Genomic DNA, 41,028 nt, shown 5'->3' on the forward strand with positions numbered 1-41,028 from the left:
GGGGGGGGGGGGGCCCGGGCCGCGTCTGGTCGGGGGCTGCGTGGGGGCGGGGGGGGGGGGCGGGCCGCCCCCCCCCCCCCACCAGGCCAGCCTTCGGCTGGCGCGGTCTTCCTCAGCCGTCGGCATCGTGTTCTCCGCCTTGCCCGTGCTCGCCCTTTCCGGGTACGCATACCCGTACAGGGACCCTTACCCATCCTCGTACGTCTGTCCGACGTCCGGAGATGATCGCAGGTCAGCGCAGTGGCCGGTGCACGTTTTTGTGCGTGGAGGGGCCGGGGGTGGCGTCGGCGATCCACGGGCCGTCGCCGGAGGGGTCGAGGATCCCCTCCTCCAGCCAGGTGTAGGTACCGGCCAGGACCCCGTCCACGACCTTGCGGTCCAGGTCGTCGGTGTTGGCCCAGAGCCGTCCGAAGAGCTCCTCCACCCGCAGCCGGGACTGCCGGCAGAAGGCGTCGGCCAGCTGGTAGGCCTCGCGGCCGTGGTCGCCGGCGGCCCGCATGTGCTCGGCGCGCACACAGGCCGCGCTCATCGCGAAAAGCTCGGCTCCGATGTCGACGATCCGGCCGAGGAAGCCCTGTTTGGTCTCCATGCGGCCCTGCCAGCGGGACATGGCGTAGAAGGTGGACCGGGCGAGTTTGCGGGAGCCGCGCTCGACATACCGCAGGTGGGCGGCGAGGTCGGGGTGTCCGGCGGGGTGGAAGGCCCGGTAGGCCCCGGGGACCTGGCCGGCTCCGGTGGCGAGCTGGGGCAGCCAGCGCGCGTAGAACCCGGCGGCGCGGGCGCCCGCCTTCGCCTTGTCGCCCAGCGCCTTCTCGGGGTCGATGAGGTCGCCCGCGACCGACAGGTGGGCGTCCACGGCCTCGCGGGCGATCAGCAGGTGCATGATCTCGGTGGATCCCTCGAAGATCCGGTTGATGCGCAGGTCGCGGAGCATCTGCTCGGCGGGGACGGCCCGCTCGCCTCGCGCTGCGAGGGATTCGGCGGTCTCGAAGCCGCGTCCGCCGCGGATCTGGACCAGTTCGTCGGCCATCAGACAGGCCATCTCGGAGCCGTAGAGCTTGGCGAGGGCGGCTTCGATGCGGATGTCGTTGCGGTCCTCGTCGGCCATCTGGGAGGCCAGGTCGACCACGGCTTCCAGGGCGAAGGTGGTGGCGGCGATGAAGGAGATCTTCGCGCCGACCGCCTCGTGCTTCGCGACGGGCCGCCCCCACTGCTCGCGGACGCCGGACCATTCCCGGGCGATCTTCAGGCACCACTTCCCGGCGCCCACGCACATGGCGGGCAGCGAGAGCCTTCCGGTGTTCAGCGTGGTCAGCGCGATCTTCAGCCCGGCGCCCTCGGCGCCGATGCGCTGGGCCGCCGGGACGCGCACCTGGTGGAAGCGGGTGACGCCGTTCTCCAGCCCGCGCAGGCCCATGAAGGCGTTGCGGTGCTCGACGGTGATGCCGGGCGAATCGGCCTCGACGACGAAGGCGGTGATCCCGCCCCGGTGGTTCTCGCCCTTCGGTACCCGGGCCATCACCACGAGCAGGTCGGCGACGACCCCGTTGGTCGTCCACAGCTTCACGCCGTCGAGGACGTAGGTGTCGGGGCCGTCCGGGACCGCCGTGGTGGCCAGGCGCGCCGGGTCGGAGCCGACGTCCGGCTCGGTGAGGAGGAAGGCGCTGATGGCGGTGGTCGCACAGCGCGGCAGATAGGCGTCCTTCTGCTCCTGCGTGCCGAACATCTTCAGCGGCTGGGGTACGCCGATCGACTGGTGCGCGGAGAGCAGTGCCCCGATGGCCGGGGAGACGGAGCCGACGAGGGCGAGGGCCTTGTTGTAGTACACCTGGGTCAGGCCCAGGCCCCCGTACTTCGGGTCGATCTTCATGCCGAGCGCGCCGAGCTCTTTCAGCCCCCGCACCGTCTCGTCGGGGATCTTCGCCTCGCGCTCGATGCGCGCCCCGTCGATGGACGTCTCACAGAACTCCCGCAGCCGGGCCAGGAAGGCCTCCCCGCGCCGGACGTCCTCGTCGGCGGGGAGCGGGTGGGGGTGGATCAGGTCGAGCCGGAACCGTCCGAGGAACAGCTCCTTCGCGAAGCTGGGGCGCTGCCAGTTCTGTTCCCGGGCCGCTTCCGCGACCTGCCGTGCCTCGCGCTCGGTCACCTTGGGCCGGGTGGAGGGTGTGGGCTGGGTGTCGCCGGGCTGTGTTGCGGACATGGAGAAGACTCACCTCGCCGCCGAGAGGGGTGCTTACCGGTGGGTGCTACCAGTGAGTCGTACCCGTTTCGGCCCCCGCGGAAGCGGCCGGGCCCCCGCATTGCCCGGGCGGCGCAACAAAAGACGGCCGGAGCCCCCGCACAGTAGGCTCCGGCCGTCGGCTTTGTGGCCGTACGAGTGGGTCAGATGTCCAGGCTGGTGAGGACCAGGACCCGCTCGTAGGTGTAGTCGTCCATCGCGTAGCGCACGCCCTCGCGGCCCACGCCGGACTGCTTGACGCCGCCGTACGGCATCTGGTCGGCGCGGTAGGACGGGACGTCGCCGACGATCACGCCGCCGACCTCCAGCTCGCGGTGGGCGCGGAACGCGGTCTGGATGTTCCGCGTGAAGACGCCCGCCTGCAGACCGAACTTCGAGTCGTTGACGGCGGCGAAGGCCTCGTCGGTGTTCTCGACCCGGCGCAGCGTGAGGACCGGACCGAAGACCTCCTCGACGGCGAGCGTGACGCCCTCGGGAACCTCGGCGACCACGGTGGGCTCGTACGAGGCACCCTCGCGCTTGCCGCCCGTGAGCAGCTTGGCTCCGGCGGCCACGGCCTCGTCGACCCAGGCCTCGACGCGCTTGGCGGCGTCCTCGGAGACGAGCGGGCCCACGTCGGTGGCGGAGTCGTTCGGGTCGCCGGTGACCTGCTCGCGGACCTTGGCGACGACCTTCTCGACGAGCCGGTCGTAGACCGTCGCGTCGGCGATCACGCGCTGCACGCCGATGCAGGACTGGCCGCCCTGGTAGTTCGAGAAGGTCGCGATACGGGTCGCGGCCCAGTCGAGGTCGGCCTCGGAGGACCAGTCGTCCAGGACGACGGCCGCGGCGTTGCCGCCGAGCTCCAGGGTGCAGTGCTTGTGGGGCACGGCCTGCTGGATGGCGTAGCCGACCTTGTCGGAACCGGTGAAGGAGATGACGGGCAGGCGCTCGTCCTTGACCAGCTCGGGCATCTTGTCGTTGGCGACGGTCAGCACGGACCAGGAACCGGCCGGCAGGTCGGTCTCGGCGAGCAGCTCGCCGATGATCAGACCGGACAGCGGGGTGGCCGGAGCGGGCTTCAGGATGATCGGCGCGCCGACGGCGATGGCGGGGGCCACCTTGTGGGCGCACAGGTTCAGCGGGAAGTTGAACGGCGCGATGCCGAGGACCGGACCCTTGACGAAGCGGCGGGTCAGGGCCAGACGGCCGACGCCACCGGCGTCGGTGTCCAGGCGCTGGGCCTCTCCGCCGTTGAAGCGGCGGGCCTCTTCGGCGGCGAAACGGAACACGGACACCGCGCGGCCGACCTCACCGCGGGCCCACTTGATGGGCTTGCCGTTCTCGGCGGAGATCAGCTGGGCGATCTCCTCGGTGCGCTCGACGAGCCGCTTGGACACGTGGTCCAGGGCCGCGGCACGCACGTGGGCCGGGGTCGCGGAGAACTCCGCCGCCACCGCGTACGCGGCGGCCACGGCCTCTTCGACCTGGGCGTCGGTGGGGACGCTGACGGTGCCTACGAGGCGGCCGTCCCACGGGGAGTGGACGTCGAAGCTTTCGTCGCCAGTGGCCTGGCGGCCGGCGAGCCAGAAGGCGTGGGTGGAAGTCATGCGAATCCCGGCCCTTCGGAGTTGTGCGGTGTCCTTGTCCCCTCCACGGTAGGACTCCGTCGCGGTTTCGGCGTTTGTCCGGCGTGGAGTACGTGGTCCGCGCGGCGCGCCGGTTTGTCAGTGTCGGCGGGGGCACCGGCCGTGCGGGACGCCCTGGCCCCGGCCCTACTGGCCCGGACTTACTGGGGAGCCGGGGTGGCCGCGCCGGCCGAGGTGGCCTTGAGGGCCAGCCACAGCTCCATGCGGACGTCCGGGTCGTCCAGGGAGCGGCCCAGGATCTCCTCGACCCGCCGCATCCGGTAGCGCAGCGTGTGCCGGTGGACGCCCAGGTCGGCCGCCGCCGCGTCCCACTGGCCGTGCCGGGAGAGCCATGCCTGGAGCGAGGCCACCAGGTCGCCCCGGCCCTTCTCGTCGTGTTCGCGCAGCGCCCGCAGGGTGCCGTCCGCGAAGGCCCGTACCGCTTCGTCGGCGAGCAGCGGGAGGACCGAGCCCGCCGCCAGCTCCTCGTGTTCGACCATCGGTCGGCCGCGCCGCCGGGCCACGGCGAGGGCCTGGTCGGCCTGCTTGAAGGCCGCCGCCACACCGGAGGCCACCGCCGGCGCCGACAGGCCGAGTACCAGTTCGTCCGGCTCCGGCTCGCCCGAATCCCGGCCGCGCCGGGATTCCAGCGCCTCCGCGTACTCGGTGCTCGCCTGTACCGCCGAGCCCCCGTCGGCCGCCAGTACGACCAGCCGGCCCGGCTCCGGCACCACCAGCAGGGTCTCCCCCGTGCGCGCGGCCGCCGACTCCACCGCGTCGGCCAGCAGGGCCAGGCCCTCGGGCTGCGCGGTGCCCGGCAGGGCCGGTTCCGCCACGAGGATCCGGAACGGCGCCTCCAGCAGGGGCCCGTACAGATCCCCGGCCACCGCCTGCGCGTGCTCCGCCTGCCCGGCGAGCAGCATGCGCAGCACGGCCGCGCCGAGGCGGGACTCCGCGTCGTGCAGGGACCGGGAGCGCTCGGTGGTGAGGGTGAGCAGGGCCACCGCTGAGTGCACGGCGTAGCGTTCGGCGGTGCCCAGCGGGGCCCCGGTTCCGACCGCCAGCGCCCCGCGCGCCCGCCGGCCCGTACCCAGCGACTGGAGCTCGACCCGGTCGTCCGACCCTCCCACCACGGCGCTGGCCGGCGCCGGCCGGTCCCGCAGCCGCTCCACGTCGGGGGTGAGCCGGGCCGCCCGGCGCGCGGCCCAGTCGGGCGCGGCCGCGACGACGGCTCCGGAGGTGTCGTAGAGCGCGGCCCAGCCGTGGACGTGCGCCGCCAGCTTCGTCAGCAACTCGGCGGGCCCGTCGGCGGACAGCGCGGCCCGCGTCAGCTCCCGCTGCGCCTCGAAGCCCGCCGTCACGGCCCGGTACTGGTCGGCGGCGAGGGCCGCGGAGACGGCCTTGCTGATGGCGAGGAACGGGGTCCGCCGGGGCACCTCCAGCAACGGCAGGTCCTCCGCCCGCGCGGCCTCGACCAGCGCCTCGGGCACGGCGTCGTAGTTGACCCCGATGGCGAAGCCGATCCCGACGACTCCGGCCGCCGCGAGCCTGCGCACGTAGCGCCGCATCTCCTCGGGGTCCTCCGCGTCCAGCTTCATCGCGGTGATGAGGAGCAGCTCCCCGCCCTCCATGTACGGAACGGGGTCGGCGAGCTCACTGACGTGGGCCCAGCGCACGGGAGTGTCGAGGCGGCCCTCCCCGGCCCGGACGCTGAGCTTGAGCGCCGAGTGCTGGACGAGTGAGGCGAGGGTGAGCGGCATGGGTACCGGTGCGCCTTAGGGGGAGGAGTGGGTTCGGCGGCGAGATGCCGACGCAGGATTCTCGCCGCGGAACGCCACTGCGGATTTCGCCGTGCCGTATGAAGGGCTCACCTTGATTCTGCCATCCCGTACGGGTCGGCTCAGCTCATCCCGGCGAGCCGGACCAGTAGCGGAGCCGCCCGTTCCCCTCGTACCGAGGTCAGCGACAGCACCGCACACCCGGGCGGCACGGCGTGTGCCAGTTCGGACGCCGACCACCGCTCCCGCTCCACCTGCCGTACGGTCACCGCGTCCGTGGTCACGGCCTTACCGGTGACCAGCTTGCGGAAGGCGTGGATGGCGCGGGTCAGGGGCTGGTCGGCGAACACCGTCCGGTGGGTGACGTCGCGGGTCTCCACCCATTCGGTGCCCCAGGTCTCCGCGAACCGCTTGCCGTCCCAGGTGGTGATCCCGGAGAAGGCCATCCGGCAGCCGACGGCGCCGAGCAGCGGGGTGCGCAGGGCCTCCGGTACGTCGTCCAGGGTGCGCAGGGTCAACAGGACCCCCGCGTTCGCCGAGCGCAGCCGCTGGACTCCGCGCACGGTCTCGGCGGTGAGCGTGTGGGAGGCGTCGTCGAAGGCGAGGAAGGCGAAGAGCGAGCGGTCCGCGCGGGCCGCGGCGGCGGCGTTGAACTGGGCGAGGAGCAGACGGGCCAGCATGCGGGAGGCATCGGCGTGCCCGCGCTCGGGAAGGTCCACCCGGACGCGGAGCGGGTGTTCCAGCGCGCGCAGCGAGAACGGGCGCCCGGCGCCGGTGGTGTCGAAGAAGCCGGCGAAGGCCGGCCGGTCCAGCAGCGCGACCCTGTCGGCGAGGGCCGGTCCCGGGTCGGCGGGGGCGCCGTGCTGGCGCGTGCGGGCGTCGAGTTCGCGGAGCATCGGCTCCTTCCCGGCGGCCTCCAGCGCACCGCGCAGGGCCGCGATCGCTCCGGGCATGTGGTCGAGGAGTTCCCGCAGCTCGGGCACGGAGGGGAAGCGGCCGTACGCCGCCCGGAACGGCCCGAGGAGCTGGGCGAGCGCCGTCGCGGCGCGGCGTACGTCGATCCCCGGCATGTCCCCCACGAACCCCTCCGCGAGGAGCATGGCGGCCTCGTCGGGGTCGGTGGCTCCCCCGTAGAGGTCCAGGTCGTAGACGGAGTCGGGGACACCGATCCGGACGACCACGTCATAGGCCTCGTCGGGCCCGAGCTGGGCGCCGGCCGATCCGACCGCCACGACGGCGGCCTGCCCGGCCAGCGCCTGCAGGGCCAGCGACTCGACGACCGGGCGGACCAGGCGGGTGGTCTTGCCCGCACCGGAGGGACCGATGGCGAGCAGCGAGGTGCCGAGCACCGCGGGGTCGAGCGCGAGACCGCTGCCGCGGCGGGCGTACGGATTGCGCTCGCTGTCCTCGACCGTGCCGAGGAGCAGCTGGCGGACCAGCAGATCGTGCCGGGCGGCGCGTACGGGCAGGTCGCGCGCCCCTGACGGGTGGACGCACGCCCCGGCGCCCTTGTCCCGTACGGCGTCGGCGAAGGCGCGCGTCCGCGAGGGGTCGGCCCGCACGGTCTCCCAGGCGCGCCGGATCCGCGCGTAGTCGACATCACCCATCCGCCCGGCCCCGGCCTCGGCCCCGAGCCGGTCGGCCACCTCCCCCAGCCCGGCGCGGCGGACTTCGGTCCACTCGACGAAGTCTTCGGGGGACGGTCCTGCCGCAGGGACGGGAGGCGTGGGGCCAGGCTTCGGCCGGTCGTCCGGTGCGGGCCTGCGGGCCAGGCGGAAGAAGAACACGATGACCGGCGCCGAGACCACCACGTACACGAGGTCGGCCACCACCTCGATGGTGCCCGCGCTCATGCTTTCGTAGGGCAGGTGGTCGCTGACGAGGCCCAGGACCGTCAGCGTCCTGGTCCAGATCAGCATCAGCACGAACAGCGCACCGGCGGCCGCGCCCAGCGCCCTGGCCCGGGGCCCCCGCGCGGCGACGAGCCGCTGGAAGGCCAGGTCCCACGAGCCCAGCCGGCTGAACCAGACCACGAGCAGGCAGGTCACCAGCAGCATGTAGGCCTGGAGCGCGGCGGTCCCCCGGCCGTCGACCGGCGCGCCGCCCAGTTGCCACCAGTCCCGGGGGGTCAGCAGCTTGAGGGGGAGGTCGGTGTACGGAATGTAGTTGTTGGTCAGCAGGGACCAGGCCAGCACGCACGCCAGGAACGAGATGACCACACCGCTCAGCAGCGCTCCCGCCGTGGCCGGCTCTGCCTCTCCGCCCGCGCGCGGCCGGTGCCCGAACCGCCAGAAGCCCGGTTCCGCCTCGGGGCGGGGGGCGCGCAGCCATTGTTCGAGCGAGGGGCCGGCGCTGGGTGCGTACGCGGGCCTGGGCGGGGCCGAGCTCGGCGGCGGCCCACCCGGCCTGGGTACGTGGTCCGCACGGACCTTCTGCCCGTTGTGCGTGCCGTCGGTGTCCATGAACCCCTGCCCCCTGCCCGATACCGCACTGTGCTGCGCGCTCAATCTAGTGGCCGGCGCCGCCTTACGGCCCGTACCCGGTCATGATCCACAAGACACGCGGAATGTCCTTCCTATGGCCGTCACGGACAAGGACACGCGGGTACTACTCCCGAACGGAGCATGCAGGACCCGGTCCCCCGGGCCTAGCCTGCGGACAAAGACACAAGTGCGTCCGAAAACACCCCCCAGGAGCCCCCTATGACCGCTGTTCCGCAGGAGCGCCGCATCGTCACCGCGATCCCCGGCCCCAAGTCGCAGGAGCTGCAGGCCCGCCGCCTTTCGACGGTGGCCGGCGGCGTGGGCTCCGTGCTCCCCGTCTTCACGGCCCGCGCGGGCGGCGGCATCATCGAGGACGTCGACGGCAACCGCCTGATCGACTTCGGCTCCGGCATCGCCGTGACCTCGGTCGGCGCCTCCGCCGAGGCCGTCGTGCGCCGCGCCTCCGCGCAGCTCGCCGACTTCACCCACACCTGTTTCATGGTGACCCCCTACGAGGGCTACGTGGAGGTCTGCGAGGCCCTCGCCGAGCTCACCCCGGGTGACCACGCGAAGAAGTCGGCCCTGTTCAATTCCGGCGCCGAGGCCGTCGAGAACGCCGTCAAGATCGCCCGTTCGTACACCAAGCGCCAGGCCGTCGTCGTCTTCGACCACGGCTACCACGGCCGTACGAACCTCACGATGGCGCTGACCTCGAAGAACATGCCGTACAAGCAGGGCTTCGGTCCGTTCGCCCCCGAGGTCTACCGCGTCCCGGTCGCCTACGGCTACCGCTGGCCCACCGGCGCCGAGAACTGCGGCCCCGAGGCCGCCGCCCAGGCGATCGACCAGATCAGCAAGCAGATCGGCGCCGACAACGTCGCCGCGATCATCATCGAGCCGGTCCTCGGCGAGGGCGGCTTCATCGAGCCGGCCAAGGGCTTCCTGCCGGCGATCGTGAAGTTCGCCAACGACAACGGCATCGTCTTCGTCGCCGACGAGATCCAGTCCGGCTTCTGCCGCACCGGCCAGTGGTTCGCGTGCGAGGACGAGGGCATCGTCCCCGACCTGATCACCACCGCCAAGGGCATCGCGGGCGGCCTGCCGCTCGCCGCCGTCACCGGCCGCGCCGAGATGATGGACTCCGTGCACGGCGGCGGTCTGGGCGGCACCTACGGCGGCAACCCGGTGGCGTGCGCCGGTGCGCTCGGTTCCATCGAGACCATGAAGGAGCTCGACCTCAACGCCGCGGCGAAGAAGATCGAGTCGGTCATGAAGGCCCGCCTGACGGCCATGCAGGAGAAGTACGACATCATCGGCGACATCCGCGGCCGCGGCGCCATGATCGCGATCGAGCTCGTCAAGGACCCGGTGTCCAAGACCCCGAACCCGGAGGCGGCCGGCGCGCTCGCCAAGGCCTGCCACGCCGAGGGCGTGCTCGTCCTCACCTGCGGCACCTACGGCAACGTGCTCCGCTTCCTGCCGCCGATCGTCATCGGCGAGGACCTGCTGAACGAGGGCCTGGACGTCATCGAGGCCGCGTTCGCGGCCACCGGTACGGCTCTCTGATCGAACGTCTGGCGCGTTCGGTAGAACGCGCGAGCAGAATGCTCGATCACTACCGCGGGTAACGGTCGGGCGCTGTGAAGAAGGTGTGGGGGGCCGATGGCGGGAGCGTTTTCCGGCTGTCGGTCCCCCTTCTCCTGCCGTACGGTTTCTGCAGATGAGTGAGACAGCCCGCTCGCGGGAAACCGAGAGCGATACCAGTACCGGGCTTCCCCAGCGCCGTACTGGGCATGCGTTCGCGCACACTCCTCACCGATCGGACAGCCGTACGCCCCAAACCCCCCGGGGCGCACGGCAACCCGGTCCGGGCGGCCGTCCCGGAACCACCCCCCCTGTTCCGGGACGGCCGGCCACTCTCCTCCGCCGGGCCTCGTCGGCCCCGCCCTCGGCCCCGGCCCCCCGCGCGCTCGCCGCCGTCTCCGCGCTCTGCGTCGCGCTCTTCGCCCTGATCACCTGGCAAGTCCTCGTATCGGGCCCCCTGCTGACCCTGGACGCCCGCCTCAGCCGCGCGCTGGTGCGCACCGTCCCGGACGAGGTCACCCAGCGCCTCTCCGACCTCGGAAACGTCCCGGTCGCGGTGCCCGTCCTGGTCTTCGCGGTCGTCTACGCCGCCCGGCGCGGCAACCGCGCCGGTGCGGCGGCCGCGGCGCTGGCCATGGCCCTGGTGCCGGCCCTGGTCGTCCCGCTGAAGCAGTGGACCGGCCGGCCGGGCCCCCTGGAGCCCTGGGCCGCCGGCTACTACCCCTCGGGCCACACGGCGACCGCCTTCGTGGCCTATACGGCCGCGGCCCTCCTCGTCAGCCCGTACCTGCGCGTGCGCTGGCCCCTCCCGCTGGCCGCCGCCCTCACCACCCTGACGGCCGCGGGCCTGATCCTGCGCGGCTACCACTGGCCCCTGGACGTCCTGGCCAGCCTCCTGATGTGCACCCCGCTCCTGCTGGGCGTCCACCGGTGGGCCGCGCGGCCTGTCGGTCCCCCCGCCTAAGATCCTCCCGATCTTGGAATTCTTCTCCACGAAGGGCGGGGGCGCGCCATGGGTGCCAGCGACTGGGACTACGTGACGACGTACGAGGGAGGCGTGCAGGCATCACTGGACGCCCTGCACGCGCGGGTGTTCACCGAGGAGTTCGGCGAGACCGGCGACTACGCGGACCTGGCCGAGCTGTGGGCCGACGGCGAGTTCATGGGTACGGGAGGCACGCACACCATCCTGGACGTCCCGCGGGCCGCCACCGGGTCCGGGGGTCCGGCGCAGGGCACGCTGCGGCCGCTGTCCGCCGATCGCCTGCTGCACCACTTCGGCGCGGCGCGGCCGACGGTCGCCCGGTACGAGGAGCTGCTGGCCGCGGCCGGCCGGGCGATGAGCCAGCAGGAGTACGAACAGAGTCTGCTGGGCGAGGAGTTCCCGCGCTGGAGCGGGCTGTACGTCCTCCTCTACGACGAGGCCGGCGAGGCCACTGCGGCCGGCGAGGCCGGGGGCGAGCCGACCCACGTCGCGTTCTTCGGCTGCTCCGGGGACTAGGGACCGGCCGGGAGGCCGGGCCGGAGCCCCGTGGGGACTCCGGCCGGGCCGCACTCCGTCCGGAACCCGGTCAGCCGCCGAAGTAGGCGTCGAAGTTCTTCGAGAACTCCCAGCCGCCGAAGCGGTCCCAGTTGACCGACCAGGTCATCAGGCCGCGCAGGGCCGGCCAGGTGCCGTGGGTCTGGTAACCGCCACAGGCCGTACCCGCCTTCTTCGTCAGGCAGTCCAGGGCCTTGGTGACCTCCGCCGGGGAGGTGTAGCCGTTGCCCGCGTTGGTCGTGGCCGGCAGGCCGATGGCCACCTGGTCCGGGCGCAGCGGCGGGAACACGCGGGCCGTGTTGCCGGCGACCGGGAAGCCGGTGAGCAGCATGTCGGTCATGGCGATGTGGAAGTCGGCGCCGCCCATGGAGTGGTACTGGTTGTCGAGGCCCATGATCGAGCCCGAGTTGTAGTCCTGGACGTGGAGCAGGGTGAGGTCGTCGCGCAGGGCGTGGATGACCGGGAGGTACGCGCCCGCGCGCGGGTCCTGACCGCCCCAGGGGCCGGAGCCGTAGTACTGGTAGCCGAGCTGGACGAAGAAGGTCTCGGGGGCCATGGTCAGGACGAAGTCCGGGCCGTACTTGGCCTTGAGGGCCTTCACGGCGGAGATCAGGTTGACGATCACCGGGGTGGTGGGGGCGCGGAAGTCGGTGTCCCCGGTCGCCAGGGAGAGGGAGTGGCCTTCGAAGTCGATGTCGAGGCCGTTGAGCCCGTACTCGTCGATGATCTTGCTGACCGAGGAGACGAAGGTGTCGCGGGCGGCCGTGGTGGCCAGCTGGACCTGGCCGTTCTGGCCGCCGATCGAGATCAGGACCTTCTTGCCGGCGGCCTGCTTGGCCTTGATGGCCGCCTTGAACTCGGCGGCCGATTCCACGGTCGGGCACTCGCTGACCGGGCAGAGCTGGAAGCGGATGTCTCCCGAGGTCACCGAAGTCGGCTCGCCGAAGGCCAGGTTGATGACGTCCCACGAGGCGGGCACGTCGGCCATCCGGACGTAGCCGGAGCCGTTGGCGAAGCTGGCGTGCAGGTAGCCGACGAGGGCGTGCGCGGGCAGGCCGGGATTGCCCGGATTGCCGCCGCCGTCGCCCGGGGTGGTCACCGCCGCGGCGGCGCTCTTCGGGGATTCCCCGGCCGCGTTGACCGCGCTGACCTGGAAGGAGTACGTCGTGGAGGCGGTGAGGCCGGTGACCGTCGCCGAAGTGCCGGTGACGCTCGTCGGGTTGGCCCCGTCCCGGTAGACCTTGTACGAGGTGGCGCCGGCCGAGGCCGTCCAGGAGAGGCCGGCCGTCGTCGGGGAAGCGGCGGACGCCGTCAGGCCGGTGGGGGCGGCCGGGGGCTGGGGCTGGCCGGGGCCGGAGCCGCCGGGGTCGGGGCCGACGAGGGTGACGTCGTCCGTGAACTGCGGCGGCTGGCCGTACCAGCCCTGCGTGTACACGGTCACCGAGGTGGCGGCCGCGCCGGTACGGAAGCTTGTGCTCAGCTGCTTCCAGGCACCCGGGGTCTGCGTCCAGGTCTGCACGTCCGTGGTCCCGGTGCCGGTCGCGCCGAGGTAGACGTACGCGCCCTGCACCCAGGCGCTGAGGGTGTAGGCGGAGTCGGGCTTGACGGTGACGGTCTGGGAGCAGCGGGCGTTGTCCTGCCCTGCCGGGGTGCCCTTGAGGGCGGAACTCCCGCCGTGGACGGGGGTGCTGACCGTGGCTCCGCCGCCGGCCGAGCAGGTCCAGCCGTCGAGTCCGGCTTCGAAGCCGCCGTTGCGGATGAGGTCGGCGTCCGCGGCCGCGGCCGGCGGGCCGATGGCGAGGAGGCCGGCCGCCGCGAGGGCGGCGGCCGTGAGGAGGGACAGGGCCGTTCTTCCGACGGCGCCTCTTGCTGCGCGCACAACTGCCTCCGGTGCGTGGGGGGATGGAGCCAGGCCACAGGTGATGGAGCGGGCGCGCCCAAGATGGTCCAGACCAATGTTCTTGTCAAGACTTCCGGTCCCCCTGCCCCGCGTTCCCCGGGCCCATGCCCCCCTGGCCCACGCCCCCCTGCCCCACGACGCGCGCCGCCGCCTCGTGCATCGCGAGCTCCAGCACCACCGGATCGGTGAGCGTGCCCCGCCCGTCCGGGACCACCATCCAGCGGACCCCGCCCGTGGCCCGGCCGGGATACGGGACCACGATCCAGCTCCCGCGCCCGGCTCCCCGTACGCCCGTCCCGATCCAGCGGGACGCCGTGCCCGCGGGCACGAAGAAGCCCAGCCGGGTGTCGCCGAAATCGGCGAGCACCGGGCCGGGCCGCTCCAGCAACGCGTGCAGCACTTCGAGGGTCGTGTGTCCCAGCTCCCCCGGCAGGATCAGCACGTCCCAGCGCCGGCCGGCGGGCAACAGGGCGACCCCGAGGGGGTTGTGCTCCCACTCCCGGCGGCAGGCGTCCGGATCGGGCGCCACCGAGACCAGCCATTCCACTGCCGTCTTGTCCCCCGGGATCGTCATCGCCCGGCCTCCGCTCTCTGCGTGTGAGGTGAAGTGTTCTCACAGGAGAGAGCGGGGCCGGGCCCGGCTATGACGCGGGTTCCGTTACGCCATGGTGGTGAAGCGGGTCACAGGACGACCGGAGGCGCACGCCGGGGCGCGCACCCGTCTCAGCTGTCGAAGCCGAGGCCGAAGCGGTCCAGGGTCTTCAACCACAGGTTGCGGTGGCCGCCCATCCGGTCCGCCCGCGCGAGCGACCACTTGGTCAGCGTGATCCCGGTCCACGCGAAGGGCTCCGGCGGGAACGGCATCGGCTTGGAGCGGACCATCTCCAGCTCCGTGCGCTCGGTCCGCTCCCCCGCCAGGAGGTCCAGCATCACGTCGGCGCCGAAGCGGGTGGCACCGACGCCGAGCCCGGTGAAGCCGGCCGCGTAGGCCACCTTGCCCGCGTGCGCGGTGCCGAAGAAGGCCGAGAAGCGGGAGCAGGTGTCGATCGCCCCGCCCCAGGCGTGGCTGAATTTCACCCCTTCCAGCTGCGGGAAACAGGTGAAGAAGTGCTCGGCGAGTTTGAGGTAGGTCTCGGGCCGGTGGTCGTATGCGGCGTCGAGCTTGCCGCCGTACGGGTAGATCGCGTCGTAGCCGCCCCACAGGATCCGCCGGTCGGGGGTGATCCGGAAGTAGTGGAACTGGTTGGCGCTGTCGCCGAGCCCCTGACGGTTCTTCCAGCCGATCGAGGCCAGCTGCTCCTCGGTGAGCTGCTCGGTCATCAGGGCGTAGTCGTAGACCGGGACCGTCAGCGGGCGCACCCGCTTGACCAGCGAGGGGAAGATGTTGGTGCCCAGCGCCACCCGGCGGGCGAAGATCCGCCCGTACGGGGTGCGCACGGCCATCCCGGCCCCCGAACCGGCCAGGTCCAGCCCGCGCGTGTTCTCGTAGATCCGCACGCCCAGGCCCAGGCAGGCCTCCTTGAGGCCCCAGGCGAGCTTCGCCGGGTTGAGCATGGCGACGCCGTCGCGGTCCCAGATCCCGCCGAGGAAGGTCGGGGAGTCGACCTCGGCACGCAGGGCGTCGCGATCCAGCCACTGCGAGCTGCCCGCGAGGCCCAGCTTCTCGGCCTCCTCGTGCATCTCGCGCAGTTCCTCGACCTGGTGCGGCTCGGTGGCCACGTCGATCTCGCCGCTGCGCTCGAAGTCGCAGTCGATGCCGTAGCGCGCGACGGCCTCCTCGATGGCGTCGAGGTTGCGGGCGCCGAGCTCCTCCAGCTTCGCCAGCTCGTCCGGCCAGCGGGCCATCCCGTTGGCGAGGCCGTGGGTGAGGGAGGCGGCGCAGAAGCCGCCGTTGCGGCCCGAGGCGGCCCAGCCCGCCTCGTGGCCCTCGATGAGTACGACGTCCCGTGCGGGGTCGCGCTCCTTGGCGAGCAGCGCGGTCCACAGGCCGCTGTATCCGCCGCCGATGACGAGCAGGTCGCAGTGCTCGTCCCCGGTGAGGGCGGGCTGTGCGGCGGGCTTGCCGGGGTCGTCCAACCAGTACGAGACCGGCTTCGCTTCGGAAAGTGATCGTGCAGCGGTGCGCATGGCGTCTGGGGCCATGTCTTCCAACTCCCTACAGGTGTTGCTCGTGCTGTACAGGTGTTACTGGGTGGTACTGGGTCTTACTTGGGCTGCGCCTTCTTGCGGCGGTTGCCGATCATCTGGCCGGCGAGGACCACCAGCACCGCGATGACGAACATCGCCGTGCCGATGACGTTGATCTGTACAGGCGTACCGCGCTGGGCCGATCCCCACACGAACATGGGGAAGGTGACGGTGTTGCCCGAGTTGAAGTTGGTGATGATGAAGTCGTCGAACGAGAGCGCGAACGAGAGCAGCGCGCCCGCCGCGATACCGGGGGCGGCGATCGGCAGGGTGACCCGTACGAACGTCTGCACCGGGCCGGCGTAGAGGTCGCGGGCGGCCTCTTCCAGGCGGGGGTCCATGGACAGGACACGGGCCTTGACCGCGGCGACGACGAAGCTGAGGCAGAACATGATGTGGGCGATCAGGATCGTCCAGAAGCCCAGCTGGATGCCCATGTTGAGGAAGAGGGCGAGCAGGGACGCCGCCATCACGATCTCGGGCATGGCCATCGGCAGGAAGATCAGCGAGTTGACCGCGCCGCGCGCCCGGAAGCGGTAGCGGACCATCGCGAAGGCGATGGCGGTGCCCAGGACGGTCGCGCCGATGGTGGCCCACACGGCGATCTGGAGGGACAGGGACAGGGAGGCGCACATGTCGGCGACTCCGCAGGGGTCCTTCCAGGCGTCGAGCGAGAACTCCTGCCAGGCGTAGTTGAACCGCCCGGTGGGGTTGTTGAAGGAGAAGACCGTGACGACGACGTTCGGCAGGATCATGTACGCGAGCGTCCCGAGTCCCGCGATCACGACGAGATTGCGGCGGAGCCAGGTGGTGGAGCTCTTCATCAGACCAGGTCCTCCGTTCCCGCTCGGCGGATGTAGACGGTGACCATGATCAGCACGATGGCCATGAGGATGAAGGACAGCGCGGCCGCCGTCGGGTAGTCCAGGATGCGCAGGTACTGCGACTGGATGACGTTGCCGATCATCCGGGTGTCCGTGGAGCCGAGCAGTTCGGCGTTGACGTAGTCGCCGCTCGCCGGGATGAAGGTGAGCAGGGTTCCGGACACCACGCCCGGCATGGAGAGCGGGAAGGTCACCTTGCGGAAGACCGTGGCGGGGCGGGCGTACAGGTCCCCGGCCGCCTCGTGGAGGCGGGTGTCGATGCGCTCCAGCGAGGTGTAGAGCGGCAGGATCATGAAGGGGAGGAAGTTGTACGTCAGACCGCAGACGACCGCCATCGGCGTGGCGAGGACGCGGTCGCCCTCGGTCATGCCGAGCCAGCTGGTGACGTCCAGGACGCCGAGCTTGTTCAGGACGCCGACCACCGGGCCGCCGTCGGCCAGGATCGTCTTCCAGGCCAGGGTGCGGATCAGGAAGCTGGTGAAGAACGGGGCGATGACCAGCACGAGCAAAAGGTTTCGCCAGCGGCCCGCCTTGAAGGCAATCAGGTAGGCCAGCGGGTACCCGAGCAGCAGGCACAAGGCCGTCGCGGTGCCCGCGTAGAGCAGCGAGCGCAGGAACTGCGGGTAGTACTCGGTGAAGGCGTCCCAGTAGGTCTGGAAGTGCCAGGTGACCTTGAACCCCTCTTCGAGGGAGCCGGTCTGCACCGAGGTGGAGGCCTGGTAGACCATCGGCAGCACGAAGAAGACGACCAGCCACAGGATGCCGGGGAGCAGCAGCCAGTACGGGATCAGGCGCTTCTTCAGGGACGGCTTGTGGACCGGGGGTTCGGCCGCGGCGGGCGCCTGGGGCGGCGCGGCAGTGGCACTCACGCGGACTCCTCGACCGTCTCGATGCCCGCGTCGATGTCCTGGTCCGCGTCGAGGCCGAAGGTGTGCTCCGGGTTCCAGTGCAGGATCACGTCGGCGCCGGGGACCAGGCGCGCGTCGCGCTCGATGTTCTGGACGTACACCTCCAGCTCGGGGCAGACCTGGCTGTCGATGACGAACTGGGTGGAAACGCCGATGAAGGAGGAGTCGGCGATCTTGCCCGCGACCTTGTTGCGGCCGGCGGCGATGGTGTTCTCCTCGTCCGCGTGGACCAGCGAGATCTTCTCCGGGCGCACCCCGACCAGCAGCTTGCCGCCGGCGCGGGGTGTGGTCGAACATCGCGCCGCCGGTACGCGCAGCTTCGTACCCGCCGAGCTCACCATGACGTCGGCCCCGCCGGCTTCCAGGACCTCGGCCTCGATGAGGTTGGAAGTGCCGAGGAAGTTCGCCACGAAGGTGGTCTTCGGGTTCTCGTACAGCTCGGCGGGGGCGCCCATTTGCTCGACTCGGCCGCCGTTCATCACGGCCACGGTGTCGGCCATGGTCATGGCCTCCTCCTGGTCGTGCGTGACGTGCACGAAGGTGATGCCGACCTCGGTCTGGATCCTCTTCAGCTCCAACTGCATCTGGCGGCGCAGCTTGAGGTCGAGGGCGCCGAGCGGCTCGTCGAGGAGGAGGACCTGCGGGTGGTTGATGAGCGCGCGGGCGACCGCGACGCGCTGCTGCTGGCCACCGGAGAGCTGGTGCGGCTTGCGCTGGGCGAACTGGCCGAGCTGGACCAGCTCCAGCATGTCGTCGACCTGCTTCTTGACGGACTTGATGCCGCGGCGGCGCAGCCCGAAGGCGATGTTCTCGGAGACGTCCAGGTGCGGGAAGAGCGCGTAGCTCTGGAAGACCGTGTTGACCGGGCGCTTGTACGGCGGCAGGTTCGTGACCTCGCGGTCGCCGAGGCTGACGGTGCCGGTGGAGGGCTCCTCCAGGCCGGCGATCATGCGCAGGGTGGTGGTCTTCCCGCAGCCCGAGGCGCCGAGCAGGGCGAAGAAGGAGCCCTGGGGGATGGTGAGATCGAGCGGATGCACGGCGGTGAAGGATCCGTAGTGCTTGCTGATCCCGGCGAGGCGGACGTCGCCGCCCGCGGTCTTGTCAGTCATGGGCCTGGGCCTTCGGTGGTGGTGTCGTGGAAGGGGCAGGTGCCGGTACGGGTGCCGGCGCCGGTGGGGGGCGGCTGGACCCGTCAGGCTCCGATGAGCTTGGCGAACTTCTCCTCGTACGCCGTCTCTTCCTCGCTGGTGAGCGAGCGGAAGGCGTGCGACTTGGCGGCCATCGCCTTGTCGGGGACGATCAGGACGTTGTCCGCGAGCTTCGGATCGATCTTGGCCAGCTCGTCCTTGACGCCCTCGACGGGGCAGACGTAGCTGATGAACGCGGCCAGCTGGGCGGCCACCGCGGGCTCGTAGTAGTAGTCGATGAGCTTCTCCGCGTTGGCCTTGTGCCGGGCCTTGGCGGGGACCAGCAGGTTGTCGCTGGAGGTGAGGTAGCCGGGCGCCGGGATCGCGTACTGGATGTCCGGGTTGCCGGCCTGGAGCTGGATGACGTCGCCGGCCCAGGCCAGGCAGGCTGCGAGGTCGCCCTTGTCGAGGTCCGCGGTGTAGTCGTTGCCGGTGAAGCGGCGGATCTGCTTCTTGTCCACGCCCTTCTGGAGCCGGCCGATCGCCTCGTCGAAGTCGGCGTCCTTGAAGGTCGCCGGGTCCTTGCCCTGGTCGATCAGGGTCATGCCGATGGTGTCGCGCATCTCGGTGAGGAAGCCGACGCGGCCCTTGAGGGAGGGGTCGTCGAGCAGCTGGGTGACCGAGTCGACCTTCTTCCCGCCGGTGGCCTTGGTGTTGTAGGCGATGACGGTGTCGATGCCGGTCCAGGGGTAGCTGTGCGCGCGGCCCGGGTCCCAGTCGGGGTTGCGGAACTGCGGGATCAGGTTGGCGTAGGCGTGCGGCAGGTTCGACGGGTCCAGCTTCTGCGCCCAGCCCAGGCGGATAATGCGCGAGGCCAGCCAGTCGGTGACGACGATCAGGTCGCGGCCGGTGTCCTGGCCGGCGGCGAGCTGCGGCTTGATCTTGCCGAAGAACTCGACGTTGTCGTTGATGTCCTCGGTGTACTTGACCGTGATCCCGGTCCGCTTGGTGAACTCCTCCAGCGTGGGACGCGACTTCTGGTCCTCGCTGGTGTCCATGTACTCGGTCCAGTTGGAGAAGTTGATCTCCTTCTCCTGGGCCGAGTGGTCGTCGGAGGCCGCGGCGGCCCCGCCTTCGCGTTTGGCGGGCGGGATGCCGCAGCCGGCGAGGGTGGAGAGGCCGCCGAGGGTGAGCGCTCCGACTCCGGAGGCGCGCAGCAGCGAACGGCGGGTGAGGGCGCCGCGCCCGCTGGTGAGGCTGCGTCGCATCGCGGCGAGTTGCGCCGCCGAGAGACGGTCGGGCTCGAACTGCTCCATGGGAGGTGCCCTTTCGGGATGGGTGCGGGCCGCTGGTCGGGCGGCTACGTGGCTATCGGTCCCCGAAGATCGTGCGGTGCCAGTCCTTCGCGGCCACCGCGGTGTTATCGAACATCACATGCTTGACCTGCGTGTACTCCTCGAAGGAGTAGGTGCTCATGTCCTTTCCGAAGCCGCTCGCCTTGTAGCCCCCGTGCGGCATCTCGCTGATGATCGGAATGTGGTCGTTGACCCAGACGCAGCCCGCCTTGAGCTCGCGGGTGGCGCGGTTGGCCCGGTACAGGTCGCGGCTCCAGGCGGAGGCGGCGAGACCGTAGGGGGTGTCGTTGGCCAGCGCGATGCCCTCGTCGTCGGTGTCGAAGGGCAGCACGACCAGGACCGGCCCGAAGATCTCGGACTGGACCACCTCGCTGTCCTGGGCGGCGCCGGAGATCAGGGTGGGCCGGTAGTACGCGCCGTCGGCCAGGTCCCCGCCGGGGATCTCACCGCCGGTGACGACCGTGGCGTAGCCGCGGGCGCGCTCGACGAAACCGGCGACCCGGTCGCGCTGGGCGTGCGAGACCAGCGGGCCGAGGTCGGTGGCCGGGTCGAAGGGGTCGCCGACCCGGACGGTGTCCATCAGCTCGGCGACCCGGGCGACGAAGGCGTCGTGGAGCGGGCGCTGCACGTAGGCGCGGGTGGCGGCGGTGCAGTCCTGGCCGGTGTTGATGAGGGAGGCGGCCACCGCGCCGTGCGCGGCGGCCTCCAGGTCGGCGTCGTCGAAGACGAGGAAGGGGGCCTTGCCGCCGAGCTCCAGGTGGAGCCGCTTGACGGTGGCGGTGGCGATCTCGGCGACCCGCTTGCCGATGGCGGTGGAGCCGGTGAACGAGGTCATGACCACGTCCGGGTGGCCGACCAGGTGCTCGCCCGCGTCGCGGCCCGCGCCGGTGACGATGTTGATCACGCCGTCGGGCAGGCCCGCATCCTTGGCCGCCTGGGCGAACATCAAGGAGGTCAGCGGGGTGAGCTCGGCGGGCTTGAGCACGATGGTGTTGCCCGCGGCGATCGCCGGAAGGATCTTCCACGCGGCCATCTGGAGCGGGTAGTTCCAGGGTGCGATGGAACCCACGACCCCGATCGCCTCGCGGCGCACGTACGAGGTGTGGTCCCCGGAGTACTCTCCGGCGGCCTGTCCCTGGAGGTGGCGCGCGGCCCCCGCGAAGAACGCGGTGTTGTCGATGGTCCCCGGCACGTCGAACTCCGTCGACAGCTTGACCGGCTTCCCGCACTGCAGGGACTCGGCGTACGCGAAGTCCTCGGCCCGCTCGGCCAGTACGGCGGCCAGCCGGTGCAGCGCGTCCGAGCGCTCGCCGGGCGTGGCCCCGGACCAGCCGGGGAAGGCCCGCTTCGCCGCGGCGACGGCCGCGTCCACGTCCGCGGTGGAGGCCAGCTCGTAGGTGAGCACCTCCTCGCCCGTCGCCGGGTCGACCACCGTGTGTGACCGTCCTGAGGTACCGGGCCGCAGCTGCCCGTCGATGTACTGCGCGCCTTCTGCGAAGCGGTCCTTGACCTGGACCTTGACCTGGAAGCGGTTGCCCATCACGCTCTCACGCTCTCCGTAGCTACAGTTCGAGCTACAGCTCGAATTGAGTGCCGATCCTGGCAGAGGAGTACCCCTCGGCCAAGTGATTCCGTTGTTGCCTTTTGATTACGCGACGGAATCGGTCGACCATGTGTCGAGGCGCGCCCGAAATCCCGTACGAAGTGTCAGTGGCGGGTGCAAGACTCGCGTGCATGGAGACGATCGAGAAACTGATCGGGCAGGTCAGCCGGGGTGAGCGGGTGAAGTTCCTGCCGTTCTGGGGACACCGTCCGCGACCCGACGGGACACTCGGCCAGAGCTGCCTGAGCCAGTGGTGGCCGTCCGAGTTCACCGTGGGTGACGTCCGGTACGCCACCGCCGAGCACTGGATGATGGCCGGAAAGGCACGGCTCTTCGGCGACGCCGAGGCGGAGCGGGCCGCGCTGGAGGCGAGGAGTCCGGCGGCCGCGAAGAAGGCCGGACGGCTCGTGCGCGGGTTCGACGACGCGATATGGGAGCGGGACCGGTTCGCCCTGGTGGTGGAGGGCAGCGTGCACAAGTTCGGCTCCGACCCGGCGCTGAAGGCGTACCTGCTCGGCACCGGGAAGCGGGTCTTGGTCGAGGCCAGCCCGCTGGACCGGATCTGGGGCATCGGCCTGGCGGCCGACGACGACCGCGCCCTGGACCCGGCCCGGTGGCGGGGGCTGAACCTGCTGGGCTTCGCGCTGATGGAGGCGCGTGAGCGGCTCCGGGCGTCGGGCGGGGCGGAGGCCGGGGTCGGGGCGGAGCGGCCGTGACGGGTGGAGCCCGCGTGCCGGCCGAGGACCGGCGCCGGGTCGCCGCGGTGATCATCCGGGACGGGTGCGTGCTCATGGTCCGGGAGCGCGGCAGGGGGGCCACGGGGCGGCACGACGGCCCGGAGTACTGGACCCTGCCCGGCGGCGGCCTGGAGGACGGGGAACACCCCGAGGACGCGGTCCGGCGCGAGGTCGCCGAGGAGACGGGACTGCGCGCGCTGGAGGTGCGCTTCGCCTACGAGGCTCCGTACCCGTCGGGCTGGACCTCCTGCTACCGCGTGGACGTCGAGGACGGGGAGCCGGAGCTGGGCGTGGACCCCGACATGGCCTGCGACTGCCCGCGGATGGTGGGGCTGATCTGGGTGCCGCTGTCCCGTGGCACCGGCGGCGGCGAGACCGTCATGGTGCCGACGCTGCTGATGCCGGCGGCGGTCTGAAGGGGGCTGAGGCGGCTACCGCGCCGGGGCGGCCACGGCGATGGGGGCGGCTGCGGGGACCGGGGCGGCGATGCGGGCGGCTGCGGAGGGAGCGTTTTCGGCCAGGAGGGCGAGGCGGCGGGCCGTCTCGGAGCCGGGGCGGGGGGTGTAGAGGACCAGCAGCTGGTCGGGTTCGCCGGGCAGCGCGAGGGTTTCGAAGGGGAGCTCCAGGAGGCCCGCCACCGGATGGTCGATGATCTTGACTCCGTGCGACTTCTGCCTGACCGGGTGGCCCGCCCACAGACGGCGGAACTCCTCGCTCCGCGCGGACAGTTCCTCCACCAGCTCCTCCAGCACCGGGTCGCCCGGGTGCTGCCCCGCGTCCAGGCGCAGATGACCGACCGTCTCCTCGGCGATCTGCGGCCACTGCGGGTACAGCGCGCGCACGGCCGGGTCCAGGAAGACCTGGCGGGCGATGTTGCGGGAGCCCTCGGGCATCGCGGAGTAGCCCGTGAGCGCGTCAGCGAGAGCGTTCCAGGCCAGGACGTCCATCCGGCGGCCCAGGACGAAGGCCGGAGCGGCCCCGCCGACCGCCTCCAGCAGCAGCCGCACGCCGGCCCGTACCTCCTGGACCGCGCCCGGCAGCGCTCCGGGGGCGGGGGTCGCGGGGCGGGCCACGGCACGCAGATGCGCCCGCTCCGTGGGGTCCAGCCGGAGCGCGCGGGCGATCGCGTCGAGCACGGCGTCCGAGACGCTGGGGCCGCGGCCCTGCTCCAGGCGGATGTAGTAGTCGACGCTGACCCCCGCGAGCTGCGCGACCTCCTCCCGCCGCAGTCCGGGCACGCGGCGGCGGCCGTGATCGGGCAGACCCACCTCGTGGGGTTGGATACGGGCACGGCGCGAACGCAGGAAGTCTCCGATGTCCCCGGTCATGGATTTCATCCTATCGGCGCAGCCCCTGGGTAACGGCCCCTAAATGCGTGGCGGGCCCAGGAGACCGCCTCCTAAGATCAGAAGTGTCCAGGTGCGAAGGCGAGACCTACTTCCACTGTTAATGGGGCGGCCGCGGGTTCGAGTCCCGTCATCGGCTTCGGGCCGGTGTAGCTCAGTTGGTAGAGCACCTTCGTGGTTTCGCCGAACTCGATCTCTGGACACCTGCGTCACGCACCTCCCGGTGCGCCCGGCAGCGGCTACTTCTTGCAGAAATCACGCCGCCGCCTCTTCTTTCTCGGGAGGCACACGTGGGGGATGTCCGGTGCGCAGGCAGCGGATACTTCGGATCAGGAGGCGGTGGGTTCGAATCCCGCCCGGCCACGGCCGGTAGCTCAGCGGATTGAGCACCTGACTTCTTCCGTCGCCGACCTCGATCTCGGACGTTCCCCACGCCACGCCTTCCCCCAATGTCCAATGAATTCGGGGGAATTCTCATGTCTCGTTTCAACCTGCGCAGGTCCAGGGCCGCGGCGCCCGTTTCGCCCGTGCGCTCCACCGGAGTCCGGGCCGCCAACCACCACGGCAGCCCCGGCTTCGTCCGCGATCCCCGCTCCGAGCTCTTCCTGCTCGCCGTGTCCAACTTCGTCACGCAGCAGACCTCTTACGAGACCGGCGAGGCCCGGGACGACCGGTTCGCCACGCTCGTGCGCACCCTCGCCGTCGAGGATCCCGAGTGGACGGCGGGCCTGCTCCGCTGGCTCCGCGGCGACGGCTCCATGCGCACCGCCTCGCTCGTCGGCGCCGCCGAGTACGTCAAGGCGCGGCTGGACGCCGGAGCCTGCGGCGGGCCCTCGAACCGGCAGGTCGTGGACTCCGTACTGCAGCGCCCGGACGAGCCCGGCGAACTGCTCGCCTACTGGACGGCCGCCTACGGGCGCAACGTGCCCAAGCCCGTCAAGCGCGGCATCGCCGACGCCGTGCGCCGCCTCTACTCCGCCTCCTCGCTGCTGAAGTACGACACCGCGTCCAAGGACTACCGCTTCGGCGACGTCCTGAACCTCGTGCACGCCTCCCCCGACCCGGCCAAGGCCTGGCAGGGCGAGCTGTTCCGCCACGCCCTGGACCGCCGTCACAACCCGGAGACCGCCGAGGTCCCTGCGGGCAACCGCACCCTCGTCGCGCACCGGGCACTGATGGAGCTGCCGGTGGCGGAGCGCCGGGGTGTGATCACCGCGGCGGACGGCCCCGAGCGGCTCGCCGAGGCGGGCATGACCTGGGAGGCGCTGGCCGGCTGGCTCCAGGGGCCGATGGACGCGGCCGCCTGGGAGGCGGTCATCCCGTCCATGGGTGCGATGGCTCTGCTGCGGAACCTGCGCAACTTCGACCAGGCCGGGGTGTCGGACGCGGTCGCGGAGCAGGTCGCGGCGAAGATCTCCGACCCGGAGAACGTCGCCCGCTCGCGCCAGTTCCCCTTCCGCTACCTGGCCGCCTACCAGCACGCGCCCTCGCTGCGCTGGGCCTACCCGCTGGAGCGGGCTCTCGGCCACGCCCTGGCCAACGTACCGGCGCTGCCGGGGCGGACGCTGATCCTGGTGGACCGGTCGGGGTCGATGTGGTCTCCGCTGTCGGAGCGCTCGCAGCTCAACCGGGCGGACGCGGCGGCCGTCTTCGGCGCGGCGATCGCGCTGCGTGCCGAGGACGCGAGCCTCGTGCAGTTCGGCACCGACAGCAGGGCCGTCGCGTACCGCCGGGGCGAATCGGTGCTCAAGGTGCTGGAGCGGTTCGGGGACCTCGGCGGCACCAACACTGCGGAGGCGGTGCGCCGGCACTACGAGGGGCACGATCGGGTGCTGATCGTCACCGACGAGCAGGCCTCGTACGCCCACGGAGGCGACCCGACCGCGCTGGTGCCGGCCTCGGTTCCCGTCTACACGTGGAACCTCGCCGGATACCGGGTGGGCCACGCGCCCTCCGGGTCCGCGAACCGGCACACCTTCGGCGGGCTCACCGACGCGGCCTTCCGCATGGTGTCCCTGATCGAGGACGGCCGGGACGCCGCGTGGCCGTGGGCGGAGACCGCCTGACGGGGCGCTGACGGGGCACCGAACGCAGCGGGGCCGGACCAGGGCGGTGATGCCCTTGGTCCGGCCCCGTCGCCGTGCCCGTGCTTGCAGTCGTGCCCGTACGCGTACTCGTACCCGCGTACGCGTCCGGCGGCTCAGACCCGGTAGACGACCTTGGTGTTCTGGTAGTTCGTCGAGTACTCCGGGTGGTTGCCGGATCCCGCGCCGCCGTACATGACGGTGAAGACGGCGATCGCGATGAACAGGCAGCCGATCGCGATGCCGATGGCGCCCATGATGACGCCGGCCAGCGCCATGCCGTCGTTGTCGGCTTCGCCGCGCTTGGCCTTGCCGCGGCCCAGCACGCCGAAGATGACGGCCAGGATCCCGAACAGGAGGCCGCCGTAGCAGCTGATCAGGGCGACGATCCCGAGCACGAGCGCGGTGACGCCGAAGCCGTTGCTCTTGTGCGCGTACCCCGGATATCCGGGGTAGCCCTGGTATCCGGGGTAGCCGGGCTGGCCTCCGTACGCCGCTTGCGGGGCGGCCTGCGGAGCGGCGGGCGGGGCGGGATAGCCGTAGCCCCCGGGATCCGGCGGGGCCGGATATCCGTAGGCGCCCGAAGCGGGCTGGGCCGGGTACCCGTAGGCGGGTGGCGTTCCCGGCGCGGACTCCGGCGCCGGCGGGCCGAATGCGGACGCGGCCGCCGGTGCTGGTGCCGATGCCGGCGCCTGCCCGGTTATCGGGGCGTCCTGCGGCGTGTCGGCGCCCGGCATGCCCGCGACGGTCTGCTGGTCGTGGACCCCCGACGCGCCCGGCGTACCCGGCGCACCCTGCTGCTTGCCCAGTTCGACCGCGGGCCGCTCCGGCGGCGCCCACGGGTCTCGCGACTCGGGGCTCTGTTCGGTCATACGGCACCCCCCTCTCGTACGGCCATGCTAAGCGCTGCCTACGACACGCCCTTCCTTCCCTACGATGAAGCCAGTTCCGTCCGCACCACTCCCTCCCGGAGGCACCCTCATGCCCGACCTGCACCCCTTCATCGCGGGGCTGCCCAAGGCCGAACTGCACGTCCACCACGTCGGCTCGGCCTCGCCGCGCATCGTGGCCGAACTCGCCTCCCGGCACCCCGACTCGAAGGTCCCCACGGACCCCGAGGCCCTCGCCGACTACTTCACCTTCACCGACTTCGCGCACTTCATCGAGGTCTACCTCTCCGTCGTGGACCTCGTCCGCACCCCCGACGACGTGCGCACCCTCACCTTCGAGGTTGCCCGGGACATGGCCCGGCAGAACATCCGCTACGCCGAGCTCACCGTCACCCCGTACTCCTCCACCCGCCGCGGCATCGACGAGAAGGCCTTCATGGAGGCCATCGAGGACGCCCGCAAGGCCGCCGAGACCGAGCTCGGCGTCATCCTGCGCTGGTGCTTCGACATCCCCGGTGAGGCCGGGCTGGAAGCCGCCGCCGAGACCGCGCGCCTCGCGATCGACCTGCGCCCCGAGGGGCTGGTCTCCTTCGGGCTCGGCGGCCCCGAGGTCGGCGTACCGCGCCCGCAGTTCAAGCCGTACTTCGACGCCGCCCGCGCCGCCGGCCTGCACAGCGTGCCGCACGCCGGCGAGACCACCGGCCCGGAGACCATCTGGGACGCGATCCGCGAGCTGGGCGCCGAGCGCATCGGCCACGGCACCAGCGCCACCCGGGACCCGGAGCTGCTCGCCCACCTCGCCGAGCACCGCATCGCCCTGGAGGTCTGCCCGACCTCCAACATCGCCACCCGCGCCGTCACGGACCTCGATCTGCACCCGGTCAAGGAGATGGTGGCGGCCGGTGTGCTCGTCACCATCAACAGCGACGACCCGCCGATGTTCGGCTCCGACCTCAACAACGAGTACGCGGTGGCCGCCCGGCTGCTGGACCTCGACGAGCTCGGCCTCGCGCAGCTCGCGAAGAACGCCGTGGAGGCCTCGTTCCTCGACCCGGCCGGCAAGGCGAAGCTCACCGCCGAGATCGACACGTACACCTCCGCCTGGCTGGCTCCCTGACGCCTGCGCACACCTCTGGCCGCAAGAATGGGGTGCATGCGCACCCTGACTGCCGTTGGCCACCGCGGGGATCCCTACCGTGTCCGCGAGAACACCCTTCCCTCGATCCGCTCCGCCTTCACCCGCGGGGCGGACGCGGTGGAGATCGACGTACGGACGACCCGCGACGGGGCCCCCGTACTGCTCCACGACGAGACCCTCCAGCGGTTGTGGGGCCATGACGTGCGGCTCGACGCCGTCACGGCCCCACAGCTCAAGGAGCTGACGCAGGGCGGGATTCCGACGCTGCGCGACGCCCTGATGGCCGCCGGCGCGGGCCGCGTCATGATCGACCTGCCGGGCGCGAGCGCCGAGACCGTACGGACCGTCGTGGGCCAGGTCCGCGAATGCGGGGCGCGCGACCGTACGTACTACTGCGCGGGCCCGGACACCATGCTGGCGGTCCGCGCCGCCGATCCGGGCGCCGAGATCGCGCTGACCTGGACCACGCTCGCGCCGCCGCGCCGGGTGCTGATCGACGCGGTGGCCCCGAGCTGGCTCAACTACCGTTTCGGGCTGGTCGGAAGGGAACTGGTGGACGCCCTGCACCGCGACGGTCTGCTGGTGTCGGCCTGGACCCCGGACACCAAGCGGTCGATGCGCGCCCTGATCGCGGCGGGGACCGACTCGATCACGACGAACCGGGTGGACGTGCTCGGAGCCGTACGGGCCGAGCTCGGCCGGTGATACGCACCTGGGGGGAGCTCGGAGCGCGGGTCCGGGGAGCCGATCCGCGCCGGCAGGACCTGGGGCTGACGCTGCTGGTGCAGCTGGCCGTCACGATGCCGTTCGTGGTGCCCCGGTCGGCCGAACTGCCGCCCGCCGACTGGGCCTCGTACGCGATGACCACGCTCGGCGTGGTTCCGCTGATCTGGCGGCGGCGGGCTCCGGTGGCGGTGCTGGTCGCGATCCTGCTGGCCGGCGGCGCGTACCGGATGGCGGTCGACGGCCCTGGGCAGCCGCTCCCGTACGCGGGGCTGATCGCCTTCTACACGGTCGCCCTGCTGTGCACGGCCCGGGTCCGGGTGGTGGTGGGCGCGCTCGCGGTCCTCACGGTCGCCCTGTCGGTGGGCTGGGACACCGGGACCGCGCGCGAACTGTTCTTCACCCTCTTCATCCTGGGCGCGTCCTACGCCCTGGGCCGGCTCCAGTACACGCGGCAGGCGTACACCTCGGCCGTGGAGGACCGGGCGGCGCAGCTGGAGCGGGCCAACCGGATCGAGGCCGAACAGGCGGCCGCCCGCGAACGGGCCCGGATCGCACGGGAGATGCACGACATCCTCTCGCACGCGGTCAGCATCATGATCGTGCAGGCGGAGGCCGGTCCGGTGGCGGTACGAAGGGCCCCCGAGCGGGCCGAGGCCGCCTTCGAGGCGATCGCCGAGACGGGCCGGGACGCGATGGCGCAGCTGCGCACGATGCTGGGGGTGCTGCGGACGGACGCGGCGGCCCCGCGACGGCCCCAGCCCGGGATCGAGGAGCTGGCGGGGCTGCTGGAGCGGGTCCGGGGCAGCGGGCTGGAGGTGGGTTACGAGCGCACGGGCGCGGTGCGCGCCCTGCCGGCGGCGCTGGAGGCGACGGTGCACCGGGTGGTGCAGGAGGCGCTGACGAACGTGGTGAAGCACGCCGGGGCGTCGAAGGTGGCCGTGCGGCTGGAGTACGCGGAGCGGGACCTGGCGGTGACGGTCACGGACGACGGACGGGGGCCGGGCGGGGGCGGCGGGCACGGCGCCGCGCCTTCGGGCGGGCACGGCCTGATCGGAATCCGCGAACGGGCGGCGGCCCACGGCGGAACGGCACAGTCCGGTCCGGGACCGGACGGCCGCGGGTTCCGGGTGCGGGTGACCCTTGTAACGTCTGGGCCGGAGGTGGGGAATTGACGATCCGTGTGGTGGTGGCCGACGACCAGGAGCTGGTGCGCAGCGGCTTCGCGATGATCCTGGACGTCCAGGACGACATCGAGGTGGTGGCGGAGGTCGGGGACGGTGCGGCGGCGGTGGAGGCGGTACGCCGCCTCGCGCCGGACGTGGCGCTGCTGGACATCCGGATGCCGGTGCTGGACGGCATCGAGGCCTGCCGGACGATCTCGGCGGAGAGCGCCTGCCGAACGGTGATGCTGACGACCTTCGACTCGGACGAGTACGTGTACGAGGCGCTGCACGCGGGGGCCAGCGGGTTCCTGCTCAAGGACGTGCGGCGGGACGATCTGGTGCACGCGGTACGGGTGGTGGCGGCGGGCGAGTCCCTGCTGGCGCCTTCGGTGGCCCGGCGGCTGATCGAGGAGTACACGGCGGCGACCGCCCGGCCGGCGGCCGGGGAGGTCTTGTCGGCCGAGCGACTGGAGGCGCTGACGGCCCGCGAGCGGGAGACGCTGCTGCATCTGGGGCGGGGGCTGTCGAACGCGGAGATCGCGGCGGCGCTGACGGTGAGCGAGCACACGGTCAAGTCGCACGTGGGCAACGTGCTGTCGAAGCTGGGGCTGCGGGACCGGATCCAGGCGGTGATCTGCGCGTACGAGACGGGTCTGATCGCGGCCGGCGGGCCGGCTGGCTCTTGGGTATCTCCCTCTGGGGAGTGAGACGACGAGGGTCTCCTCCCTCGACACGGTGAGTTGTCGTACCGGTGAAGACCACTCTCGGTGGTGATCCGCAACTGCCCTGCCGACCAGCAGCATTGAGGTCATCGGGGCGGAAGTCGCCCGGAGAGCCGACAGGGGGATCCCACCATGAACGCAACGACCCGCACGCTGATCGCCACCGCCCTGGTCCTGGGTGTGGCGGCCGGACCGGCCGTCGCCCACGCCGCGCCCGCGGCGCCGGGGGCAACAGCGTCCGCTTCGGCCTCGGCCTCGGCCTCGACCGAAGTCGCCGCGCCCGCCGTCTCCACGCCGCCGAACGCCGCGGTGCTGGAGAAGGCGATCGCCGGCCTCGGTCCGCAGAACAAGGACGCGACGGCCGCCCTGGTCCGGGTGGGCGGTACGAGCGGCTCCTGGCGCGGTAGTTCGGGTGTCGCGGACATCCGGACCGGACGGGAAGCCGTCGAACAGGGCCGCTTCCGGGCCGGATCGGTGACCAAGACCTTCACCTCGGCGGTGGTGCTCCAGCTCGCGGCCGAGGGTCGGGTGGACCTGAACAAGCCGGTCCGGCAGTACCTGCCGGAGACGGTCCCCGACGCCTACGACACCGTCACGGTCCGACAGCTGCTCAACTACACCAGCGGCATACCGGCGGCCGACGGGCCGGGCGACTCCTTCGAGGCGCAGTGGGAGCACCGCTTCGACGTGACCGATCCGCACAAGCAGCTCTCCAACGCCCTCGCGAAAAAGCCGGAGTTCACTCCGGGAGCGGCGCAGCACTACCTGAACATCAACTACACGCTGCTGGGCGTACTGATCGAGAAGGTGACGGGCACGACGTACGAGGAGGCGGTGGGCCGGCGGATCCTGAAGCCGCTGGGGCTGCACCAGACCTCGTTCCCGAGCCGCACCCAGACGAAGATCCACGGGCCGCACAACCATGGCTACCAGGCCGTGGCCAAGGCGGACGGCACGACCGAGCTGCGCGATGTGACGGAGTGGAACTCCTCGGACCGGTGGGCCGCCGGGGACATCATCTCGACGACGGCCGATCTGGAGCGGTTCACGATAGCCCTGTTCAGCGGGAAGATCGTGCCGAAGGCGCAGCTGGAGGAGATGTTCACGGTGCCCGGGGTCAAGGACTTCGCCAGCGGGAAGGCCGCGACCCTGACGGCGGGGATGTCCCGGATCGTCCTGCCCGACGGCACGGTCGCCTGGGGCAAGTCGGGCGGCCGGCACGGCTACAACACCGCGATAGGCGCGACCCGCGACCTCTCCCGCACCCTGGTCTACTCGGTGAACTCCACGAACGCCAAGGGCGAGGACATGAACCCGGTGGCCCTGGGCATCGTCATGGCGGCCTTCGCCAAGTAGCCGTCAGGCGGGTATCGCTTCCATCGCCTCCATCGCCTCCAGCCGCTTGATCATGCGACGCAGGAGCAGCAGCGGGATCACCCCGAAGACGCCGAACGACATGTCGATGACGCTCCACCAGAAGGGGATCCCGCGGATCGGGCCACAGATCAGGGCCAGCGGGATCACCCCGAGGCAGGCGATCATGCCGGCCTCGACGATCCAGATGTTGCGGACGGGGTCGCGGTGGACCCCGTAGAAGAAGACCGCGATCACCAGGTGGGCGAAGGCGAGCCAGTCGGTGCCGTAGAGGAGGAAGGGGTAGTCACGGTCGGCCTGCTCCAGCCCGTCGCCCACGCGGCGCAGCCAGTCGTGGGAGACCAGGGAGTTGGCCCAGTGGAGCTCGTTCACCAGCGGGAAGGCCGTGAGTCCGCTGAGGACGAGGCAAACGACGAACAGGGCCAGCCAGACACGGATGCGCCGCAGAAGGGCGTTTCTCTCGCTCATGAGGGCAAGCGTACGCAGATTTCTGAACACGTTCAGCGAAATAGCTGAACGCGTTCAGTTCTGTGGCCGGACCGTGATCAAGCTTTCTCAGAGTCCGACGATGGCGTTCCACCGCTTGGCGAGGGGTGCGCGCTCGGCCGAGGAGATGTCCCGGGCCAGGACGAGGCGCTTGCGCATGTCGTCGTCGGGGAAGATCAGCGGGTTCTCGGCGAGCTGGGCGGTCTCCTTGTCATCGGAAGCGGCCAGCACCTCTCGGGCGGCCGGCACCGGGCAGACGTAGTTGACGGCGGCCGCGAGCTCCGCGGCCACCTCGGGGGCGTAGTAGAAGTCGATCAGGGCCTCGGCATTGGCCTTGTGGCGGGCGAGGTTGGGGATCAGCAGGCTCTCCGCCCAGAGCTCGGCGCCCTCCTCCGGGACCACGAACTCGATGTCGGGGTTGTCGGCCTGGAGCTGGATCACGTCGCCGGAGTAGGCCTGGCAGGCCAGGACGTCGCCCTTGCTGAGGTCGGAGGTGTAGTCGTTGCCGGTGAAGCGGCGGATGTGCCTCTTCTTCACCATGCTCTCCACCTGATCGCACATCCGGTGGAAGTCGGACTCGGTCCACCGGGTGACGTCGACGCCGTTGCCCTGCATCAGCAGGGAGAAGGACTCGTCGAGACCGGAGAAGAGCGTCACCTTGCCGGCCAGGTCCGGCTGCCAGAGGTCCTTGACCGACTTGATCTCCCGGCCGAGCGCCTTGCGGTTGTAGGCGATGCCGGTGATCCCCGACTGCCAGGGGACGGTGTGCAGCCGGCCCTGATCGAAGGCCGGGGAGCGCAGCTGCGGGTCGAGGTTCTTGGCCACGTTGGGCTGCGCCGAGCGGTCCATCGTCTGGGCCCAGCCCAGATGGACGAAGCGGGCGGCCATCCAGTCGCTGACCACGACCAGGTCGTGGCCGGTCTCCTGGTGGTTCATCAGCGACGGGCTGACCTTGCCGAAGAACTCGTCGTTGTCGTTGATCTCCTCGGTGTACCGGACGTCGATGCCGGTCTTCTCCGAGAAGGCGTCCAGCGTCGGCCGCCGGTTCTCGTCCTTGCTGTCCGTGTCGATGTAGAGCGGCCAGTTCGAGAAGGAGACGCTGCGGTCGCGTTCGGAACGGTCTTGGCCCTCCCGCCGGTACTCGGGGACGAAGGCGGCGGGTACGCCACAGCCGGTGAGGGCGGCGAGCAGGCCCGCGGCACCGAGGCCGCGCATCGCCGCGCGGCGGGAGAAGGCGAGTTCAGGCATGGCCAAAGCCTCGGCGAACGCGAAGAGGCGGGCAATAGACATGTTGTCTACTACCCGCCCCTTCAAGGCTGTGGCCTGATCAATGCGGTGGCCGCCCGGCCGTCGCGCCGGACCTCTCGCCAGCCCTCAATGGCCTTCAGCGACCCTCGGATCAGCCGTCGAGCGAGGTCATGACGTGCTTGATGCGGGTGTAGTCCTCGAAGCCGTAGGCGGAGAGGTCCTTGCCGTAGCCGGACTTCTTGTACCCGCCGTGGGGCATCTCGGCCACGAGCGGGATGTGGGTGTTGATCCACACGCAGCCGAAGTCGAGGTTCTTGGACATCCGCATCGCGCGGCCGTGGTTCTTGGTCCACACCGAGGAGGCGAGGGCGAACTCGACGCCGTTCGCGTACTCCAGGGCCTGAGCCTCGTCCGTGAAGGACTGGACGGTGATGACGGGGCCGAAGACCTCGTTCTGGATGATCTCGTCGTCCTGCTTGAGGCCGGAGACCACGGTGGGGGCGTAGAAGTAGCCCTTCTCGCCGACCTGGTGGCCGCCCGCCTCGACCTTGGCGTGGGCGGGGAGCCGCTCGATGAAGCCCGCGACCTGCTTCAGCTGGTTCGGGTTGTTCAGCGGGCCGTAGAGCACGTCCTCGTCGTCCGGCTGGCCGGTCTTGGTGTCGGCCGCGTTCTTGGCGAGCGCCGCGACGAACTCGTCGTGGATCGACTCGTGGACGATGACGCGGGTGGCCGCGGTGCAGTCCTGGCCGGCGTTGAAGAAGCCCGCGACCGCGATGTCCTCGGCGGCCTTGGCGATGTCGGCGTCCTCGAAGACCACGACCGGGGCCTTGCCGCCGAGCTCCAGGTGGACGCGCTTGACGTCCTTGGAGGCGCTCTCGGCGACCTGCATGCCCGCGCGCACCGAGCCGGTGATGGAGGCCATCGCCGGGGTGGAGTGCTCGACCATGGCCTTGCCGGTCTCGCGGTCGCCGCAGACGACGTTGAAGACGCCCTTGGGCAGGATCGAGTCGATGATCTCGGCCATCAGGATGGTCGAGGCCGGGGTGGTGTCCGAGGGCTTGAGGACCACGGTGTTGCCCGCGGCGATGGCCGGGGCGAACTTCCAGACGGCCATCATCATCGGGTAGTTCCACGGCGCCACCTGGGCGCAGACGCCGACCGGCTCGCGGCGGACGATGGAGGTCATGCCCTCCATGTACTCGCCGGCCGAACGGCCCTCCAGCAGGCGGGCGGCGCCCGCGAAGAAGCGGATCTGGTCCACCATCGGCGGCAGCTCCTCGCTGGCCGTGAGGCCCAGCGGCTTGCCGGTGTTCTCCGACTCGGTGGCGACGAGCTCGTCCGCGCGCGCCTCGAAGGCGTCCGCGATCTTGAGCAGCGCCTTCTGGCGCTCGGAGGGGGTCGTGTCGCGCCAGCCCGGGAAGGCCGCGGCGGCGGCGGCCATGGCGGCGTCCACGTCCGCCTGGCCGGAGAGGGGAGCGGTCGCGTACGCCTCGCCCGTGGCGGGGTTGACCACCTCGGTGGTCCGCCCGTCGGCGGCGTCCTTGAACTCCCCGCCGATGTAGTTGCGCAGACGACGCAGTTCGGTGGTCACTACAGCCACACTCCTGTGATCACATGTCCAATGGTTGAGACGGCTCCTCAGCCTAGCGCCTCGGACGCCGTTTTCGACAGGCCCACGCACCACGAACTACGGAATCAGTGAGATCTGACTCCTGAAACAACGAATTACATCGTTCTCGCCTTGCGGAACGGACGACTCCTCGTGCAGAGTGAGGGCGTGGTCAGTCGAAGCGCAGATTCCAGGAACAGACAACCGTCCCCTTCGGTCGATGCTGTGTCCCTGGCGATCATCGAGCAACTGCAGGAGGACGGTCGCCGTCCTTACGCAGCGATCGGCAAGGCCGTGGGCCTGTCCGAAGCCGCGGTGCGCCAGCGAGTACAGAAGCTTCTCGACCAGGGCGTCATGCAGATCGTGGCCGTCACCGACCCGCTCACCGTGGGGCTGCGGCGCCAGGCGATGGTCGGCATCAACGTCGAGGGAGACCTCGACCCCGTGGCAGACGCGCTGACCGCCATGGCCGAGTGCGAGTACGTGGTGATGACCGCGGGCTCGTTCGACCTGATGGTGGAGATCGTCTGCGAGGACGACGACCACCTGCTGGAGACGATCAACAAGAAGATCCGTGCGCTCCCCGGCGTGCGATCAACCGAAAGCTTCGTTTACCTGAAGCTGAAGAAGCAGACCTACATGTGGGGAACGAGATAGCCCGTGAGCCAGGACCTCTCCAAGACCGCGTACGACCACCTGTGGATGCACTTCACCCGCATGTCGTCGTACGAGAACTCGCCCGTCCCCACCATCGTGCGGGGTGAAGGCACCTACATCTTCGACGACAAGGGCAAGCGCTACCTGGACGGTCTCGCCGGACTGTTCGTGGTCAACGCCGGTCACGGCCGCAAGGAACTGGCCGAGGTCGCCTACAAGCAGGCCCAGGAACTCGCGTTCTTCCCCATCTGGTCGTACGCGCACCCCAAGGCCGTCGAGCTCGCCGAGCGCCTCGCCAACTACGCCCCGGGCGACCTGAACAAGGTCTTCTTCACCACCGGTGGCGGCGAGGCCGTCGAGACCGCCTGGAAGCTTGCCAAGCAGTACTTCAAGCTCAAGGGCAAGCACACCAAGTACAAGGTCATCTCCCGCGCGGTCGCCTACCACGGCACCCCGCAGGGCGCCCTGTCCATCACCGGCCTGCCGGCCCTCAAGGCCCCCTTCGAGCCGCTGGTTCCCGGCGCGCACAAGGTGCCGAACACCAACATCTACCGCGCCCCGATCTACGGCGACGACCCCGAGGCCTTCGGCCGCTGGTGCGCCGACCAGATCGAGCAGGAGATCCTGTTCGAGGGCGCCGACACCGTCGCCGCGGTGTTCCTGGAGCCGGTGCAGAACGCCGGTGGCTGCTTCCCGCCGCCGCCCGGGTACTTCCAGCGGGTCCGCGAGATCTGCGACGAGTACGACGTGCTGCTCGTCTCCGACGAGACGATCTGCGCCTTCGGCCGTCTGGGCACGATGTTCGCCTGTGACAAGTTCGGCTACGTCCCGGACATGATCACCTGCGCCAAGGGCATGACCTCGGGCTACTCCCCGATCGGTGCCTGCATCATCTCGGACAAGCTCGCCGAGCCGTTCTACAAGGGTGACAACACCTTCCTGCACGGCTACACCTTCGGCGGACACCCGGTGTCCTCCGCGGTGGCGCTGGCCAACCTCGACATCTTCGACAAGGAAGGCCTCAACCAGCACGTGCTGGACAACGAGGACGCCTTCCGCTCGACGCTGGAGAAGCTGCACGACCTGCCGATCGTCGGCGACGTCCGCGGCAACGGCTACTTCTACGGCATCGAGCTCGTCAAGGACAAGGTCACCAAGGAGTCCTTCACGGACGAGGAGACGGAGCGCGTGCTCTACGGCTTCCTCTCCAAGGCGCTCTTCGACAACGGCCTGTACTGCCGCGCCGACGACCGTGGGGACCCGGTCATCCAGCTGGCCCCGCCGCTCACGGCCGACCAGGGCACCTTCGACGAGATCGAAGGCATCCTGCGCCGCGTGCTGACCGAGGCCTGGACCAAGCTCTAACCAGCAGCCGTCCGCGAGCAGCAAGCGCAGTAACGAGCAGTAAATAGTCCGACCACACGGCCCGGATCCTCCGTTCGAGTGAGAACGAGGGGGTCCGGGCCGTGTGCTGTCACCATCCAAGACGTTCATCTCTTTACATCTCATTGCGGTGCCAGTGACCTACGCGGCTCCGCTTCGTTCCCCCGGACGGAGGTGTACGCCATGGTGGCTCCACCGGACAAAGCTCCGCCAGACACTGCCCCGCCCCAGGACGATGTGCTCTGGGCACGGTCCCTGCACTACTCCCACAGCGGTTCGCCCGGCCTCATCGGGGTCTCGATCGGCGTCCGCGCGGGTGAGATCCTCGCCGTCACCGGCCCCCGCGGCAGCGGCAAGACCACCTTGCTGCGCTGCCTGTCCGGGCAGCTGCTGCCCGAACAGGGCGAGGTCTGGTTCAACAGCGTCCCCGTGCACACCATGGGGGCACTGGCCCGCGAGCGGCTGCGCCGCGACCGGTTCGGCTGGATCGGCCCCGAACCGCAGCTGCTGCCCGAGCTCCGGGTCTGGGAGAACGCCGCCCTGCCGCTGCTGATCGCGGGCGCGAGCCACCGCGGGGCCAAACGGGCCGCCTGCGAATGGCTGGACCGCCTCGACATCGGCGCCTTCGCCCGCAAGCACCCCGGCGCCCTCAACCGCGCCGAGTCCCAGCGCGTCGCCCTCGCCCGCGCCCTCGCGAGCGAGCCCGCCGTGATCTTCGCCGACGAGCCCACGGCCCCGCTGCACCGCGCCGAGTGCGCCCTGCTGCTCCGTACGCTCACCACCGCGGCCCGCTCGCACGGGATCACCGTGGTGCTGGCCACCCACGACGAGGAGACCGCGGCCGTCGCCGACCGGCGGGTCGCCCTGCTCGACGGACGCCCGGCCGCGGCCGCGGCCGCCGCCCACCAGACCGCCTTCCCCCAGCCCCCGGAGGACCAGGCCGCGTGCTCGCTCTCCGCCTAGCCCGCGGCTCCCGGCCGCTCGTGCAACTGCGCCGGCTGCTGGTCGCGGCGGCCTCCGCCGGCAGCGGCTTCCTGCTGCTGTACGTGCTCGCGGAGGCCACGGCCCGGCCCGCCGGATCGTTCCCTCGGCTGCTGTGGGCCCTGGTGCCGCTCGCCGTCACCGTCCAGTTCGCCGTCGCCGTGGCCCGTACCGACCCGGCGGCCACACCCCGGGACGGGCTCGACGCGGCCGGGCTGGGACCCGTACGGCTCACTCTGGTCGCGGCGATTTCCACCGCCGTCGCCTGCGCCCTCGGCAGCGCCGTGGCCCTGGCCGTCTTCCTCCACCTGCGCGGGGACGTGGCCGGGCTGCCCTTCGACGGAGCGGGGGCCGGGCTGCTCCACGCGGACCGGCCTCTGCCCGTCGCCGCCGCCCTCACCCTGCTGGCCCTGCTCCCGCTGACCGCCTCGGCCGCCACCACCCTCGCCCTGCGCCCGCACCCTCGGCCGGCCCCGCAGACCGTGCTGCCCTGGGGCATCGCGCTGACCGCCTGCGGACTCGCCGCCCTGGCCTACGCCGGACCCGGCGGCGCCGGGCTGCCCGCCGGCTGGGCGCTGACCGCCGCCGGGCTCGCCCTCGCCGGTCCCGGCCTCGCCTACGCCTGCGGGACGCTGGTCCAGTCCCTACGTCCGGGCGCGCTCCGGCTGCTGGCCGGCCGGACCCTCCAGGAGGAAGCCCCCCGGCTCGGCGCCCCGCTCGGCGTGCTGTGCGCGGTCGGCGCGGGCGCCCTCAGCGCCGTGGCCCTGCGCGACCGCGGCGGTCTCCAGGTCCCGCTGGGGCCGCTGACCGCACCGGCCGCCGCGCTGGTGGTGCTGTGCGCCGCCGCCACCCTGCTGACCTCGGCGGTCGAGGTCCGCCAGGCCCGCGCCGCCACCCGCGCGGCCCTGATCGGCATCGGCGCCCCGGGCAGCGTGCTGCGCGGCGCCGCGACCGTACGGGCGATCGCGCTGGCGGCCGGGTGCCTGCCGCTCGCGTGGGGTGTGGCACAGCTGACGTCGATGGCATTGACCCACTGAGACGGCAAGCCCTTAGGGTGGGCCGAATGGTCAACGGATACATCGACACCGAGATCGAGACGCTCGCCGAATTCGACCGGGTCGTGGCCCGCGGCTCGCTCAGCGGGTACCGGATCCAGTCGGTCAACCTGCTGGAGCGGACCTTCGCGCTGCTGTCCGCCGACACCTCCTCGGCCGTGTTCCTGGGCTGCGCGATGGAGCCCGATGCCTCGGTGAAGGTCCGCGCGGACGGCGCGCTGGTCTTCCAGCCCGTCCCCGACCTGCCGTTCAACCCGTACCGGGGGCTGCTGTACACGGCCGAGGAGCTGTTCTCGGGCCTCTCCGGCGGCTACGAGGCCACCCCTGACGCCGAGGCCTACGCCTGGTTCCAGGAGACCAAGTCGGACGGCGACATCTTCTCCTCGATGCTGCGCTCCATCCACGACGACGCCATCTCCGACGCCCTCGACGAGCACCTCGCCGGCGCCCGCGTGGTCGGTGTGATGGGCGGCCACGCCATGGCCCGCGGCGGCGCCGAGTACCGGGGCGCTGCCGAGCTCGGCCGGGCCCTGACCCGCTCCGGGCTGATCGTGGCCACCGGCGGCGGTCCGGGCGCGATGGAGGCGGCCAACCTCGGCGCCTACCTCGCCGGAGCCCCCGACGAGGCCCTGCCGGAAGCCCTGGAGATCCTGGCGCGGGTCCCGTCCTTCTCCCCTTCCGTGTCCGACTGGGCGCGGGCGGCCTTCTCCGTACGCGAACGCTGGCCGGCCGGCCCCGGCGGGGACTCGGTGGGGATCCCGACCTGGTTCTACGGACACGAGCCGCCGAACGCCTTCGCCGGCCACATCGCCAAGTACTTCGCGAACGCCACCCGGGAGGACGGACTGCTCGCCCGGTCCAACGCGGGCGTGGTGTTCCTGCCGGGCGCGGCGGGCACCGTCCAGGAGATCTTCGACAACGCGACGCCCAACTACTACGAGTCCCGGGCCGAGCCCACCCCGATGATCCTCGTCGGCCGCGCCCACTGGACCGAGCACCTGCCGGCCTGGCCACTGCTCCAGGCGCTGGCGCGCGGCCGCGCGATGGAGTCCCGGATCGCGCTCGTGGACTCCGTGGACGAGGTTCCTGCGGTACTCGCCCAAATGTCCTGACCCCACCAGGCAACTTCTCGGCCCCTCCATACGTCTGGCAGAGGTACGCACACCGCAAAACCTGCCAGACGTGAACGGAGCCTCCGGGTGCTCATAGGCCTGCTGACCGCGATCGCGGCATCCATCTGTTACGGCACGGGATCCGTCCTGCAAGCCGTCGGCTCCCGGCGGGCGGCCCGGATGACCCCGGCCGCCGCGGGGGTCACCCAGCATGGCGGCCCGAACCTCTCCTCCACCGCGAAAGCCGCGATGACCTGGGAGTTCATCGTCGGCACCATCCTGGACTTCGTGGGCTTCGGCCTGGGCGCCATGGCCGCCCGCCTCCTCCCGCTGTTCCTCTCGCAGACCGTCATCAGCGCCAACCTGGTGATCACGGCCGTGCTGAGCGTGAAGATGCTCGGGATCCGGCTGACCCGCAAGGAATGGACCTCGATCGGCGTGGTCTGCACCGCGCTGATCCTGCTGGCGACGGCCGCGGGCCACGAGGGCGGCCACCACGCTCCGGCGGCCACGCACTGGTGGCTGCTGGGGGTGACCCTGCTGATCATCATCGGCGGCACCGTGGCGGTACGTTTCCTCGGTGCCCGCGCCGCGATCCTGGCGGGCCTGCTGTCGGGTCTGGCCTTCGGCGCGCTGGGCGTCGGGGTCCGCATCCTGAACGGCATCGAGCCCTTCTCGTTCGCGGCCCTGCTCTGCGACCCGGCGCTCTACGCCATCGTCGTGGCGGGGGCCGGCGGCATGTACCTCCACACGGTGGCGCTCCAGATCGGCTCGGTGAACGGGGCCACCGCCGCCCTGGTGGTCGGCGAGACCGTCCTCCCGGGTGCGATCGGCGTGCTCTGGCTGGGTGACGCCTCCCGCCCCGGCATGGCCTGGCTGGCGGTACTCGGCTTCGTCCTCGCGGTGACGGGCGCTGTCGCGGTCGCCTGGTACGGCAACCACGACGGCGCCGAAACCGCCGCCGAACCGGAGGAATCCAGCCTCGCCGGCACATCCAGCCCCGCCGGCGTTTGAGGCGCGGGGTGGGGGGGGGGGGGGCGCGGGCGCCGCCGGCCCGCCCCGCTCGCGGGCCCCCGCCCCGCGGCGCGGCGCGCGCGGGGCCGCGCCCCCGCCGCGAGCCCC

Annotated in this window: 34 protein-coding genes; 17 read left to right on the forward strand and 17 right to left on the reverse strand. The window is 71.3% G+C overall.

The features are described from left to right. Positions 1 to 232: 232 nt before the first annotated feature. The 4 genes from ACFXDJ_RS11350 to ACFXDJ_RS11365 form a co-directional block, all read right to left on the reverse strand. A complete protein-coding gene (locus tag ACFXDJ_RS11350) occupies positions 233 to 2,200 on the reverse strand; it encodes an acyl-CoA dehydrogenase family protein (protein WP_384654186.1) in 1,968 nt (655 codons plus the stop codon). 182 nt (positions 2,201 to 2,382) lie between these two features. After that, the gene (locus ACFXDJ_RS11355; RefSeq protein ID WP_384654184.1) at positions 2,383 to 3,828 is read right to left on the reverse strand and encodes an aldehyde dehydrogenase family protein; all 1,446 of its coding nucleotides are present in this window, start codon (positions 3,826 to 3,828) and stop codon (positions 2,383 to 2,385) included. A gap of 179 nt (positions 3,829 to 4,007) precedes the next feature. Next, a complete protein-coding gene (locus tag ACFXDJ_RS11360) occupies positions 4,008 to 5,606 on the reverse strand; it encodes a PucR family transcriptional regulator (RefSeq protein WP_384654182.1) in 1,599 nt (532 codons plus the stop codon). A gap of 140 nt (positions 5,607 to 5,746) precedes the next feature. Then, positions 5,747 to 8,086: an ATP/GTP-binding protein gene (locus ACFXDJ_RS11365; protein ID WP_384654180.1), complete on the reverse strand. Its 2,340-nt coding sequence runs from the start codon at positions 8,084 to 8,086 to the stop codon at positions 5,747 to 5,749. Positions 8,087 to 8,326: 240 nt separating this feature from the next. On the opposite strand from ACFXDJ_RS11365, the gene gabT reads away from it, so the two are divergent. The 3 genes from gabT to ACFXDJ_RS11380 all read left to right on the forward strand — a co-directional run bounded on the left by gabT (position 8,327) and on the right by ACFXDJ_RS11380 (position 11,192). Beyond that, the gene (gene gabT / locus ACFXDJ_RS11370; protein WP_384654178.1) at positions 8,327 to 9,673 is read left to right on the forward strand and encodes a 4-aminobutyrate--2-oxoglutarate transaminase; all 1,347 of its coding nucleotides are present in this window, start codon (positions 8,327 to 8,329) and stop codon (positions 9,671 to 9,673) included. A 154-nt stretch (positions 9,674 to 9,827) separates the two neighbouring features. After that, positions 9,828 to 10,655, forward strand: coding sequence for a phosphatase PAP2 family protein (locus ACFXDJ_RS11375; RefSeq protein ID WP_384848905.1), 828 nt, complete (start codon positions 9,828 to 9,830; stop codon positions 10,653 to 10,655). 48 nt (positions 10,656 to 10,703) lie between these two features. Beyond that, a complete protein-coding gene (locus ACFXDJ_RS11380) occupies positions 10,704 to 11,192 on the forward strand; it encodes a hypothetical protein (RefSeq protein WP_384654174.1) in 489 nt (162 codons plus the stop codon). 70 nt (positions 11,193 to 11,262) lie between these two features. Here the strand turns inward: ACFXDJ_RS11380 and ACFXDJ_RS11385 are convergent, their stop codons facing one another. The 8 genes from ACFXDJ_RS11385 to ACFXDJ_RS11420 all read right to left on the reverse strand — a co-directional run bounded on the left by ACFXDJ_RS11385 (position 11,263) and on the right by ACFXDJ_RS11420 (position 21,132). Further along, a complete protein-coding gene (locus ACFXDJ_RS11385; protein ID WP_384654172.1) occupies positions 11,263 to 13,110 on the reverse strand; it encodes a chitinase in 1,848 nt (615 codons plus the stop codon). A gap of 85 nt (positions 13,111 to 13,195) precedes the next feature. Next, entirely contained in the window at positions 13,196 to 13,705 is a 510-nt protein-coding gene (locus ACFXDJ_RS11390; RefSeq protein ID WP_384654170.1) for a hypothetical protein, read from the reverse strand. Between the two features lie 149 nt (positions 13,706 to 13,854). Then, positions 13,855 to 15,273: an NAD(P)/FAD-dependent oxidoreductase gene (locus tag ACFXDJ_RS11395; RefSeq protein ID WP_384654168.1), complete on the reverse strand. Its 1,419-nt coding sequence runs from the start codon at positions 15,271 to 15,273 to the stop codon at positions 13,855 to 13,857. Positions 15,274 to 15,335: 62 nt separating this feature from the next. Further along, complete coding sequence (locus ACFXDJ_RS11400; RefSeq protein ID WP_384654166.1) at positions 15,336 to 16,142, reverse strand: ABC transporter permease; 807 nt, start codon at positions 16,140 to 16,142, stop codon at positions 15,336 to 15,338. After that, a complete protein-coding gene (locus tag ACFXDJ_RS11405) occupies positions 16,142 to 17,071 on the reverse strand; it encodes an ABC transporter permease (protein WP_384654164.1) in 930 nt (309 codons plus the stop codon). The genes ACFXDJ_RS11400 and ACFXDJ_RS11405 overlap by 1 nt, the downstream gene beginning before the upstream one ends. After that, positions 17,068 to 18,219, reverse strand: a complete 1,152-nt coding sequence (locus tag ACFXDJ_RS11410; protein ID WP_384654162.1) for an ABC transporter ATP-binding protein — start codon at positions 18,217 to 18,219, stop codon at positions 17,068 to 17,070. The genes ACFXDJ_RS11405 and ACFXDJ_RS11410 overlap by 4 nt, the downstream gene beginning before the upstream one ends. 83 nt (positions 18,220 to 18,302) lie before the next feature. Further along, on the reverse strand, positions 18,303 to 19,553 hold the full coding sequence (locus ACFXDJ_RS11415) for a spermidine/putrescine ABC transporter substrate-binding protein (protein ID WP_384654160.1): 1,251 nt from the start codon (positions 19,551 to 19,553) through the stop codon (positions 18,303 to 18,305). Positions 19,554 to 19,605: 52 nt separating this feature from the next. Beyond that, a complete protein-coding gene (locus tag ACFXDJ_RS11420; RefSeq protein ID WP_384654188.1) occupies positions 19,606 to 21,132 on the reverse strand; it encodes a gamma-aminobutyraldehyde dehydrogenase in 1,527 nt (508 codons plus the stop codon). 194 nt (positions 21,133 to 21,326) lie between these two features. Between ACFXDJ_RS11420 and ACFXDJ_RS11425 the strand changes: the two genes are divergently transcribed. After that, a complete protein-coding gene (locus ACFXDJ_RS11425) occupies positions 21,327 to 21,911 on the forward strand; it encodes an NADAR family protein (protein WP_384654159.1) in 585 nt (194 codons plus the stop codon). Next, positions 21,908 to 22,348: an NUDIX domain-containing protein gene (locus ACFXDJ_RS11430; RefSeq protein ID WP_384654157.1), complete on the forward strand. Its 441-nt coding sequence runs from the start codon at positions 21,908 to 21,910 to the stop codon at positions 22,346 to 22,348. Before ACFXDJ_RS11425 ends, ACFXDJ_RS11430 begins: the two co-directional genes overlap by 4 nt. Before the next feature lie 15 nt (positions 22,349 to 22,363). Here the strand turns inward: ACFXDJ_RS11430 and ACFXDJ_RS11435 are convergent, their stop codons facing one another. Next, positions 22,364 to 23,260, reverse strand: a complete 897-nt coding sequence (locus ACFXDJ_RS11435) for a helix-turn-helix transcriptional regulator (RefSeq protein WP_384654155.1) — start codon at positions 23,258 to 23,260, stop codon at positions 22,364 to 22,366. A 494-nt stretch (positions 23,261 to 23,754) separates the two neighbouring features. Here ACFXDJ_RS11435 and ACFXDJ_RS11440 point away from each other — a divergent pair, with 494 nt between their 5' ends. Next, positions 23,755 to 25,344, forward strand: coding sequence for a TROVE domain-containing protein (locus tag ACFXDJ_RS11440; RefSeq protein WP_384654153.1), 1,590 nt, complete (start codon positions 23,755 to 23,757; stop codon positions 25,342 to 25,344). Positions 25,345 to 25,478: 134 nt separating this feature from the next. On the opposite strand, the gene ACFXDJ_RS11445 is transcribed toward ACFXDJ_RS11440, so the two are convergent. Continuing rightward, positions 25,479 to 26,234 carry a DUF4190 domain-containing protein gene (locus ACFXDJ_RS11445; protein WP_384658095.1) on the reverse strand — a complete coding sequence of 252 codons (756 nt, stop codon included), beginning with the start codon at positions 26,232 to 26,234 and terminating at the stop codon, positions 25,479 to 25,481. Positions 26,235 to 26,343: 109 nt separating this feature from the next. On the opposite strand from ACFXDJ_RS11445, the gene ACFXDJ_RS11450 reads away from it, so the two are divergent. The 5 genes from ACFXDJ_RS11450 (at position 26,344) to ACFXDJ_RS11470 (ending at position 31,357) form a co-directional block, all read left to right on the forward strand. Beyond that, a complete protein-coding gene (locus ACFXDJ_RS11450; RefSeq protein ID WP_384658092.1) occupies positions 26,344 to 27,369 on the forward strand; it encodes an adenosine deaminase in 1,026 nt (341 codons plus the stop codon). 36 nt (positions 27,370 to 27,405) lie between these two features. After that, positions 27,406 to 28,095 (forward strand): glycerophosphodiester phosphodiesterase, encoded by a 690-nt coding sequence (locus tag ACFXDJ_RS11455; protein WP_384658089.1) that lies wholly within the window; start codon positions 27,406 to 27,408, stop codon positions 28,093 to 28,095. A 95-nt stretch (positions 28,096 to 28,190) separates the two neighbouring features. Next, complete coding sequence (locus tag ACFXDJ_RS11460) at positions 28,191 to 29,288, forward strand: sensor histidine kinase (protein WP_384658098.1); 1,098 nt, start codon at positions 28,191 to 28,193, stop codon at positions 29,286 to 29,288. Beyond that, a complete protein-coding gene (locus ACFXDJ_RS11465; RefSeq protein WP_384658086.1) occupies positions 29,285 to 29,986 on the forward strand; it encodes a response regulator in 702 nt (233 codons plus the stop codon). Before ACFXDJ_RS11460 ends, ACFXDJ_RS11465 begins: the two co-directional genes overlap by 4 nt. A 147-nt stretch (positions 29,987 to 30,133) precedes the next feature. Continuing rightward, the gene (locus tag ACFXDJ_RS11470; protein ID WP_384658084.1) at positions 30,134 to 31,357 is read left to right on the forward strand and encodes a serine hydrolase domain-containing protein; all 1,224 of its coding nucleotides are present in this window, start codon (positions 30,134 to 30,136) and stop codon (positions 31,355 to 31,357) included. A gap of 3 nt (positions 31,358 to 31,360) precedes the next feature. Here the strand turns inward: ACFXDJ_RS11470 and ACFXDJ_RS11475 are convergent, their stop codons facing one another. The 3 genes from ACFXDJ_RS11475 to ACFXDJ_RS11485 form a co-directional block, all read right to left on the reverse strand. Then, entirely contained in the window at positions 31,361 to 31,843 is a 483-nt protein-coding gene (locus ACFXDJ_RS11475) for a hypothetical protein (protein WP_384658081.1), read from the reverse strand. Positions 31,844 to 31,930: 87 nt separating this feature from the next. Continuing rightward, positions 31,931 to 33,109, reverse strand: coding sequence for a spermidine/putrescine ABC transporter substrate-binding protein (locus ACFXDJ_RS11480; RefSeq protein WP_384658079.1), 1,179 nt, complete (start codon positions 33,107 to 33,109; stop codon positions 31,931 to 31,933). Positions 33,110 to 33,260: 151 nt separating this feature from the next. Then, a complete protein-coding gene (locus ACFXDJ_RS11485) occupies positions 33,261 to 34,700 on the reverse strand; it encodes a gamma-aminobutyraldehyde dehydrogenase (protein WP_384658076.1) in 1,440 nt (479 codons plus the stop codon). A 171-nt stretch (positions 34,701 to 34,871) separates the two neighbouring features. On the opposite strand from ACFXDJ_RS11485, the gene ACFXDJ_RS11490 reads away from it, so the two are divergent. The 6 genes from ACFXDJ_RS11490 (at position 34,872) to ACFXDJ_RS11515 (ending at position 40,920) form a co-directional block, all read left to right on the forward strand. Further along, positions 34,872 to 35,375 carry an Lrp/AsnC family transcriptional regulator gene (locus tag ACFXDJ_RS11490; protein ID WP_384658074.1) on the forward strand — a complete coding sequence of 168 codons (504 nt, stop codon included), beginning with the start codon at positions 34,872 to 34,874 and terminating at the stop codon, positions 35,373 to 35,375. 3 nt (positions 35,376 to 35,378) lie between these two features. After that, positions 35,379 to 36,740 carry an aspartate aminotransferase family protein gene (locus ACFXDJ_RS11495; protein WP_384658072.1) on the forward strand — a complete coding sequence of 454 codons (1,362 nt, stop codon included), beginning with the start codon at positions 35,379 to 35,381 and terminating at the stop codon, positions 36,738 to 36,740. A 201-nt stretch (positions 36,741 to 36,941) separates the two neighbouring features. Beyond that, on the forward strand, positions 36,942 to 37,721 hold the full coding sequence (locus ACFXDJ_RS11500; protein WP_384658069.1) for an ABC transporter ATP-binding protein: 780 nt from the start codon (positions 36,942 to 36,944) through the stop codon (positions 37,719 to 37,721). Further along, positions 37,703 to 38,776 (forward strand): hypothetical protein, encoded by a 1,074-nt coding sequence (locus tag ACFXDJ_RS11505; RefSeq protein WP_384658067.1) that lies wholly within the window; start codon positions 37,703 to 37,705, stop codon positions 38,774 to 38,776. The genes ACFXDJ_RS11500 and ACFXDJ_RS11505 overlap by 19 nt, the downstream gene beginning before the upstream one ends. Before the next feature lie 26 nt (positions 38,777 to 38,802). Further along, positions 38,803 to 39,906, forward strand: a complete 1,104-nt coding sequence (locus ACFXDJ_RS11510; protein ID WP_384658065.1) for an LOG family protein — start codon at positions 38,803 to 38,805, stop codon at positions 39,904 to 39,906. 87 nt (positions 39,907 to 39,993) lie between these two features. Beyond that, the gene (locus tag ACFXDJ_RS11515; RefSeq protein ID WP_384848908.1) at positions 39,994 to 40,920 is read left to right on the forward strand and encodes a hypothetical protein; all 927 of its coding nucleotides are present in this window, start codon (positions 39,994 to 39,996) and stop codon (positions 40,918 to 40,920) included. Positions 40,921 to 41,028 lie beyond the last annotated feature (108 nt).

Source organism: Streptomyces sp. NPDC059443, from assembly GCF_042750105.1.
Taxonomy (GTDB): domain Bacteria; phylum Actinomycetota; class Actinomycetes; order Streptomycetales; family Streptomycetaceae; genus Streptomyces.

Bases quoted from the DNA above. Each gene is read 5' to 3' on its own strand.
- ACFXDJ_RS11445 (WP_384658095.1), bottom strand. From the start codon at position 26,234: ATGACCGAACAGAGCCCCGAGTCGCGAGACCCGTGGGCGCCGCCGGAG.
- ACFXDJ_RS11425 (WP_384654159.1), top strand. From the start codon at position 21,327: ATGGAGACGATCGAGAAACTGATCGGGCAGGTCAGCCGGGGTGAGCGG.
- ACFXDJ_RS11360 (WP_384654182.1), bottom strand. From the start codon at position 5,606: ATGCCGCTCACCCTCGCCTCACTCGTCCAGCACTCGGCGCTCAAGCTC.
- ACFXDJ_RS11440 (WP_384654153.1), top strand. From the start codon at position 23,755: ATGTCTCGTTTCAACCTGCGCAGGTCCAGGGCCGCGGCGCCCGTTTCG.
- ACFXDJ_RS11435 (WP_384654155.1), bottom strand. From the start codon at position 23,260: ATGACCGGGGACATCGGAGACTTCCTGCGTTCGCGCCGTGCCCGTATC.
- ACFXDJ_RS11450 (WP_384658092.1), top strand. From the start codon at position 26,344: ATGCCCGACCTGCACCCCTTCATCGCGGGGCTGCCCAAGGCCGAACTG.
- ACFXDJ_RS11390 (WP_384654170.1), bottom strand. From the start codon at position 13,705: ATGACGATCCCGGGGGACAAGACGGCAGTGGAATGGCTGGTCTCGGTG.
- ACFXDJ_RS11480 (WP_384658079.1), bottom strand. From the start codon at position 33,109: ATGCCTGAACTCGCCTTCTCCCGCCGCGCGGCGATGCGCGGCCTCGGT.
- ACFXDJ_RS11420 (WP_384654188.1), bottom strand. From the start codon at position 21,132: ATGGGCAACCGCTTCCAGGTCAAGGTCCAGGTCAAGGACCGCTTCGCA.
- ACFXDJ_RS11380 (WP_384654174.1), top strand. From the start codon at position 10,704: ATGGGTGCCAGCGACTGGGACTACGTGACGACGTACGAGGGAGGCGTG.
- ACFXDJ_RS11395 (WP_384654168.1), bottom strand. From the start codon at position 15,273: ATGGCCCCAGACGCCATGCGCACCGCTGCACGATCACTTTCCGAAGCG.
- ACFXDJ_RS11365 (WP_384654180.1), bottom strand. From the start codon at position 8,086: ATGGACACCGACGGCACGCACAACGGGCAGAAGGTCCGTGCGGACCAC.
- ACFXDJ_RS11455 (WP_384658089.1), top strand. From the start codon at position 27,406: ATGCGCACCCTGACTGCCGTTGGCCACCGCGGGGATCCCTACCGTGTC.
- gabT (WP_384654178.1), top strand. From the start codon at position 8,327: ATGACCGCTGTTCCGCAGGAGCGCCGCATCGTCACCGCGATCCCCGGC.
- ACFXDJ_RS11355 (WP_384654184.1), bottom strand. From the start codon at position 3,828: ATGACTTCCACCCACGCCTTCTGGCTCGCCGGCCGCCAGGCCACTGGC.
- ACFXDJ_RS11475 (WP_384658081.1), bottom strand. From the start codon at position 31,843: ATGAGCGAGAGAAACGCCCTTCTGCGGCGCATCCGTGTCTGGCTGGCC.
- ACFXDJ_RS11415 (WP_384654160.1), bottom strand. From the start codon at position 19,553: ATGGAGCAGTTCGAGCCCGACCGTCTCTCGGCGGCGCAACTCGCCGCG.
- ACFXDJ_RS11410 (WP_384654162.1), bottom strand. From the start codon at position 18,219: ATGACTGACAAGACCGCGGGCGGCGACGTCCGCCTCGCCGGGATCAGC.
- ACFXDJ_RS11400 (WP_384654166.1), bottom strand. From the start codon at position 16,142: ATGAAGAGCTCCACCACCTGGCTCCGCCGCAATCTCGTCGTGATCGCG.
- ACFXDJ_RS11510 (WP_384658065.1), top strand. From the start codon at position 38,803: ATGGTCAACGGATACATCGACACCGAGATCGAGACGCTCGCCGAATTC.
- ACFXDJ_RS11470 (WP_384658084.1), top strand. From the start codon at position 30,134: ATGAACGCAACGACCCGCACGCTGATCGCCACCGCCCTGGTCCTGGGT.
- ACFXDJ_RS11460 (WP_384658098.1), top strand. From the start codon at position 28,191: ATGCCGTTCGTGGTGCCCCGGTCGGCCGAACTGCCGCCCGCCGACTGG.
- ACFXDJ_RS11375 (WP_384848905.1), top strand. From the start codon at position 9,828: ATGAGTGAGACAGCCCGCTCGCGGGAAACCGAGAGCGATACCAGTACC.
- ACFXDJ_RS11350 (WP_384654186.1), bottom strand. From the start codon at position 2,200: ATGTCCGCAACACAGCCCGGCGACACCCAGCCCACACCCTCCACCCGG.
- ACFXDJ_RS11500 (WP_384658069.1), top strand. From the start codon at position 36,942: ATGGTGGCTCCACCGGACAAAGCTCCGCCAGACACTGCCCCGCCCCAG.